General features: G+C 58.2%; 48 protein-coding genes and 1 pseudogene (1 of these 49 running past the window's edge). 32 read left to right on the top strand and 17 right to left on the bottom strand.

Annotated features, from left to right (window positions below):
- The 7 genes from L904_RS16105 to L904_RS16075 form a co-directional block, all read right to left on the bottom strand.
- On the bottom strand, nucleotides 1-54 hold the start of the coding sequence (locus L904_RS16105) for a beta-galactosidase (protein ID WP_020812752.1). It extends 2,085 nt beyond the left edge of the window; 54 of the gene's 2,139 nt are visible here — the first part of the coding sequence; its start codon is at nucleotides 52-54; its stop codon lies beyond the left edge, outside the window.
- Between the two features lie 22 nt (nucleotides 55-76).
- Complete coding sequence (locus L904_RS16100) at nucleotides 77-1,219, bottom strand: ABC transporter ATP-binding protein (protein WP_031234426.1); 1,143 nt, start codon at nucleotides 1,217-1,219, stop codon at nucleotides 77-79.
- Between the two features lie 59 nt (nucleotides 1,220-1,278).
- On the bottom strand, nucleotides 1,279-2,130 hold the full coding sequence (locus L904_RS16095) for a carbohydrate ABC transporter permease (RefSeq protein ID WP_020812750.1): 852 nt from the start codon (nucleotides 2,128-2,130) through the stop codon (nucleotides 1,279-1,281).
- Between the two features lie 3 nt (nucleotides 2,131-2,133).
- Complete coding sequence (locus L904_RS16090) at nucleotides 2,134-3,015, bottom strand: carbohydrate ABC transporter permease (RefSeq protein WP_031234425.1); 882 nt, start codon at nucleotides 3,013-3,015, stop codon at nucleotides 2,134-2,136.
- Between the two features lie 65 nt (nucleotides 3,016-3,080).
- The gene (locus tag L904_RS16085) at nucleotides 3,081-4,343 is read right to left on the bottom strand and encodes an ABC transporter substrate-binding protein (protein WP_020812748.1); all 1,263 of its coding nucleotides are present in this window, start codon (nucleotides 4,341-4,343) and stop codon (nucleotides 3,081-3,083) included.
- A gap of 350 nt (nucleotides 4,344-4,693) precedes the next feature.
- Nucleotides 4,694-5,533 carry a phosphoenolpyruvate hydrolase family protein gene (locus L904_RS16080; RefSeq protein ID WP_020812746.1) on the bottom strand — a complete coding sequence of 280 codons (840 nt, stop codon included), beginning with the start codon at nucleotides 5,531-5,533 and terminating at the stop codon, nucleotides 4,694-4,696.
- Between the two features lie 9 nt (nucleotides 5,534-5,542).
- Nucleotides 5,543-6,739, bottom strand: a complete 1,197-nt coding sequence (locus tag L904_RS16075; protein ID WP_020812745.1) for a Tm-1-like ATP-binding domain-containing protein — start codon at nucleotides 6,737-6,739, stop codon at nucleotides 5,543-5,545.
- 130 nt (nucleotides 6,740-6,869) lie between these two features.
- Here L904_RS16075 and L904_RS16070 point away from each other — a divergent pair, with 130 nt between their 5' ends.
- The 7 genes from L904_RS16070 (at nucleotide 6,870) to L904_RS16040 (ending at nucleotide 13,296) form a co-directional block, all read left to right on the top strand.
- The gene (locus L904_RS16070) at nucleotides 6,870-7,535 is read left to right on the top strand and encodes a GntR family transcriptional regulator (protein WP_020812744.1); all 666 of its coding nucleotides are present in this window, start codon (nucleotides 6,870-6,872) and stop codon (nucleotides 7,533-7,535) included.
- An 89-nt stretch (nucleotides 7,536-7,624) separates the two neighbouring features.
- A complete protein-coding gene (locus L904_RS16065; RefSeq protein WP_020812743.1) occupies nucleotides 7,625-8,878 on the top strand; it encodes an ABC transporter substrate-binding protein in 1,254 nt (417 codons plus the stop codon).
- Between the two features lies 1 nt (nucleotide 8,879).
- Entirely contained in the window at nucleotides 8,880-9,887 is a 1,008-nt protein-coding gene (locus tag L904_RS16060; RefSeq protein ID WP_020812742.1) for a carbohydrate ABC transporter permease, read from the top strand.
- Nucleotides 9,884-10,711 carry a carbohydrate ABC transporter permease gene (locus L904_RS16055; protein ID WP_020812741.1) on the top strand — a complete coding sequence of 276 codons (828 nt, stop codon included), beginning with the start codon at nucleotides 9,884-9,886 and terminating at the stop codon, nucleotides 10,709-10,711. Before L904_RS16060 ends, L904_RS16055 begins: the two co-directional genes overlap by 4 nt.
- Before the next feature lie 2 nt (nucleotides 10,712-10,713).
- The gene (locus L904_RS16050) at nucleotides 10,714-11,805 is read left to right on the top strand and encodes a Gfo/Idh/MocA family protein (protein WP_020812740.1); all 1,092 of its coding nucleotides are present in this window, start codon (nucleotides 10,714-10,716) and stop codon (nucleotides 11,803-11,805) included.
- A 13-nt stretch (nucleotides 11,806-11,818) separates the two neighbouring features.
- Nucleotides 11,819-12,199, top strand: coding sequence for a cupin domain-containing protein (locus L904_RS16045; protein ID WP_020812739.1), 381 nt, complete (start codon nucleotides 11,819-11,821; stop codon nucleotides 12,197-12,199).
- Between the two features lie 29 nt (nucleotides 12,200-12,228).
- The gene (locus L904_RS16040) at nucleotides 12,229-13,296 is read left to right on the top strand and encodes an ABC transporter ATP-binding protein (RefSeq protein WP_020812738.1); all 1,068 of its coding nucleotides are present in this window, start codon (nucleotides 12,229-12,231) and stop codon (nucleotides 13,294-13,296) included.
- Nucleotides 13,297-13,379: 83 nt separating this feature from the next.
- Here L904_RS16040 and L904_RS16035 read toward each other — a convergent pair whose 3' ends face one another.
- Complete coding sequence (locus L904_RS16035; protein WP_031234424.1) at nucleotides 13,380-14,153, bottom strand: type 1 glutamine amidotransferase domain-containing protein; 774 nt, start codon at nucleotides 14,151-14,153, stop codon at nucleotides 13,380-13,382.
- A gap of 179 nt (nucleotides 14,154-14,332) precedes the next feature.
- Here L904_RS16035 and L904_RS16030 point away from each other — a divergent pair, with 179 nt between their 5' ends.
- Entirely contained in the window at nucleotides 14,333-15,244 is a 912-nt protein-coding gene (locus tag L904_RS16030; protein WP_020812736.1) for a LysR family transcriptional regulator, read from the top strand.
- A 137-nt stretch (nucleotides 15,245-15,381) separates the two neighbouring features.
- On the opposite strand, the gene L904_RS16025 is transcribed toward L904_RS16030, so the two are convergent.
- Nucleotides 15,382-16,377: an AraC family transcriptional regulator gene (locus tag L904_RS16025; protein ID WP_031234423.1), complete on the bottom strand. Its 996-nt coding sequence runs from the start codon at nucleotides 16,375-16,377 to the stop codon at nucleotides 15,382-15,384.
- A 429-nt stretch (nucleotides 16,378-16,806) separates the two neighbouring features.
- On the opposite strand from L904_RS16025, the gene L904_RS16020 reads away from it, so the two are divergent.
- On the top strand, nucleotides 16,807-17,817 hold the full coding sequence (locus L904_RS16020; RefSeq protein WP_020812734.1) for an AraC family transcriptional regulator: 1,011 nt from the start codon (nucleotides 16,807-16,809) through the stop codon (nucleotides 17,815-17,817).
- Between the two features lie 25 nt (nucleotides 17,818-17,842).
- Here L904_RS16020 and L904_RS16015 read toward each other — a convergent pair whose 3' ends face one another.
- The 4 genes from L904_RS16015 to L904_RS16000 form a co-directional block, all read right to left on the bottom strand.
- On the bottom strand, nucleotides 17,843-19,063 hold the full coding sequence (locus tag L904_RS16015; protein WP_020812733.1) for an ABC transporter substrate-binding protein: 1,221 nt from the start codon (nucleotides 19,061-19,063) through the stop codon (nucleotides 17,843-17,845).
- Between the two features lie 83 nt (nucleotides 19,064-19,146).
- Nucleotides 19,147-21,222: a bifunctional diguanylate cyclase/phosphodiesterase gene (locus L904_RS16010; protein WP_020812732.1), complete on the bottom strand. Its 2,076-nt coding sequence runs from the start codon at nucleotides 21,220-21,222 to the stop codon at nucleotides 19,147-19,149.
- 380 nt (nucleotides 21,223-21,602) lie between these two features.
- A complete protein-coding gene (locus L904_RS16005) occupies nucleotides 21,603-21,911 on the bottom strand; it encodes a hypothetical protein (RefSeq protein ID WP_031234420.1) in 309 nt (102 codons plus the stop codon).
- Nucleotides 21,912-21,986: 75 nt separating this feature from the next.
- The gene (locus L904_RS16000; RefSeq protein WP_020812729.1) at nucleotides 21,987-23,990 is read right to left on the bottom strand and encodes a methyl-accepting chemotaxis protein; all 2,004 of its coding nucleotides are present in this window, start codon (nucleotides 23,988-23,990) and stop codon (nucleotides 21,987-21,989) included.
- 532 nt (nucleotides 23,991-24,522) lie between these two features.
- Between L904_RS16000 and L904_RS28165 the strand changes: the two are divergent.
- A pseudogene (locus L904_RS28165) lies at nucleotides 24,523-24,915 on the top strand (ISNCY family transposase); the annotation flags it as partial.
- An 11-nt stretch (nucleotides 24,916-24,926) separates the two neighbouring features.
- Nucleotides 24,927-25,109: a hypothetical protein gene (locus L904_RS27815; protein ID WP_059775506.1), complete on the top strand. Its 183-nt coding sequence runs from the start codon at nucleotides 24,927-24,929 to the stop codon at nucleotides 25,107-25,109.
- Nucleotides 25,110-25,680: 571 nt separating this feature from the next.
- On the opposite strand, the gene L904_RS15980 is transcribed toward L904_RS27815, so the two are convergent.
- Nucleotides 25,681-26,901 (bottom strand): LysR family transcriptional regulator, encoded by a 1,221-nt coding sequence (locus tag L904_RS15980; RefSeq protein ID WP_080707371.1) that lies wholly within the window; start codon nucleotides 26,899-26,901, stop codon nucleotides 25,681-25,683.
- Nucleotides 26,902-26,973: 72 nt separating this feature from the next.
- On the opposite strand from L904_RS15980, the gene L904_RS15975 reads away from it, so the two are divergent.
- The 6 genes from L904_RS15975 to hutH all read left to right on the top strand — a co-directional run bounded on the left by L904_RS15975 (nucleotide 26,974) and on the right by hutH (nucleotide 35,567).
- On the top strand, nucleotides 26,974-28,356 hold the full coding sequence (locus L904_RS15975) for a dihydroorotase family protein (protein ID WP_020812724.1): 1,383 nt from the start codon (nucleotides 26,974-26,976) through the stop codon (nucleotides 28,354-28,356).
- A complete protein-coding gene (locus tag L904_RS15970; protein WP_020812723.1) occupies nucleotides 28,356-29,594 on the top strand; it encodes a Zn-dependent hydrolase in 1,239 nt (412 codons plus the stop codon). Before L904_RS15975 ends, L904_RS15970 begins: the two co-directional genes overlap by 1 nt.
- A gap of 2 nt (nucleotides 29,595-29,596) precedes the next feature.
- Nucleotides 29,597-30,688 (top strand): DUF917 family protein, encoded by a 1,092-nt coding sequence (locus tag L904_RS15965; RefSeq protein WP_020812722.1) that lies wholly within the window; start codon nucleotides 29,597-29,599, stop codon nucleotides 30,686-30,688.
- A 2-nt stretch (nucleotides 30,689-30,690) separates the two neighbouring features.
- Nucleotides 30,691-32,349: a urocanate hydratase gene (locus tag L904_RS15960; RefSeq protein ID WP_020812721.1), complete on the top strand. Its 1,659-nt coding sequence runs from the start codon at nucleotides 30,691-30,693 to the stop codon at nucleotides 32,347-32,349.
- A gap of 103 nt (nucleotides 32,350-32,452) precedes the next feature.
- Entirely contained in the window at nucleotides 32,453-33,760 is a 1,308-nt protein-coding gene (locus L904_RS15955; RefSeq protein WP_020812720.1) for an MFS transporter, read from the top strand.
- 142 nt (nucleotides 33,761-33,902) lie between these two features.
- The gene (hutH, locus tag L904_RS15950) at nucleotides 33,903-35,567 is read left to right on the top strand and encodes a histidine ammonia-lyase (RefSeq protein ID WP_020812719.1); all 1,665 of its coding nucleotides are present in this window, start codon (nucleotides 33,903-33,905) and stop codon (nucleotides 35,565-35,567) included.
- 326 nt (nucleotides 35,568-35,893) lie between these two features.
- Here the strand turns inward: hutH and L904_RS15945 are convergent, their stop codons facing one another.
- From L904_RS15945 to L904_RS15935, 3 genes are all read right to left on the bottom strand, one after another.
- Nucleotides 35,894-36,199: a hypothetical protein gene (locus L904_RS15945; protein WP_031234418.1), complete on the bottom strand. Its 306-nt coding sequence runs from the start codon at nucleotides 36,197-36,199 to the stop codon at nucleotides 35,894-35,896.
- A gap of 318 nt (nucleotides 36,200-36,517) precedes the next feature.
- Nucleotides 36,518-37,249 (bottom strand): FadR/GntR family transcriptional regulator, encoded by a 732-nt coding sequence (locus L904_RS15940; RefSeq protein WP_020812717.1) that lies wholly within the window; start codon nucleotides 37,247-37,249, stop codon nucleotides 36,518-36,520.
- A gap of 46 nt (nucleotides 37,250-37,295) precedes the next feature.
- On the bottom strand, nucleotides 37,296-40,349 hold the full coding sequence (locus L904_RS15935; RefSeq protein WP_020812716.1) for an FAD-binding and (Fe-S)-binding domain-containing protein: 3,054 nt from the start codon (nucleotides 40,347-40,349) through the stop codon (nucleotides 37,296-37,298).
- Nucleotides 40,350-40,446: 97 nt separating this feature from the next.
- Here L904_RS15935 and L904_RS15930 point away from each other — a divergent pair, with 97 nt between their 5' ends.
- From L904_RS15930 to L904_RS15860, 15 genes are all read left to right on the top strand, one after another.
- The gene (locus tag L904_RS15930) at nucleotides 40,447-41,196 is read left to right on the top strand and encodes an SDR family NAD(P)-dependent oxidoreductase (protein WP_031234417.1); all 750 of its coding nucleotides are present in this window, start codon (nucleotides 40,447-40,449) and stop codon (nucleotides 41,194-41,196) included.
- Nucleotides 41,189-41,929: an SDR family oxidoreductase gene (locus L904_RS15925; protein ID WP_020812714.1), complete on the top strand. Its 741-nt coding sequence runs from the start codon at nucleotides 41,189-41,191 to the stop codon at nucleotides 41,927-41,929. The genes L904_RS15930 and L904_RS15925 overlap by 8 nt, the downstream gene beginning before the upstream one ends.
- Nucleotides 41,930-42,031: 102 nt before the next feature.
- Nucleotides 42,032-42,658 (top strand): SDR family oxidoreductase, encoded by a 627-nt coding sequence (locus L904_RS15920; protein WP_080657650.1) that lies wholly within the window; start codon nucleotides 42,032-42,034, stop codon nucleotides 42,656-42,658.
- Complete coding sequence (locus tag L904_RS15915) at nucleotides 42,648-44,324, top strand: thiamine pyrophosphate-binding protein (protein ID WP_020812712.1); 1,677 nt, start codon at nucleotides 42,648-42,650, stop codon at nucleotides 44,322-44,324. The genes L904_RS15920 and L904_RS15915 overlap by 11 nt, the downstream gene beginning before the upstream one ends.
- A complete protein-coding gene (locus L904_RS15910; RefSeq protein ID WP_020812711.1) occupies nucleotides 44,321-46,399 on the top strand; it encodes a hydantoinase/oxoprolinase family protein in 2,079 nt (692 codons plus the stop codon). Before L904_RS15915 ends, L904_RS15910 begins: the two co-directional genes overlap by 4 nt.
- Nucleotides 46,400-46,402: 3 nt before the next feature.
- Nucleotides 46,403-48,019: a hydantoinase B/oxoprolinase family protein gene (locus L904_RS15905; RefSeq protein ID WP_020812710.1), complete on the top strand. Its 1,617-nt coding sequence runs from the start codon at nucleotides 46,403-46,405 to the stop codon at nucleotides 48,017-48,019.
- Entirely contained in the window at nucleotides 48,019-49,224 is a 1,206-nt protein-coding gene (locus tag L904_RS15900) for a pyridoxal phosphate-dependent aminotransferase (protein WP_031234415.1), read from the top strand. Before L904_RS15905 ends, L904_RS15900 begins: the two co-directional genes overlap by 1 nt.
- 20 nt (nucleotides 49,225-49,244) lie before the next feature.
- Nucleotides 49,245-50,063: an NAD(P)-dependent oxidoreductase gene (locus tag L904_RS15895; RefSeq protein WP_020812708.1), complete on the top strand. Its 819-nt coding sequence runs from the start codon at nucleotides 49,245-49,247 to the stop codon at nucleotides 50,061-50,063.
- Nucleotides 50,060-51,265, top strand: a complete 1,206-nt coding sequence (locus L904_RS15890; protein ID WP_020812707.1) for an FAD-binding oxidoreductase — start codon at nucleotides 50,060-50,062, stop codon at nucleotides 51,263-51,265. Before L904_RS15895 ends, L904_RS15890 begins: the two co-directional genes overlap by 4 nt.
- Before the next feature lie 52 nt (nucleotides 51,266-51,317).
- Entirely contained in the window at nucleotides 51,318-52,259 is a 942-nt protein-coding gene (locus L904_RS15885; RefSeq protein WP_020812706.1) for a LysR substrate-binding domain-containing protein, read from the top strand.
- A 336-nt stretch (nucleotides 52,260-52,595) separates the two neighbouring features.
- Nucleotides 52,596-53,714 carry an ABC transporter substrate-binding protein gene (locus L904_RS15880; protein WP_020812705.1) on the top strand — a complete coding sequence of 373 codons (1,119 nt, stop codon included), beginning with the start codon at nucleotides 52,596-52,598 and terminating at the stop codon, nucleotides 53,712-53,714.
- A gap of 82 nt (nucleotides 53,715-53,796) precedes the next feature.
- Nucleotides 53,797-54,714 (top strand): branched-chain amino acid ABC transporter permease, encoded by a 918-nt coding sequence (locus L904_RS15875; RefSeq protein WP_020812704.1) that lies wholly within the window; start codon nucleotides 53,797-53,799, stop codon nucleotides 54,712-54,714.
- Between the two features lie 7 nt (nucleotides 54,715-54,721).
- Nucleotides 54,722-56,038: a high-affinity branched-chain amino acid ABC transporter permease LivM gene (livM, locus tag L904_RS15870; RefSeq protein WP_020812703.1), complete on the top strand. Its 1,317-nt coding sequence runs from the start codon at nucleotides 54,722-54,724 to the stop codon at nucleotides 56,036-56,038.
- Nucleotides 56,035-56,850 (top strand): ABC transporter ATP-binding protein, encoded by an 816-nt coding sequence (locus L904_RS15865; RefSeq protein WP_020812702.1) that lies wholly within the window; start codon nucleotides 56,035-56,037, stop codon nucleotides 56,848-56,850. The genes livM and L904_RS15865 overlap by 4 nt, the downstream gene beginning before the upstream one ends.
- Nucleotides 56,850-57,569 (top strand): ABC transporter ATP-binding protein, encoded by a 720-nt coding sequence (locus L904_RS15860; protein ID WP_020812701.1) that lies wholly within the window; start codon nucleotides 56,850-56,852, stop codon nucleotides 57,567-57,569. The genes L904_RS15865 and L904_RS15860 overlap by 1 nt, the downstream gene beginning before the upstream one ends.
- Nucleotides 57,570-57,671 lie beyond the last annotated feature (102 nt).

Raw genomic sequence — 57,671 nt, 5'->3', positions numbered from 1 at the left:
GTCAAGGTTAAGGGTGCGCCAGACCGACAGGGGCGCGGGTTTCGACCGTTTCATGCTATAAAAACTCCGATTTTGATCAGGTTCGGGTGGCGGATTTGGGAGGCGTCAGGGTCTTTCCGTCAGGGCCGAACAAATAGGTGTCACTAAGGTCGAAACCGATGCGGACGGTTTCGCCGTTGGCGAAGGTAACGACATCGCCAAGCTGCACCGTGACATTGCGGGTGCCGGTATCCGACCCGGTGGTGACCACGGGGTCGGCATCGACGTGAAGGATGGTTTCGCGTCCAAGATGCTCGATAAGGCGGATGCGGGCATCGAAGGCAACCTCGGCGGAACCGTTCGCATCGATATTCAGGCGCTCGGGGCGCACGCCGATGGCAATATCCTCGCCGGCCCTGAGACCCAAGGCTTCATGGGCCTTCACCTGAAGATCTGGCAGTCCGGGAACCGTAACCGTCACACCGATCTCGCTCACTGAGGCAACCTTGCCTTCGAAGAAATTCATGCGTGGCGCACCGAGAAAGCCGGCGACGAAACGATTGACCGGATTGGCGTAAAGTTCCAGCGGTGAGCCGACCTGTTCGATCGCGCCCCTGTTGAGCACGACGATACGGCTTGCCATGGTCATGGCTTCGACCTGATCGTGGGTCACGTAGATCATCGTCGAGCCAAGCTCGGCGTGAAGTGTGGACAGCTCCACGCGCATCTGGGTGCGGAGCGCCGCATCGAGATTGGAGAGCGGCTCGTCAAACAGGAAGACCTCGGGCGAACGGGTGATGGCGCGTCCGATCGCCACGCGCTGGCGCTGGCCGCCGGAAAGCTGTTTCGGTCTTTTGTCGAGCTGTTCAGTGATCCTGAGGATTTCGGCGGCGCGTTTCACGGCGGCATCGATTTCCGCCTTGGGGCGTTTCGCCATTTTCAGGCCGAAGCCCATGTTTTCGGCGACAGTCATATGCGGGTAGAGCGCATAGGATTGGAAGACCATGGCAATACCGCGCTCGCCGGGCTCTTCCCTGGTGACGTCTCGATCATTGATGATGAGCTTGCCCGAGCTTATGGTCTCAAGGCCCGCGATGGTCTTGAGCAGGGTGGACTTGCCGCAGCCGGACGGACCGACCATGACGATGAACTCGCCCTTTTCGATGGTGAGGTTGATGTTCTTCAGCGCGTGGAAGCCGCTATAGTGCTTCTCGACATTGAGAAGTTCGACGCTTTTCATGCCGATCTTGTCCTTGTTGGTCGTCGTTTCGGAGGAGGACAGGGGTTGGGCAGCGGAGGTCATCCCTTTACCGCCCCCATGGTCAGGCCTGAGACGAAGTGTTTCTGCATGAGGAAGAACATGACGACCGGCGGAACGGCGACGAAGATCGTGGCGGCCGATACGATGTTCCAGGCCGAGACCCATTCGCCCTTGAGGTTGGAGAGACCTGCGGTGACGGGTTTGACGGCATCGCTCTGGGTCAGCACCAACGCCCAGAAATAGTCGTTCCAGATGAAGGTGAACGCCAGAATGGCAAGGGCGGCAAGTGCGGGACGCACCAGCGGGATGACGATGTGGATCAGCGTCTGCCAGGGCGATGCGCCTTCGGCTCTCGCCGCCTGGAACAGTTCGTCCGGCAGGGCGGCGATGAAGTTGCGCATGAAGAGCGTAGCAAAGCCCGTCTGGAACGCCACATGGAAAAGGATAAGCGCGAAGAAGGTGTCGTAAAGGCCCGCCGAGACCATCAGGTCGCGGATCGGGATCATCATGATCTGCTGCGGCAGGAAGTTGCCGCCGACGAAGATGGCGAAGATCACCATCGAGCCTCGGAAACGGTAGCGCGACAGCACGAAGCCGGTGAGGGTCGACAGGATCAGCACCGCGATGACGGAGGGAATGGTGATGATCAGGCTGTTGGTGAAGTAGCGCAGCATTTTCGTCTGTTCGAAGACCGCGACATAATTTTCCGTCAGGCTGAACTTTGTCGGCCAGCCCCAGTAGTTGCCGGACATCACATCATCGAAGGACCGGAAGGAGGTCATGATGACGGCAAAGAGCGGCAGCAGCCAGAGGATGAGGATCGCCAGAACGCCGGCCATGTAACCGAGACGGGCGAGTTTCTTGTTTTCGGGAATGGGGCGCGGATACATGGCTCAGCTCCTCTTCTCGGATTTGATCAGCCCGTGCAGATACCAGGCGATGAAGACGGACATGATGAGGAACAGGATGGTGGCGATCGCTGCGCCATAACCGAAGCGATAGGAGAAGAGCGACTGGTCGTACATTTGATAGGCGAGCACCGTAGAGGAGCCGAAAGGGCCGCCTGCCGTCATCACTGAGATCGCATCGAAGGAGCGCAACGCGCCGACGATGGTGATGGCGACGGCGATAAAGGCCACCTGGCTCAGCTGTGGCAGCACGATATGGCGAAGCATCGGCCATCCCTTGGCGCCATCGACTCGACCGGCGCCGATCAGTTCCTCATCGAGATTGTTGAGACCTGCGAGGAACAGGACCATGCAGAAAGCGATCTGAGGCCATAATGCTGCGCCGACCACGGCGAATGTCACCAGGTTCTCGTCCGAAAGAAGTGCGGGGGCTTCTGCGCCGAAGGCGTGATATATGATGGCAAGCAGGCCGAAGGTGGGATCGTAGAACCAGCCGAATATCACGCCCACGGTCACGGTGGCGAGGACAAGCGGCATGAAGAACAGCGACTTCATGAAGCGCATGCCGGCGATCTTCTGGTTGACGAGAAGCGCGATTGCAAGGCCCGCCGGCGGCGCCAGCAGGAACATCACCAGCCAGATGGTATTGTTTTTAAGCGATACGTAAAACTGGGGATCGTCGAACAGCTCCCGGTAGTTGCCGAAACCGATCCATGTTCTCGGTCCCATGCCGTCCCAGTCGAAGAACGAGATCCAGAAGGTCTCGAGCGACGAGGCGATGATGATGACGAGGAAGAGTAAGAGACCCGGTGCAAGCAGCAACGCGGGTGTCAGCCAGTTTCGTCGGCTGCGCCACCAGAGAGACATGGGCATATCCTGTTGGAAGTGAATGGCAGGCGAACTTATCCGCCTGCCTTTGACCTTACTGGCGATCAGCCGTGAATACGCTGACGGGCGCGTTCGATCTGCTGAAGAATATTGTCGCGCCGTTCGGGTTTGACCATGAATTCCTGGAAACCCTTCAGCCCGGCCTGGGCGAGATCAGGATCACTGTCGCGATCGTAATATTGCGCCGTGGCCTTGACCTTCTTCAATTCCGCGACCGCCATCTGCAGGATAGGATCATTGCCGATCGTGCAATCGCTGCGTGCCGGAACGTTGCCTTCCGGGGAAAGATAGGCGCTGAGATTTTCCGGCTTGTAGAAATAGGCCAGGAATTCGCGTGCCGCATCCTTGTTCTTCGATCCCGAAGGCAGGTGGATGGAGTCGACTGAGAAATCCTCATATTGCTCCATGCCCGCCTTGATGGTGGGGAAGGGCGCAAAGCGCACATGCTGCAGGTCTTCCGCCGGGAAGGCGTATTTGATGAAGTTACCGAGATCCATCATCGCGGCCTTTTTCTGTACCAGCGCGGCCGCTGCGGGATCCCAGGCATAGGAGGTGCCGTTCGGCGTGAAGAAGTCAGCCTTGATGAGCGCTTCCCAATTATCGAAGACCTCCTTGAGAGAGGCATCGGTGTATTTCACCTTCCCCGCCATCAGGTCCATGTGATGATCGAGACCGTTGATGCGCAGGTTCATGTGGTCGAACCAGCCGCCGCAGGGCCACTGATCCTTGGTGCCCATGCTCATCGGCACGATGCCCGCCTTCTTGGACTGTTCGGCAAGGGTGAAGAAGTCGTCGAAGGTCTTTGGAACCGTCAGGCCGTGCTGGTCGAACGTGTCCTGACGATAGAACAGTCCCCAGAGAATGCCGCCCGTGGGCAGGCCATATTGCTTGCCGCCGACGGTGACCGAACCCAGCGTGCCGCCGAGAACATCGGCATAGTTTTCTTTCTGGACGAGATCGGAAATATCGTCGAACAGTCCCTTCTCCACGAAGGAGCGCATGCGGCTGCCGGAAAACCAGAAGCAGATATCGGGCGGGCTGGCGACGAGATAATTGCGGATCGCGGTCTTATGGGCCTCGTGGTCCATATTGTTGACGGTGACGGTCAAACCGGCCGCCTTGCCGAAGTCTGCGGCGATCTTTTCAAGCGCGGCGCGCTGGTCGGCGTTGCCACGATTGGAAATAATCGTCAACTGCCTGTTCTGCGCGATCACGGGCGAGGACAAAGTGGTCGAGGCGAGTGCGATGCCCGTGCCCTGCAGGAAGCGGCGCCGGGTGGGCCGCAGGATATGCGCGTCATTGATCATGTGTAAAGCTCCTCCGCCAGCTCCCTAATACTGACGGCAAACGAAAAACACGAAGGCGTGATCGAGTCAAGTGAATATTAATTTAATAAATAAATTAATATGAAGCGTAGATGGATTGTCTAGTTTCGGCTTCTTTATCGGCAGCGATTGTGGGGATGCGAGCGGGGGACATGGCTAGTGGGTGGGCGATGCGGTCGAAATCGAAGCAATCATGCCGTGGAGGTGCTCGACGAACGGCTTCTGCTTGTCATGATCGACCGCCCCACCACTCCCAAATAACAGTTTCATCTGAAGCAGCTTGTCAAATCGGGCCGAAAATTCTCAAGGATTTTTCGGGCGCCAACGTAGTTTTACGACGCTTCATTGCGGAGAGTATTGAAGGCCTCGATCTGTGCCTTGATCGCCGTTTCCGTCGGCAGCCGCTCCATGGAACTTGCCCCATAAAACCCGTCGCATCTCTTGCATCGGGACAGCACATAGGCTGCGTCGTCCGGCATGGCGATAGGGCCTCCGTGGCACAATACGATCACATCCTGCCGCACGGAGCGTGCCGCATCCGACCATGTGTCGATGCGCTCCACGCACTGATCCAGTGTAAGCGCGGTTTCCGCCCCGATAGCTCCGCCGGTCGTCAGGCCGAGGTGGCAAACGACAATATCGGCGCCTGCTTCGGTCATGGCAATAGCGTCCTCCGCACTGAAGACATAGGGTGTCGTCAGCATGTCCTTGGCGTGCGCGCGCGCGATAATGTCGACCTCGAGATGGAACCCCATGCCGGTTTCTTCGAGATTGGCGCGAAACGTACCATCTATCAGGCCGACCGTCGGGAAGTTCTGGATGCCGGCAAACCCCATGGCCTTCAATTCGTCCAGAAACATGTCCGGCAGCATGAAAGGATCGGTTCCATTGACACCTGCCAGCACCGGCGTATGGCGCACGACGGGAAGGACTTCCCGGCCCATTTCCCGAACGATCTCATTGGCATTCCCATAAGCCAGCAGGCCGGCCAGCGATCCGCGACCGGCCATGCGGTAGCGGCCTGAATTGTAGATCACGATCAGGTCGATGCCTCCGGCCTCTTCGCTCTTGGCTGAAAGACCCGTACCGGCTCCTCCACCGATGATATGCCTTCCCTCGGCGATCTTTCGGCGCAAGCGTTGCAGGATTTCGTTACGTGAATGATGTGTCATGGTGTCTCCTCAGGCGGTAATGTCGCGAAAATTGGCAGCGAGAGCGGTTGCGAATTCCGGGCTGTTGATATGGGCGTCGATCTCCAACAGTTTTCGGTTCGGTGCATCCTGCCATTGCATCCGGATGGCCGAAAACAGGGCATCATCTGCTGCGGGGTCGTGGAACGTCTGTCCCGGCGCGTCGAGTGCCGATACGCCCCGTAACGGCAGAAGAAAACGCACCGGGCCCTCCATGCGGTTCAGCCTTTCGACGATAAAGCTGCCGATGCGCCTGTTTTCATCCGGCGTGGTGCGCATCAGAGTCACCTGGGCGTTGTGTATATGCAGCAGACGGTCACGGAAGGCGGGGGGCAGGGTCTCCATAGCGCCGAAATTGACCATGTCGACGGCGCCGACCGAGCCGACATAGGGAATTTTGGTGCGGATGACGGCGCCAAGGCGGTCGTTCGTTGCCGGAAACACGCCGCCGATCAGAAGGTCCGGAATCTCTGTTGTCGTAACGTCGATGACGGCCTGTAACAGGCCCGAATCCGCAAGCTTTTCCATCGACTGGCCGCCGACACCCGTAGCGTGGAAGACGAACAGCTCGTAGGCTTCGCCCAATAGCTCTCGAAGCTGCGTGACGCAGCCGGTGGTGACGCCGAACATCGTCATGCCGATACCCGGGCGATCATCTGCCGAAGGTGTCTGGGCATGTGCAGCCATTCCTGCTGCTGCTCGGGCGGCATTCCCTATGACCCTGCGAGATATGGCGTTAAGCCCGGCGATATCCACGATCGAATACATCATCGCGATGTCGTTTGGACCGATATACGGAGCGACATTGCCCGATGCCACTGTCGATACCATTAGTTTTGGCAATCCCACTGGCAGGCCGCGCATGGCCTGGGTGACGAGAGCGGTGTTACCCGTGCCCCCGAGACCGAGTACGGCACCGATATCGTCTCGCTTATCAAGGAAAACAGACAATGCCTCAGCCATAGCGGATATGGCCTTGCCGCGGTCTGTTCGATCAAGCACGGCGCCGGCGCCGAGGGGATGGCAAGCCGCCACGTCCTTTGCGGCCACATCCGCGCCAGAATGGACGCCTTGTGTCCCCACGTCGACCATGACGACGTCAGCACCGGCTAGCCGCGCCATGGTTCTGGCAAAATCCAGCTCAGCAAATTTTGTATCGCAGGTGCCGATAATATACACCTTTCCCATTGTTATTCCTCCCGTTTTTGACCGTTCCCCTCCAGGATGGCCGGTTTTTTCGTAAATTTTCATTTTGCATATTGTATATTATTTTGGATATTGCATACTTAATTATCGAAATCCAGATGGAAATTTAATCATGAATGCTCCCCAACATCAGACGCTTCGCGAGCGGATTTATGAGGAAATCGTTCGCTTGATCGTATCGGGAGAACTGCCGAGCGGTGTGTCTATCGATGAAAAGCTTTTGACGGAGCGGCTTCAGGTAAGCCGCACGCCGTTTCGCGAGGCGATCGGCACGCTTGCCAAGGAAGGGCTGATCGAGATCAAGCCCTATCGCGGCTTCTTCGTCAGAAGCTTCAGCCGCAAGGAGATTGAGGATCTCTATGAGTTGCGCAAAACGCTGGAGTGCTTTGCCGTGGAGCTTGCTGTTCCGCAGATGAGCGACACCCACATCGCCGGCTTCGAGCGGATACTGGATGAGGCAGTGGCGGCATTGCGGCGTGGCGACCTTCAGACTTACGGCACGCGCGACCGGGAGTTTCACGAGACAATCGCCGAATTGTCCGGCAGCGCGCCGCTTATCGAAACATTGGCAAGGCTTGCCCTGCAGATACAGATCTGCCGCGCTATCGCTAATGAAAGCAAGGAATTTGCCGAACGGGCGGCACAGGAGCGCGACGATATCCTGCAAGCGTTCAGGGCGAGAGATATTCCTCGTGCCAAGGCGCTGATGCATGCGCATATCAGCGATGTTCAGCAGGCGGTGCTCACCCGCTTCAGGAAGGAGATCCCGGCATCATAGCCAGGTTATGGGAAGGGGTGGGAGGTCCCCCTTTTCCAATAAAAAGGGAGGCAGTGTCCACATCGTGGCCTGCTCAGGAGGAGGAAGAAATGCTGAAATTTCTTGCAGGCGGTGTCGCCGCGCTGGCCATCTTCGCCGGTTGTAGCGCGGTCAATGCCGAAACGCTGAAGATGTGGGGTCCGGAGCAGATCACCGAGCCGCTGGTGGCCGAGCTGTGGAACGGCATAAAGGCAGATTTCGAAAAGGCCAATCCGGGTGTAAATGTCGAATTCATGCCGCCGACCGGCACGATCAGCAACGGCGCCGTGCAGTCCGCGATCCAGTCCGACGCGGGGCCGGACGTTATCCTGACCAATTCCGGCATCGGCCGCGTCAGCATCGTGAAGAATGCCAGGCAGGTGATGCCACTTACCGGCCAATATGAAAAGCGTGGCTGGAAGGATGCGATCTATCCGTGGCTCTATACGGAGCTTAAAAGCCAATTCGGTGGCGAGATTTATGAGGTGCCCGACGGTCTGGACGCATTGGGTATCTGGTATCACAAGGACATCTTCGCAAAGGCTGGCTGGAAAATCCCCGCCACATGGACGGAGTTCGAAACCCTGCTGGCGGACATCGAGGCCAAAGGCCTGCAGCCGATTGCCATCGGTCCGCGCACCGCCGGCAGTGCCGGACACCTGTTCGGCAATCTGCTGCAATCGGCAAGCGGCAGGGAGGCGATCGGCAAGGCCTTGCGAGGTGAAATCGCCTGGGACGATCCGAAGATATCGGCGGGCGCCTTGCGTCTGCAAAAGCTGGTGGAAGCGGGATACATCAAGAAAGAAATGGCGGGTCTTGATCTCGATGGCGCCGCGCGGCTGTGGTTCAACAAGCGCGCCGCAATGTTCGTCGCCGGTCCATGGTTCACGGCCAATGCCCGCAAGGCCGGATATGATCTTGCCAATGCCGGGTATTCGCCCATGCCCTCCGATCTGCCCGGTGAGGCAATACCCACCGGAGGTGTCGGCTGGAGCTGGCTCGTGCCGGTCAATTCCAAACAGCCCGAACTCGCAATGAAATGGATCGATTTCATGCTGTCCGACGCCGTTATGAAGAAGCGTGCTCAGGCGTCGGCCAGCACCATGATCTATCCGCGCGCACTCACCGGTATCGAGCCGCCAACCCCCGTGCTCAAGGAGATATTCGCAGCCGCTGAGGGTGGAGTTGGCTACAATCCCAGCGTTTACCTGCCCGCCTCAGTACTCGACACCTATTTCCAGGTGATTCAAGGGCTGATCGCCGGACAGGTCACCGGTGAGGTCGGGATGAAGCAGGTCCAGGCAAAAATGGCAGAGGCGAAGTAAGGTGAGCATTCGCGAAACGTCCGGGAGCAGCAACGCTGCTCCCCTCGGCGACCGCGCCGATGGAGCCGAGGCAATGGTGGCCGCTGCAACCGGCCGAATTTTCAAAAAACGGCGGCAGACCAGTACCGGCGGCCGCTTCGACAGACACGACACCCGAAGCGCGATCTGGCTGATGGCGCCTGCGCTTGCGCTTTACGCGGTTTTCAGCCTTGCGCCCATAGCCGCGACATTCTGGCTAAGTTTCAACAGTTCGGCCGGTTTCAACACGGCATCCAGCTTCGTGGGCCTCGACAATTACGCTGCAACCGCCGCCGACCCCATCGTCTGGCTGAGTTTGTGGCACACGTTGCTGTGGTTGATTTATCACGTCGTTCTGGCTGGAGGATTGGGTCTCGTGCTGGCGCTTGCCATCAGCCGGTTGAAGGTAACCCAGGTTTTCTTTCGGACGGCGTTTTTCCTGCCGCATCTGGTATCGCTGGCGGTGGTGGGGGTCATCTGGGCCAACATCTACGATCCGTTCTACGGTTTGCTGAACACCGCGCTTGTGGAAATGGGCCTCGGCGCTTTCACGAAAGGGTGGCTTTCCGATCCTGCTCTGGTGCTTTTTTCCGTCAATGTCGCAAGTTCTTGGCAGGGCTTCGGCCTTTACATGCTGCTTTTCATCGCGGGATTGCAGAATATTGACCGGTCGCTTTACGACGCCGCTGAAGTGGACGGCGCCTCTGCTTTCCAGAAGCTCGTGCATGTCACACTGCCGGGACTGCGCGAGGTAACGACCTTTGTCGTTTCGCTGGCCATGATCAACGGCTTGAAAGGATTCGCGACGGTCTTCGTCATGACAAATGGCGGACCATTTTACCAGAGCGAGTTGATCACCACTTACATCTACCGGCTCGCCTTCCAGTCGCAGGATCATGGGCGAGCAGCCGTCTTGTGCATTCTGCTCAGCCTGTTGGCGATTGTCATCACCCTCGTCTTCAACCGCTGGCGCGCGAGGTTGTCCCAATGAGTACCCGTCATCGTGAATGGCCTGTCGTGCTCGGCCTCTTGCCCGCCGCGCTGCTTGTTCTCGCGCCCTTTGTCTGGCTCATCCTGTCAAGCCTCAAGACCGAAGCCGAGATCGGGCAGGCTAATCCATATGCGTGGCCCGCAGATATGATGTGGCGCAATTATCAGGATGCCTGGCAGATCGGAGGGTTTGGAGAGCTGGTGGGCAATAGTCTGCTCAACCTGACAGGCGTTGTGCTTCTGTCGCTGCTGACCTGCATCCCGGCCGGCTACGCTTTGGCCAAGGTCCGTTTTCCCGGCCGGGAATGGTTGTTCTATGTCTTCATTCTTGGGCTGACGGTTCCGATCCAGGCTATCGTCATTCCGCTCTATCAGGTGCTGTTCGGCTTGAATCTGGTGAACACGCTTTCGGGTATCGTGCTGGCCCAGGTCAGCAGCGGCATTCCCTTCGGCATCTTCCTGATGCGCAGCTTCTTCATCAGTGTGCCGGACGAATTGATGGAGGCGGCAAAGATCGATGGCGCTTCCCACCTGCAGATTCTGACACGGGTGCTGCTGCCGATTTCGACACCGGCGATCCAGGCGCTGGTGATTATCAGTGCGCTTTCCACCTGGAATGATTTCTTCCTGCCGCTGATCGTGTTGATCAGCCCCGAGGTGCAGACCCTGCCTCTCGGTCTGGTGCGGTTCGCAAGTACTTATGCCTCTGAATACCGGTTGGTTTTTTCGGGCACTGTCATCTCTTTTCTGCCGATCATCATTCTCTACATCCTGATGCAGCGACGTTTTACCGAAGGGCTGACACAGGGTGCAATCAAGGGCTGACCATGTCACACCATGTCCAGCGGGAAATCCGCTATAATTTCGAATTCGAAAACCGCATTAAAGCCTGCTTTATCGGAGCTGGCGGTCATGCATATCGCAACGTCTACCCGGCATTGCGGTATGCGCCGGTGGAACTGCTCGGCATCTGCGATCTCGATATCGATCGTGCTGCCAAGTTCGCCAGGCTGTTCGGCGCCGAGAGGGCCTATAGTGATCATCACGAGATGCTTGCCAGGGAAAAACCCGATCTGGTGTTTCTCGTGACAGCCTATCGCCCCGACGGACGCGTTCAGGCCACCGATCTTGCGTTGGACGCGCTGAATGCCGGGTGCCACGTCTGGATGGAGAAGCCGACGGCGGCCAGCATCGAGGAGATCGAGCGCCTGATGTCGGCCAGTGCTTCGGCAGGGCGCATGGTAATGACGGGGCTGAAGAAAACTTTCTTCCCGACCATCGAGAAGCTCAAGGACCTGATCGGCTCTTCGGAATTCGGCAGGCTGACATCTATCAACCTGCGCTATCCGCAAAGCCTGCCGGTGCCGGATGAACGAACAAATCTCGTCAAGATGCAGAGCTTCCTCGATCACATCTATCATCCTGGCTCGATTCTCAACTTCCTCGGCGGTGAAATCGAGCGGGCCAGCTATGAGTGGGAACCGGTCACGGGGGCTACTCTCACCAATATACGGTTTCGCTCCGGCGCCATCGGCACCTTGCATTTCGCTGCTGGCCAGTCCGGCAGCAGCCTGTTCGAGCGGGTCGAGATCATCGGTGAAGGCGCCAATGCCATTGTCGAGAATGGCAGCAAGCTGACCTATTTTCGCAAGGCCGACCTACCGGCCTATGGTCGCGCCGCAAGCTTCATCCAGCCGGACGCGAATGCGGCGCTTGTCTATGAGCCGGAACATTCGCTCGGTCAGCTCTACAACAACAATCTCTTTTATCTCGGCTATGTACCGGAAATCCTGCACCTGACCGACGCGATCCAGTCCGGGCGGACGATTACCAAGGGCACGCTCGCCATCGCACGGGAGATCATGAAGCTCTTCGAACTCTACCGCACCGCCGATGCCGGCGTCACTATCAACCTTTGATCCGGGGACCGACATGACAGAAAACGACATTATTTTCAGGAAGGCGGCTGGCGAGTTCGTACCGACATCCTGGGGCGAACTGAACTGGAAGATCACCGGCGAAGGCGCATCCGGGGCCGAAATGACCTTCGGCACCTGCCGGATCAATCCTGGCGAACGCAACCAGCTGCATTCACATCCCGATTGTGAGGAAATCCTCTATGTTGTCTCCGGCAGTTGTGAACACAAGCTGGGCGACGCGCTCTATCTACTGCAACAGGGCGATGCGATCCGTATCCCCCGCAATATCCGCCATTGGGCAAGGGCTCTCGGCCCGGAGCCGCTATTTGCCCTGATCGTATTCTCATCCGGCCAGCGAACAGCCGTGAACCACGAAGGCGAAGGGACGGCCTGAGGGCCATTCGGGAGGAAGAGGCGCAGAATATGGCTTCGATTGAATTGCAGAATATCCGCAAAAGCTACGGCAGCTTGCCTGTCATCCACGGCATCGATGTCGTCATCGAAGATGGCGAGTTCATCGTCCTGGTCGGTCCCTCGGGATGTGGAAAATCCACATTGCTGAGAATGATCGCCGGGCTTGAATCGATCACCAATGGCCGACTCTCCATTGACGGCACAATGGTCAATGATCTGCGATCCAAAGATCGGGACATTGCCATGGTATTCCAGAATTATGCCCTCTATCCCCATTTGACCGTTGCCGGAAACATGGGTTTTTCACTTCAGCTTCGCGGCGTGGCAAAGCAGGAAATCGCGAAGCGCGTGGAGAATGCGGCAAGGATTCTGGCGCTCGAACCTTACCTCGACCGGTACCCGCGCCATCTCTCAGGGGGGCAACGCCAGCGCGTGGCCATGGGCCGTGCGATGGTACGCGACCCAAAGGTTTTCCTGTTCGACGAGCCGCTGTCCAATCTTGATGCCAAGCTTCGCGTGGCCATGCGCTCCGAGATCAAGGAACTGCATCAGCGGCTGAAGATCACCACCGTCTATGTTACCCACGACCAGACCGAGGCGATGACGATGGCGGATCGCATCGTGGTGATGAGGGATGGCTTTGTCGAACAGGTAGGCACGCCGCTCGATATCTATGACAATCCCGCGACTACCTTTGTTGCCGGTTTTATTGGTATGCCGCCGATGAATCTGATTAAAGGCCGCATACAGGCGGACGATCCCAAGATTTTTCGCACCATCGGCGGTATTCCCTTGCCGCTGCCGGCGAGCAGAAAATCCCTAAGCCGCGAGCGTGTTCTGTTTTACGGAGTCCGACCGGAAAAGTTTTCCATCGTGAAGGAAGGCAATATTCCCGCGCGCGTCGTTTTGGTCGAACCGACCGGCTCCGAAACCCAGATAACGGTCCTTATGGAAGAGCAGTACCTGACAGTGTTGATGCGCGAGCGCGTCTCATTGCGTCCCGGCGAAACGGTATTCCTTAGCCTGGATGCAGGCAACGTCCATCTTTTCGACGAAGAGACTGGCCAACGTGTTTAGGCGATAAAACCCAATTCGATCGGGGATGGAATTTTGTTCTGGCGCCCCGTCCGACAGGACGGGACGCCAGCCGAGGAGCGAGCTTATTGCGTTTTCTTTTCAAGGGCCTTGACGATTGCTTCGGCGAACTCCTTCGCCGAGGCCGGGTTCTGACCGGTGATCAGGCGTCCGTCGACGACGACACGGCTCTGGAAAATCGGCGCTTCCTCGAATGTTGCGCCGGCGTCTTTCAGCGCGGCTTCAAGCTCGAATGGCACGATCTTGTCGTAAGCGCGGGCGGCTTCCTCTTCGGCTGTGAAGCCGGTGAGTTTGCGACCCTTGATCAGGCTTTCACCGTTGCTCAGCTTGACATCGATCAGCCCCGCGGGGCCGTGGCAGACGGCGCTGACGATGCCGTTACTTTCGTAAATCTTACGGACAATATCCTCAAGTTCCCTGTTGTTGCGGAAGTCCCACATGGGACCGTGACCGCCGACCAATTGAACGGCGGCGTATTGGTCCGCATCCACGTCGGAGAGCTTGATCGAGTTGGCAATCTTGTTCCGATGTTCCGGATTGGTCCAGAAATTCAGCGTTGCGCGGTCCTTGAGATCGAAACCGTCAAAGGGTGAGAGGCCGCCTTTGGGGCTTGCAATGTCGAAGTCGATGCCGGCCTCGTCAAAAACCTCAACCGGGTGCGTCAGCTCTGGGAACCAGTAACCGCCGACGAGTTCGGGTGTTTTTTTGTCGAGGCTGGAAACGACGATCAGGATTTTTTTCTTGGCATTGTCTGCCTGCTGGGCGAACGACTGCGCGGGTATGGCGGCCAGGGCTGCAATGGCAACGCACAGACCGGCGACGTGATTGACGATGGACATGCTCATTCCTTTAGCTTGTTGCGACACCCACCATATGTCCGGCCTGACCGTGCAAAATAAGCCGTCTGCCGCTAAATGGATTGTTTAGAAAATCAACTTAATTGAACTGTATTCGGTCGAATAATCTCCATATTTCGCTATCATGGCCTTTAGAACCGCTCTGAGAACGAAAGACATCGATGACTCGCCACAATGCATTTGACGGTCTTTCCGAATTCCTGGCGATTGCGAAACACCACAGCATCCGCAAAGCTGCTCTGGAACTGGGCGTGACGCCGGGGGCGATCAGCCAGGCCTTACAGAAGCTGGAGCGACGGCTGGCGACACCTTTGTTTCATCGGACGACACGCAGGATATCCTTGACCGAAGCGGGAGACATGCTGCTGGCAAAGATCGCCCCTGCGGCAAAGCTGATCGAGACGAGTTTCGAAGAAACGCAGCAATCCACGACGGAGCCCTCCGGCACCTTGCGGCTTATCGTCGAGCGGCTGGCATTGCCACACGTCATCGAGCCGATATTGCCGGCATTTCGGGAGGCCTGGCCGCTTATCAAAGTGGATATTACGGTCAGCAACAGACATGACGATTTCATATCGCAAGGCTATGATGCAGGCATTCTCATCGGTTCATACATTGCACAGGACATGATTGCGGTGAGGCTCTCGCCACCTTTCAAATGGGCGGTATTTGGCTCGCCAGACTATTTCAGGAAATACGGCTGCCCCAAAGTGCCGAATGATCTGACGGAACATCAATGTATCCGCTTCCGCCGACCGGAAAAGGGTGACATTTACCGATGGGGGTTTGTTGAAGACGGCCAGAATGTGCGCATAGAACCCAATGGACCAATCACGGTCAATGATGGTGAACTCATGCGGAAAATTGCGGTGCAAGGGCTCGGGCTTATTTATTCCTCGACGTTTCACACATCGCAGGAACTTTCAGCGGGGCTTCTGGAGCCTGCCTTGCTGGAATACTCGCAAGGTGAGGACGGGCTCTTCCTGTACTTTACGAAAACTGCCCAGAACCAGCCCAAGCTACGTGCCTTTATCGATATTTGTTCGAAGCTAAGGCGTTCATCTTCGGCCTAGACGCTGTCGTCGCTCGCTATGGGAGCGCATTGGCCATCCTGTGAACACGATAAATGGGGCGGCTGCATGTTTGCTTTTGGCAGAGAAAAATTTGGCCGGAAAAACGTCGACGGTCACGCGGATTGCCCGGCAGGCGATTATTTGATCGTCCGCGATCGTCTTTTTGTGTCTGACGGGTTTTCTCCATAGGCTGCCCGATAGATCGCGGAAAAACGGCCGAAATGAAAAAAGCCCCATTTCAAACTGATCTCTCTCAGCGATTGCTGATTAAAGGGATCGAGCAAATCCTCTCGCGCAGCCTGCAAGCGAATTTTCCGCAGATAAGCGGAGGGTGTGATGCGCTTGAAGTCGCGAAAGCTAACCTCAAGTGCGCGAAGGGAAGTGCCCGCAGCCTCGGCCACGTTTTGCATGGTAAGCGGCTGCCCTATGTTTGAATGCATGAATTCGATGGCACGGTTTACGTGTCGCGGCGATAGGAGATAGACTCTTTTGTCGAGAAGGTAGGAGAGACGATGGGGCACATGCCGGATAACAAGATCGGCCAGCGCCTGCGTTAAATTCGACATTGCGATAGGAGATCGCAGCAGTGGGCCATCGTTGCGCATGCCAAGAATAATCGTCTCAACCAGGCTGCCGATCAATTGACCCGTACCTGTCGAAAGCTCGATGATAGGCTCGAGGTCCATTGGCCCGACCAGAGGGGCATCCAATGCGGCGGCAAAGGTTCGAGAGAGAGTATTCCAATTCAGACTGAGCGTATCCGAGCGGTGAAAACCGCCTCGGACATCAACCTGTTCCGGCTCGTGGTTATTCGTAAGTAACAGCCGCCCCTGCGTGCCTTCAATTATATTGTTACCGAGTTTCACATCGACAGAACCGGAACGGGGCAAAAGAATTGCCAGGCATTCCGGTGTCTGCTCAATCGTTCTCGCTCCCCAGCCGCCGCAATCCTGATTGCTGACCAGTGACAATTGCTCATTGCCCCAAAAGCCGACTTTCCAGTCGAGTAACTGTCCTCTGTCTGTTCGCCATGCCTCGAAATGACCGAAACCGGCGGTCAGGGCACTGACCATGTCATCAAAGGTTTCACCCTTGAGCTGAGGATTAAAATCCGGAATTCGGTTTTCTATCATGGAAAGCCAGAGATGATACGAAGCCTGGAAACCGAACTTGAAACATGTCCGGGACAACAAGGGGCTGCATCTTGATATTGTAAGCAATCAAAAGATGAAATGCTTAAGCATTTTAGCTTCCGTTGCTTGGTTTGATCATAACCGCAGCGCAATAGTGCAGGAAATAAGCCGCAGGAGCGGTTTCTTTTTAATTATCCATTTATCGCATGATCATCCGATTTGCGCAATTATGTCTGGTCTTTGGAATTAACCTATGGAAATTAAAGGGTTTTAGGCTAATCGTCTTAAACATGTCACACGGGTTTTCATCGCCGGAGCGTGCTTCAATCCAGGTCATGTCAGCGAGACGATTTCAGTGGCGACTGGATTTTCATATCAGCCGGTCCTGATCCTCCCAAACGAGCCGGTTCTTTTGCCGTGAGATTGCTTATGGGTGTCAAACTCTCGGGGCGGAGCGGACAACGTTTCAGTCCTCCACCCAAAGAAGCCCCGCGCTGCCTGGAATACAGGGGAGGCGACCCCGAGGAACTGAGTGCGCTGTTATCGACAACGTCGTCACCGCTTACCGTAACGCCGCAGACGGACGGCACTCTTTTTTTTAACTGCCGATTTTTCTCCGTCGGTGGAACAACGCTTGCGAAGTGCACCTATGGAGGTGATCTTCTCATCCAAAGAGAGGTGCCGAGCGACAAACTGCTGGTGTTCCTGCCGATCAGCGGAGAAGCTTGCTTCGGGAGACATGAATTTGTTTCCTTACCCGGAACAGGCACCATCCTGGAAGGTGAGGCGATGACCGGAGCAACCAGAATAGTGGGGCCGAGAAGCCATTTCGCTCTTTTTCTCGAGCGCCGGAAGATTACCCATATCCTTTCCCACTTACTCGACCGTTCGGTTACCGGAAATCTGGACATTCAGCCGACGATCGATCTTACGGCTGGCGCAGGCAGGATGCTAATGCGTATCGTAGACGATATGCACAGCCTGACTGCATCGCAAAGCGGGCTGGAAGCTTCGCCTTTGAGCTTGAACGCTCTTTACGATGCGGCAATCTATCTTTTGCTGGAGAACTGTCATAGTCGCTATTCGGCCGAGCTTGCATCCCACGTAGCGTCTCCGTCTCCGCGCCATGTCAAATGGGCGATTGACTTCATGCATGAAAACATTTCCGCCGCCCTTTCACTGACGGATATCGCTGTTGCGGCGAAAGTGAGTGTCCGCACGCTGCAACAGGGTTTCCGGGAGTTTCAGAACACCACGCCGATGGCGTATCTTCAAGATATCCGTCTGGCTGCTGCACATGACGATCTCCTGCATTGCGATCCCGGCTTGAGCGTCGCCGATATTGCCTGCAAATGGGGGTTTAGCCATATGGGGCGATTTGCGGCGGATTATTCCCGCCGTTTCGGCCAGCTACCGTCGCAGACGCGACGCCGATACTGACAGCGCAGGGCTGACAGATCGCCATCTAGTGCTGGATCAGGAGATCGACGAGCCTTTGCTGCGCCTGTTGAGGGGAAATGCTTTCGTCATTGAAGAAGTCACCGACAATGCCAATCCAGCCTTCCGACATCTGGCTCGGCATGGCCTGCGACTGTGCGCTGACCTCGCCGTTTTTTGCCCGGATCATTTCCAGCCCAAGTTTACCGCAACGGTCGAGGATGGTCGGATCGACATCGATCCGGACGGGGAGGGAACCTTTGATGCGGCTGAAGGCGACTTGATTGCCGCTGTCGAGGACCATGCGGGCGAATGCCCGCTGTGCATCCGCCACGCCGTCCCGGTTGGCTATGGGAAATGCGAATGCGTCGATTACCATGAAATATGCGATTGATGTGCCGGGGACGAGGCTGCAACCAAAATCGTCATCGACGCGGTAGCCTCGCGTTATCAATTCGCCCTTTGCCCAGTCTCCCATGAACTGCATGCCTGCTTCACCGGCGCCAACTGCGGCTGCGGCATCTGCCCAGGTCTTGTTTTTTCGTGTTTCATAGGGCGCGGCATATCGAGACAGACGCCGAAGCATACTCAATGCCTCGGTCATGCGTGGATCCTGAACCAGTGCCGCGTCACCGCCCATCAGTCCGGCATATCCCTGCGGTCCGAAGACGTGGTAAATAATGTCATTGAAGATAAGCGAGGTTTCCCATCGAGCCCCGCCAATTGCAATCGCGATCTTCCCGGAGATTTTGATCCTCTCGGCTGTTTCGAAAATTTCGTTCCAGGATCGCGGTTCGGCGGCGGCGACTTGCCCCAGAACCCTGGTGCTCGTCCACAGCCAGTTTTCTGCATGGATGTTGGTCGGGGCGAAATATACCTTTCCTTTGTAGGATATCCGGTCGAATACGGTTGCGGGAATGATCTCGCGCCAGTGATCGGCCCGGGCGACATCGTCTATATCCTGAACGACCCCCATTTCCGGCAATTCCCGCGAACCTTCGTTAGCGTTCCATTGCATGACGGCCGGAGCATAGCCGTTTGCGATGCGGTCGCTCACCAGCCGCTGATCGGCAACCTTGTTTTCGACCGGGATGTCAGCCCATTGATTGCCTGCGGCAGACCAGTTTCTGCGGAATACGTCCAGCGCAGCGGATTCACTTTTAGACACCCAGAAATGGACCACATCGACCGACATGCCGCTGCCGGCATTGGCAATGCCTGGTGCGGCGGCTGATACGAGGAAAGCCATCAGCCATAGTCGTTTATGCACATTCATTTGCATGCCTCCGTTGATGTGTGGAGTCTTGGGGGACTTTTTGCCGTTTCAAAACATCAGCCCGCGGCCTGCTGCAGTGATGGCTGTATCGCGGGCTGGGTGGAGGCGATTGATATCAGGCGTTTGGCCGCAATTGCTGCTGGCTCAGGCTTCGCAAAGAGATAACCCTGGCCAATATCGCAGTTCGCTGCGAGAAGAAAATCGCGCTGAATGTCGTTCTCGATACCTTCGGCAACGCATCGCTTGCCCAGGCTGTGTGCGAGATCGATCATGGCCCTGACGATCTGCTCGGACCGTATATCGTTGCCGAGGTCTGTTACGAAGCTCCTGTCGATCTTCAATTCGTCGAACGGGAAATCACGCAAATGCACCAGTGAGGCAAACCCTGTACCGAAATCGTCCAGGGAAACTGACATTCCGTGGTCTCTGAAGCGGGCGATGGTTTCACGTATCTGATCGGCACCGCGATTGAGGAAAACATCTTCCGTCACTTCAACGGCAAGATCTGCCCATTCCAGACGATTTGTATCTATCGCATTCGCAACCAGATTGTAGCCGTCCTCGCCGATCAGCAAGGCTTCGGGAAGGTTGATGGCAATCGATCCGGGTCGCAGTCCCCTTGCTTTCCAGCCCTTTAGATCCGAGGCTACCGCATTTATGACGCAGCGTGTCATGCCGCACATCAGATTGTTTCGCTTGATGAGGGGCAGGAAACGCGCGGGCGGCAAAATGCCGAGTTCCGGATGTTGCCAGCGTACCAGTGCTTCGAAACCGAGATGCAAGCCTGTCTGCAACTCGATCTTGCGTTGATAGTGGACGACGAATTCGTTTCGATCGATGGCGGCGGCGAGGGCGAGGGCAAGCTGGTTTTCTTGCAGACGCTGGGCGTGCGAACGCTCGTCGAAGATCGTGGCGGTGTTGCGCTTGCCTTTGGCGGCGTAGAGTGCAAGATCGGCGAGTTGAGCAAGCATGCCCTCGTCATTGGCATGTTGGGGGACGACTGCTCCGCCGATACTGGCTGATACGGGCAGAAGCCGTCCCTCGAAACGATATTCATCCGCAATTGCAGCGACCGCGCAGTGGGCGATTGCTTCCAGCGTTGTCGCATCGTCGATTTCCGGCAGGAGCACCGCGAATTCGTCGCCGCCGAGCCGTGCAACGATATCGTCGGGGCGGAAGGTCTTGCGCAGGACATTGGCGACCTGCTTGAGAACCGCATCGCCGGCAGGATGTCCGAGGCTGTCGTTGATGTCCTTGAAATGATCGAGATCGACAAGCAACATGGCAAAACCTCTTCCGGTCCGCTCGAGATCGTCAAACAATCCGGTCAATGCATCGTTGAAGGAGGATCGATTATTGAGACCTGTCAGAGCGTCTGAATGCGCCAGATGCGTTAGCTTGACCTCGAAATCGAGGGTGCGGCGATGTTCGTTGTGCAGTTTCCTGAGGAGAGGAAGGAAAAGAAGCACGGTTGCCAGAATGAGCGCCGCCGCGTTCAGGCTGAGAAGCAATGTGCTTATTAATCGCGCATGGCTGATGCTGCCTTCACTCCTGTCGTGCGCGCCTTCGATTAACGCACTGAACTGGCGCATGAGCAGGCTGTCGGACGCCACGGCAAAATCGATCGGTCCCCAGAAGGAATAGCGCTGACGCCGATCTTCCCGCGTAGCCTCGATAACGCGTTCGGCGCGGCTTAGGAAATCTTCAAGCCGTGCGTCGAATTCGGAACGAAGATTTTCCATGACTTCGTCCCTCGGGTTGAGCTTTTCGAGAAGATTACCAGCGATCTTTTCGTGGAGTTCGTCCAGCTTCGCGTTCATGGCGCGCATGTCGCTGATCGATTCGCGAATATTGTCGACCATGGGGTTTACGACATAATCTGGTGTCGATGGGTCCGCGGAGGCTCGCATGATCGCGCGCGTCTGGCTCGACAGCTGCTGGAAGCGGATGAATTGCCGGCCCAGCAGATAACTGATGTCCTGTTGCAGCGAATGTCGATCGAGCGCGATTGAAACGGTTTTATAAGTCGCCACGATCAGAAGTGTCATGGTCACAACGGCAATGACGAAATAACGGCCAATCGATCGAATATAGCGCTCAATGGAAGGATGGTGTTTGCGAAGTGAAGTCACATCATTTCCTCTTTGGGCGCCAATCCCGACGGGCGGTTAGAATATTGGCGCAGCCTCGCATGCGCGTGGTGACGAGCGGACGAACGGCGCTTGCCCATGACCCGGCAACCGCGGGCTATCTGCGGGTTTGAATTCTGGGCCGAAGCATCGGTTTCCGGCAGACACACAAAGAGTTCCTTCTTTTCTCTGAAGTTTATTTTTCAAGCCCTCAGCGGCCACGGCCGGTCTCACCCCCGGCCTGGTTCTGGAGATTCATCGCAAACATTGATATTGAGAAACCCAAGTCATCTGGGCTGCGAAGCCTCGGCCCCGTGAGGCAGTGGCCGGTAAGCTGGAGATCCTGCTGCGCGAAATGGATGTTGCTTCCGCGCTCTTCCAAATCACATGGGAATTTTGACCGGGGTGATGCCTGCCGCCTCAATGGTCAATCGCGGGTCATCGGGGTCTTGCGCATTCTCTTCGACGACTGACAGCGATGGCAGACCAGCGGCAGTTAACGAAAGCTTGGCGCACATTGCTTCAAGAAAATTTGTCGTCTTTATAAGATTGTCCCGTTCCTTTTCGAGCATTGTCTGGATCTCGGTATCGTTGAAAACGGCCGGATGATTGAGATTTGCTGTAGACTGTGACATTTGCTGATTTCTCTTCGATATAGCGTTGTTTGCACCGAACGGTATTTGCGTCGTCATCGGGGTTTGCTGTTCGTTGTGATGAGTTTGCTGACTCTCAGCGCCTGTTGAGCTGGGTTTGGAGAGCCGGTTTCATCAGAACTCGCTCCATTCAGCTGAGGCTGCGGCGCTACGGCCGCCAAAGGCGCTGGCGAGCTTGCTGCCGAGCGCGCGCGCAGGCGAGGCGGCGGGTTTGCTGGTCTGGTCTGCTATCTGTGGAGCGGTGCGCGCATCCAGCTTGAAGCGCGTGATCAGTCGGGTGAGATTTACGGCCTCATCGGCAAGTCTGCTGGTGGCGGCTGTCGATTCCTCGACCATCGCGGCATTCTGCTGGGTAACCTGGTCCATCTGGTTGACGGCGGTGCTGACCTCGTGCAGCCCGGTCGACTGCTCCTTGGCCGCTGTTGCGATCGAGTGCACATGTTCGTTTATCTTGACGACGTGCCCCTGAATGAGGCCGAGCGCCTTGCCTGTCTCCGTTACCAGTTTGACGCCGGCGTGCACTTCTTCACCCGACCGTGAAATCAGGCCCTTGATATCCTTGGCGGCTGCCGCCGAACGCTGGGCGAGTTCGCGCACCTCCTGTGCGACGACGGCAAAGCCCTTGCCGGCCTCGCCAGCGCGGGCCGCTTCGACGCCTGCATTCAACGCCAGAAGATTGGTCTGGAAAGCGATCTCATCGATGACATTGATGATCTGGTTGATCTCGCCGGAGGCCTGCTCGATGCGGCCCATGGCGGAGACGGCATCCTTGACCACGATGCTTGACTGCTCGGTGCTGCGGCGTGCTTCGTCGACCATGTGACTGGCCTCCAGCGCGCGCTCGGTCGAGTTCTTCACGGCGGCGGTGATTTCCTCAAGCGCTGAGGAGGTCTCCTCCAGTGAGGCGGCCTGCTGTTCTGTCCGCCTCGACAGGTCGCCGGATGCAATCCGCATTTCGCCGGAGCCCGCGTTGATCGTATCGATGGCCGAGCGCACTTCGCTGAGCACCGATCCCAGATTGCTCATCGTTGCATTGACGTTCTGCTGCAACTCGCCAAAAGCGCCCTGGAAGTCGCCGCGCATCTTCTCTGTCATGTCGCCTTCAGCCAGGGCCGAAACAACGCGCCGGGTTTCCGCAATCCCGCGATCGACAGAGGCCACCAGTTCGTTGACACTTGCTGCGAAGCGGTTGAGCTCGGGGCTGTCGTAATCCTTCGTAATACGCTGGGTGAAATCACCGGCAACCGCAGCGGAAACGATTGTCGCGATGCTCGTTTGAAGATCCGCACTTTTGGCCTGCAATGCCGCTTCCTGCGTATTCAATTCACGCACCTTGACAGCGTTCTGCTTGAACACCTCCACCGCGCGCGCCATCGAGCCGATCTCATTTGGCAGGTCCGTAAAAGGAATATTCGTTTCGAGCTTATCTTTGGCCAGTTCAGCCATCGTATCCGTCAAGCGCCTGACCGGTCGAACGACCTGCGTGACACTCATGAGAATGCCAAGAACGATCGCCAAAATGGCGCCGACCACCAGCACCACGTAGCTGGTCAAGATCGTTGTATCGGTTACTTCACTTGCAATATCGTTCTTGCGCCGCAGTTCCGCTTTCGCCCAATCATAGAGCTTTGTCGCATTGGCGTCGAATTTAAGGCGCATCGGCGCGAAACTGTCACTGACAAGCTTCAGCCCCACATCATTCTCGGCACTAAGCGCGGCGTTTATAATTTTAGGAGTTGTCGCGCGAAGGTTATCCAGATCAGATTTCAGTGCATCGAAATCCGCTTTTCGATCGGGATAATACGCGGCGGCCTGTTCCACGAATTTTTCAGTTTCGTTAAAAACATCACCGAGTTCTTTCTCCGATACTCGTATACTGGCCTGGTCACTTTCGGCAATCATGCGATAGAGAACACGTCCGATCGAATCGGAATTGCCTGTAATCTCCGCCAGTTTCACGGTTCCATTGGCATCGCTGTCCAGAACTGCGCTGTAGGTGTTGTCAATTGAGCGCAGTTTCGTCGCTTCATAAATGCCGACGCCTGCGCCGATGGCGACCGTTATACCCGTGAGAATTAAGAGCTTCGTGCCAATTTTTAGCGTATCAACGGAAAACATAGAAATACCTCGCCTTTAGAAACGGAAATGCTGCGCGCCGCTGTCCCAGCCATAGGGAGGCGTTCGTTTTCCATTCAATGTTGTTTTTTCGAGAGATTTCCTGGATCATCCAGGCTTATGAGCAGCTTCATCCACTCGCTCAGCAAGCCACGTTGCGTGTTCAATTTGACAACACTTTCAACGAGCGCTTTGTCGGCATGGATAATGAGCGATTAAAGACATTAACAAATTTCTTCCCCCTCTCGCTCTTTTGATTATTCTCGCGGCATCTGGATAAAGGTGCGTTTTTTGGATGTGAAATTGCCGGTTTTTGGCCAACTTGGTCAGCTTGACATATCGCTCCGGGAGACCGAATGCGATTTTTGATGTGTTGTCGTTTCGCACTTTGCCGCAGGTCAGGGATCGATTTTCGAGGCTGACGTCGTTTACGCGCGTATCGGCCTTCCGAGATGGTAGGGTAAGTGACAGCTCTGCAATCTTACCCCCCACTATTGCTTCCGACTACAGCTAGTCGGTGCCTGGGAGATTGCAGATGGGATTGATTGCGCAGCGGATCGAGATTCTATCGAAGGTGGTCGCCCGCGGGATGACCATAGTGTCAGCGGCATATGTACTTGACCTGAGCACGCGTTAGGTGCGTCAGATTTTGGAGCGGATACGAACTGGCGGCGCGGTGTCGATTCGGTACAACGTGATCGGCCAGCCGTCGAACAACTGGATCATTGAAGGGGTCCGCGACTATGCGATGGCGCTGGTTCGGGAACGGTATGCGGATTTCGGTCTGACGTTGGCAACCGAGAAACTGACAGAGCGCGATGGTTTATGGGTGTTGCGCGAGACGGTGCGCGGTTGGATATCTAGTGCTGGACTGTGGTTGTCGCGCAAGCAGCGCCGGACGTTTCGTCAGCCGCGTCTGCGACGCAAGCCTATGGCGATATGCTGGCCGATATTAAGGAGCGTCAGGACCAGCAGGCCAAGCCGACGATAAAGGGCAACAGCGACAAGAATGGCTACGTCAAGCATGCCCGTAGGCCGGGCCGGCGGACGGACATCATGAGCGATCCAACGGTGATTGCAGAACGAAAGAAGGCGCTGTTACCACTCGATACTGCCGAATAGCGCATCGATAAATTATCTCAAGGCTGAAGCCGAAGGGGTGTACCTACCACCCGCCCCGATCTGACAAGTCTCCGTGGATTGAGGCCCCCGCAACCGAACATCCAAAACTCCCGGAGCAAATGCGCCGGGAGTTTTTTTGTTTCTTGCGATCCTACAGAGGCGCAAAAATTACGATCACCGGAAAATCAAGCTTCTGTCTACCCTGCGATGCAAAAGCACAACAAAGACCAAATCACGTGTTGCCAAACATTGCGACTATGAGGCTGGCAAGCCAGTACTGGATCGGTGAGGTGGACAGGTTCTCGACCAGAACATCGAAGTTGCGATCGTTCGCGTGCTTTCAGGAACTGGCGCGAGCGACACTTGGACAGCCCGAAGCTCAACTGACTGACATCAGCGCCGTGATGGCAAGAATAGAAGAGATAGTGCCGAGCTTGACCAAGCCTGAAGACAGGCTTCCCACGACCGTCCTCTATTTCTCTTGCAAGTTCATTGCGCCCGAAGCCGACCGCTCTGTAAAGTAATAGATACTTGAACCCGAGTTGCAGGAGCCGAGCCCGCTCGGCCACCATTAGCTCGTCATATCAAGCAGCTGAAGAACGCGCTGCGCCATATCTGTACCTCTGTCATCGGCACGCCAGGCCAATAGCAATGGAACGGAAAATGTCATCGGCAATGGGATTCTCGTGACCTTCGGGGAGGTTATTCCCACGCTGGACGGCAATATCGAACAATATCCGTGGCCGACAATCAGTTGCACTGCCACCGGTATGCTGTCGATCTCAATCAACTGCACCTTTGACAGCCACGTTGGTCCAAGCAGATGCTCGAGAAAGCTTTCGGCCGTCTGGCGCAGTCCGGAGGCGCGGGAAGGCAGTACCAGAGGGTGCTTGAGGATCGCCTCGCGCATCTGTGACGGCGAATCTGCATCCGTCATTTCAGGTGCTTCATGCTGCAGGAAACATGAAAGGTGGCTGCGCAGAACCTCACGGCTGCGCAGGCGAGAATTGTTGACTGGCATGTCGACAAGGACTGCATCGTATCGCTGCTGTTCAAGTCCTTCCAGCAGGCTGTCTGCAAGTCCGGGCTGCATCAGCAGCGGTGTGTCGAAACGCCGTGCCCAGTTGGCGGCAATGCGCGCCAGAATAATTGCCGACGGGCTGTCCGTCGTTGCGGGAGGAATGCCGCCGAATGACCAATGGCGCAGATGCCGCTTGAAACGCAGGGCGGATGTGGAGTCCAGCGCAGCCCAGATATCGCGTAATTTGTTGACGTGGGGCGATATGCGAAGCCCCTCGGGCGATGCGCGCGAGCCGCTGCGGGTCCGTTCAAAAAGCTGGACGCCCAGATTGTCTTCCAGCATCGCCATCATCCGCGTCAGCTGTGGTTGCCCGATTTGAAGCCTCAATGCGGATTTACGGATCGAGCCCGATTCGAGAATGTCCACGAAGCGGAAGAGTGCAATCAGCGACACGCTTCTCTGATAAATATCTTTCGTACGGTCATCGCCGCACGCGCCATGGATCGCGAAGATTTCATGGGCGGCCTGCGCGAGATACGGGCCAAGTCTTCCGCCTTCCGCCGTCAGGATCAGGCCTTTTGCGCCCTGCACGAAAAGCTTGACGGAGAGGGCGGTTTCCAGGCGGTTGACGGCATCAGATACGGTTGCAACCGGAATTCCCGTTGTATTGGACGCAAGGTGGATGCCGCCGAGGCGAACCACCTGGTCACATAAAAGAATCGTCGAAACCTTCACCGCCCACGCCCCGTCTCGATCTTCCCATTTCGGCATCGTCTGTCCGGATTTTGGGATATACCACTAATTTAATTGTGCCTCATAGTCGAAATATGACAGGAGGACGACATGGCGGATTTCGATACGGTTTTGGCGGGGCGAGTCATTCTGACCGACCGCGAGATTTCTCGAGGTTTCGTGGCCATTCGCGACGGGAAAACGGCACTCATCGGAGAAGGCCCCGCGCCGGCTGGAAGAGAAAATCATGATTTCGGCACCGGCATCCTATTGCCTGGCGCCATAGACGCACAGGTGCATTCGCTGTCGCAGAAGGGGGCGGAAGGTTTTGCGGCCTCGACCCGTGCGGCGGCGGCGGGCGGCGTCACGACAATCGTGGACATGCCCTATGATGAGGGCAATCTTGTGTGTTCCGCCGAGGCCGTCAGGCGCAAGGTCGCGATGATCGACGAAGAGGCGCGCATCGATGTCGCGCTTTATGGCACTGTCGATCCGCAAGAGGGGGCCGCCCGCATTGCCGAACAGGCGGCGGCGGGAGTTTGCGCCTACAAGTTCTCGACTTTCGGCACGGATCCTCAACGCTTTCCGCGTATCCCACCCGCGCTGCTTCGCGCCTGTTTCGCCGAGATTGCAAAGACCGGGCTCGCCGCAGGCGTGCACAATGAGGACGACGCCTATGTCCGCGCCGCGATTTCCGAGGTGGAGGCATCCGGCATCACCGATTGGCGCGCGCACGGCCTTTCGCGTCCAGAACTGGCCGAAACGCTGGCGATGCTGCAGATTTATGAAACTGGCGCCGAGACAGATTGCCCGGCGCATGTCGTCCATTGCTCCGTCAGTCGCGGCTACGAGATCGCCGAGATGTATCGCAGGAACGGCCGGTATTCCTCCGTCGAATGCTGCATTCACTACCTTGTTCTGGATGAGGAGAACGACGTCGCGCGGCTTGGCGGCAAGGCCAAGATCAACCCGCCGATACGCGCCCGCAAAGAAGTGGAGGCGATCTGGCGCCATCTGGCGGAAGGGCGGGTGTCGATGGTGTCTACCGATCATGTGAGCTGGAGCGAGGACCGCAAGACCAATCCCGATATGCTGAAAAATGCCTCCGGCGTCCCGGGGCTGGAGGTGATGGTGCCACTTTTCGTCAAGGGCGCGATCGCACGCGGTGTACCGCTGGTGTGGGCGGCCCGGCTTATGGCCGAAAATCCGGCCAGACATTTTCGTCTGGACCACCAGAAAGGCGGGCTGCAGGTCGGGCGTGACGCCGACGTCATGGTGCTTGTCGATCGGCCCGTGGTGTATGACGCGGCCAGCAGTCCTCATTCCATTGCGGGGTGGTCGCCTTATCACGGCATGGAACTGCCCTGGACGGTTGCAGCCACCTGGCGGCGAGGCGAGATGGTCTTCGACGGTGAGAACGTGCTGGCTGCGCCGGGAACCGGCATTTTCGTGCGGCCGCCCGAAACACTTGGTCTGCGCAAGGTGCTGTTGTGATGCGCCGCAATCTCGACGCGTCGATAAAGGACATAGAAACGGATCTCGACGCACTGGCGCAGATCACCGATCCGGAACGTCCCTGGACCCGTCGCGCCTTCTCGCCCCGTTTCGATGAAGGGCGCGACTATCTTCGTCGGCGTTTCCTGGGTGAAGGATTGAATGTCTCGACGGATGCGGGCGGGAACCTGATCGGCCGCCGCGAAGGCACCGAGCCGCAGGCCGGAACGATCATGCTGGGTTCGCATTCCGACACTGTGCCGGACGGCGGACGTTTTGATGGTGTTGCCGGTGTCGTCGTTGCATTGGAGGTCGCACGCATTCTCTCACGGCGCGGTGTTGCCTTGCGGCACAACTTGGCCGTCGTCGATTTTCTTGCTGAAGAAGTCTCCATTTTTGGCGTTTCCTGCATCGGTTCGCGAGCGATGGCGGGCGTTCTGCCGCAGGACTGGCTGAGGCGTATCAGTGACGGGCGCGATCTGGCGACCGCCATACGTGACGTGGGCGGCAAGCCGGAAAGTCTTGAAGCTCCCTTGGCTGATGACCTGAAGGCCTTTCTGGAACTACACATCGAGCAGGGGCCGGTTCTCGAACGGGAAAAGATTGCGCTTGGGGTGGTGACGACCATTGTCGGCATCAATCGCGTCGAGATCGAGGTTAAGGGTCGTCCCGATCATGCCGGCACGACCCCGATGGGGTTGCGCGCGGATGCCCTTGTCGCTGCGGCGCGGATCGTGAGTGAGATCGAGCGGTACGCGACGGAGCTTTCCGGTGGTCCCGGGCATTTTACCGCAACCGTGGGCGAGTTCGAAATTTCCCCCAACGCCGCCAATGTGGTGCCGGGGCGGGTCCGCATGCTGGTCGATATCCGCGCCGAGCGGGCGGAGGACAAGGAGGCGTTCGTGTCCTGGCTGACCGGACTTGATGCGGACGGTGAAAATACGATCGAAGCGCGGCTGATTTCCGGCAATCCCGGCGTGCAGATGGATGATGGATTGCAGGAGATGCTGGCAAAGGCCGCAGACCGGCTGGACACGCCCTATCGCAAGATGGTGTCGGGTGCGGGCCATGATGCGGCGTTCATGGCACGGCTGTGCCCTTCGGCGATGCTTTTCGTTCCATGCCGCGACGGCCGTTCCCATTGCCCGGAAGAGTGGGCCGATGCGGCCGACCTCGCTCTGGCGGCTGAAGTTCTGGCAAACACGATTATGGAATTGGACAGAAAAAGGGAGGGCTGAAGGTGGCCAGAATTCTGACGGAAAAAGATGTGGAACCCGCAGTGCGGGGAGGCGCGGTCTATGCGGCCGGCGGCGGCGGCTGGGTCCACCATGGACGGATGCTGGGCTACGCCGCGGTGAACGCCGGTGCGCCGGAACTCGTCTCGATTAACGAATTGAACGAAGACGAATGGGTGGCGACGGCTGCCGCCATCGGCGCGCCTGCCTCCACCACGCCCTGGGAAATGCGGGGCGTTGATTATGTCAAGGCCGTGCAGCTTTTGCAGGATGAGCTTGGTGCGAAGGTCGCGGCCCTGATGATCGGGCAGAACGGCAAGTCCTCGACCCTCAATGCATGGCTGCCTTCGGCTATCCTCGGCTGCAAGGTACTGGACGCGGTGGGTGACATGCGCGCCCATCCGACCGGCGATATGGGCGCGATCGGCATGGCTGGAAAACCGGACCAGTCGATCCAGACGGCCGTCGGCGGAAATCGCGATCAGAACCGCTATATCGAGCTTGTAACGCGCGGCGCAACCGGCCGGATCTCTCCTATCCTGCGCACTGCCTCCGACATGTCCGGCGGTTTCATTGCCTCGGCCCGCAACCCGGTTCGCGCCGGTTACGTCGCGAAGAATGCGGCACTCGGCGGAATTTCCAAGGCGCTGGAACTTGGCCATGCAATCCTCGCCGCCGAGCCTCGAGGGCATGCGGCAGTCCTCGATGCGATCCTTGCGACCACGGGCGGCAGGATCATGATCGAGGGAGAGATCACCGCGAAGGATGTCCATTATACGAATGAGGCTTTCGACGTCGGTACCGTTACCATCGGCAGGGGCGAAGGGGCGCTGACCCTGCATGTGATGAACGAATACATGGCCGTCGATGCGGTCGATGGTCGTCGCCTTGCGACCTTTCCGGATGTCATCACCACATTGTCGCAGGAGATTGAGCCGCTGTCTGTCGGCGAGCTGAAGGTCGGCATGAAGATCCACCTGCTGCATGTCCCAAAGACCCTCATTCCGATCGGCGCGGGCCTGATGGACCCGGCGATTTATGTCCACCCCGAAAAGGTCATGGGCATCAACCTGACCGACTACGCATTGGAGGCCTGAAGATGCCGAGAGAGAATCCCCGCAATCCCGGCTTCCCGATCCCTTCAGGCCCGGACCTTCGCGCGAAGGGCTGGCGGCAGGAAGCCCTGCTGCGCCTTATGGAAAACGTGCTGGCTGTCGGTGAAGACCCGGAAAATCTCGTCGTATACGCAGCACTCGGGAAGGCGGCGCGCAACAAGGCCGCATATGATGCCATCGTACGCGCATTGACGACCATGGATGAGGATCAGACGCTTGTCATCCAGTCGGGAAAGCCGGTCGGCTTGATGAAGACTTCGACTGAGGCCCCGATGGTCATTATGGCCAATTGCAACATGGTCGGCCAATGGGCCAAGGCCGAGAATTTTTATGCTCTCGAACGCAAGGGCCTCATATGCTGGGGCGGCCTGACTGCGGGGGCATGGCAATATATCGGCTCGCAGGGCGTCATTCAGGGCACCTATGAAATCTTCATGCGTATTGCCGAACGCCGCTTCGGCGGTACGCTCAACGGGCGTTTCGTATTGACCGCGGGCCTTGGCGGCATGGGAGGCGCGCAGCCGCTTGCCGGCCGCATGGCGGGCGCGGCCATCCTGTGCGTGGAGATCAATCCGGAACGGGCCCGCACCCGCAAGGATATCGGCTATCTCGACGAGATTGCCGATGATCTCGATAGCGCACTGGCACGGATTGAAGAGGCCCGCGCGAAGGGTGAGGCGCTGTCCGTCGGCCTTGTCGGCAATGCAGCGGAAATCTATCCCGAAATAGCCGCGCGGGGGATCATTCCGGATATCGTGACCGACCAGACCTCCGCCCACGATCTCGTTTATGGCTATATTCCAATCGGTTACGATCTGGATCGGGTGCGCCGCCTGCGCAGCCAGAACCCGGATGAGCTGATCGAGGCCGGCAGGGCGTCGATTGCCAAACAGGTAACAGCCATGCTGGAATTCCAGCGGGCCGGCTCGGAGGTTTTCGACAATGGCAACCTGATCCGCACGCAGGCGCAGGCCGGCGGCGTTGCTGACGCCTTCGACATTCCGGTCTTCACCGAAGCCTATCTGCGCCCGCTGTTTTGCCGGGCGATTGGTCCCTTCCGCTGGATGGCCCTGTCGGGCGAGACCTCGGACATTGGGCGGATAGACGAGCTGGTGCTGGAGATGTTTCCGGACAACAAGATCGTTACCAACTGGATTTCGCTGGCGCGCAAGCATGTTCCGTTCGAGGGGCTGCCGGCGCGCATCGCCTGGCTCGGCCATGGCGAACGAAGCGCACTCGCACGGCGGGTCAACGGTCTGGTCGCTTCGGGCGAATTGAAGGGGCCGGTTGCCTTCTCTCGCGATCACCTCGATTCAGCCGGCATGGCGCATCCGAACATCATGACGGAGAACATGCTCGACGGTTCGGACGCCATCGCCGACTGGCCGCTTCTCGACGCGATGTTGCTCTGCGCTTCGCGCGCCGACCTCGTCGCGCTTCACTCCGGCGGCGGGGGTTATGCGGGTTTCATGACCTCGGCAGGGGTCACGATCGTCGCTGATGGCACCAATGCGGCTGACGACCGGCTCTCGCAATCGCTCGATAACGATACGGGGCTCGGCGTCATCCGTTACGCGGATGCGGGCTATGCCGAGGCACAGGATGAAATTGCCAGCAAGGGCATAAATCACGTGCAGATCTGACAGGTCAAAGCGAGGAGACGCCATCAATCGCCACGAAGGGCGGAAAATTACGATCACCAATCAACATCGCCTGCCGGCACCGGCAGGCCAAGAGGGGACAATAATGGAAAAAACATATCAAAATTTGTCAGTGACACCGGCCAGACGGTCATCACCGGAGCGCGCCGTTGCAGCAGCATCGATAGGCAACGCCCTGGAATGGTATGACTTCACCGTCTATGCGCTGTTTGCAATCTACATCGCCCATAATTTCTTTCCCGGCGGCGATCATACAGTCGAACTCGTGAAAGCCTTTCTCGCTTTTGGGCTAGGCTTCGTGATCCGTCCCCTGGGAGCCATCGTGATCGGGGTCTATGGCGACAAGGCTGGCCGAAAGGCCGCACTGTTCCTGACCATCATGATCATGGCGGCGGGCACCCTGTTGATCGCGGTGGCGCCGACTTATGCCGCGATTGGTGTGGGAGCGCCGCTCATGATCCTTGCCGGACGAGTGCTTCAGGGCTTCTCCGCCGGTGGAGAAATCGGCGGAGCAGCCGCCTTTCTTGTCGAACATGCGCCCGCTGACAAAAAAGGCAAATATGCTTCCTGGCTGCAGGCAAGCATGGCGATTTCCAACATCATGGGGGCACTCGTCGCCTTTGCGGTTACCTCGCTTCTGACGGAGCAGGAGATCGGAGACTGGGGCTGGCGGATCCCGTTCTTCATTGGCGTATTGATCGCGCCGGTGGGCCTGTGGCTGCGCAAGACGCTGGACGAAACGCCGGCTTTTCAGGCCGAACAGGCAAGTCTCGAGAACCAGTCCGCCAAAACACCCCTGAAGCTCGTCTTCTCGGACTATTTCGGCCATCTGATCAAAGGCTTCGCTTTCTCGATCCTGTGGGCGGTCTGCGTTTATGTGCTGATCATCTACATGCCGATCTTCGTTCAGCGTGCTTTCGGTTTCAGCCCTTCGGAGGCGTTTACGGCATCGCTGATTGGCAACGTCTTCCTCGCGGTCGGTTGCGTCAGCGCCGGCAGCATTTCGGACAGGATCGGTCGGCGCTTGATGCTTACCATTGCCGCCGGCGCGATGCTGGTCGCGGTCTATCCCCTGATCTGGTGGCTGCAATCTTCGCCAACGCTGACGACGCTCATCATCGTGCAAAGCCTCTTCTGCATCATGGTCTCGGGATATGTCGGGGTCGCACCTGCAACCCTGTCCGAGGTTTTCCCGACGAATATCCGCACCACCGGCATGTCATTGGCCTACAATGCCGCCGTGACGATCTTCGGAGGATTTGCCCCGGCGACGCTGACCTGGCTTGGCAGCACGGGCATCGGTTATCACGCGCCCGGATTTTACGTCATGGCCGCCGCATTCATATCGCTGATAGCGGTCCTGATCCTGCCGAAGCCGTATTCCACGAACTAAAGGAGATGGGCCGCTCAAGGCCCAGCTCGCCCAATTGCTCCACCCGTCATGTCTGGAAGTTTCCAGTCGAAGCGAAGCCGTTTCGACACCGGACAGTGCTGCAAACATGACGGCATAATAATAACCAACTCAAGGGAACATCATGTCTGTTAAAAACGGGACTATTCATCGCTTCTCCATTGTCACAGCTTTTGCGATCGCCGGGCTTGCTGCTTCAAACGCACGGGCGGAACATTGGTCCATCGACGGTCAAAACCTGACCGTGGAACAGGTCGTCGGCCTGGCGCGGGACGACAGCGCCAAAATTACTCTCACCGAGAGCGCGGGCAAACGGATCGCCGAAGGCTTCGATCTGGTGATGGAGGCCGCCCTGCAAGGTAAGGCGGTCTACGGCCTGACGGTCGGCGTTGGCTGGAACAAGGATCGCCCAGTTTTTGCGATGAAGGACGGCAAGCGCGTGCTGGACGACGATCTGCTGAAACTGTCACGCGCCTTCAATTCGACATCTCTGCGCGCGCATGGCGCAGGCGTGGGTGAGCCGATGGCGGTCGAGGCCGTGAGGGCGGGCATGGCGATCCGTCTAAACCAAATTGCAACCGGCCGAACCGGCGTTCAGAGCGCTGTCGCGGAAATGTATCGACAGTTTCTGGAGCAGGGGATCACCCCGGTCGTTCCTTCACGCGGTTCTGTTGGAGAGGCGGATATCACCCTTGCCTCCCATATCGGTCTGGCGATGGTCGGCGAGGGGGAGGTCTTCATGAAAGGCAAGCGCATTCCCGCAGCGCGCGCCCTGACTGACGCCGGCATCGCTCCGCTCGAGCCGGTTGGCAAGGATTTCCTTTCGATCCTCAGCACGAATGCGCTGACCGCCGGGCAGGCTGCCCTGCTGGCGCACGACACGGCGGGTTATCTCGAAAAGGAAGCCGTTGTCTTTGGTTTGGCACTGGAAGGTTTTAACGGCAATGTCGCCCCTTTCCTCGCGGCGACGAACGAGCTGCGCCCCTTTGCCGAAAATACATCCGGGGCACTGATGGTTCGCTCTGCCCTTGAAGGCAGCTATCTCTGGTCACCCGCGAAGGATCGGGCACTGCAGGACCCGCTGTCTTATCGCACCATGGCCTATGTGCTTGGCGGAGCCGAAATTGCGATGCGGGATCTGACCAGGGCGCTGGAAATCCAGATCAATCACAGTGATGACAATCCGGGCGTAGTTGCGGGAGCCTCGGACGACAAGGCTTCCGGACAGGTCTCGCAGTATTTTATCGAGGGCGAAGTATCGGGAGCGATCTATCCGAGTGCGGGTTTTGAGATGCTACCGGTGGCCTCAAGGGTTGAAACACTGAACACGGCGCTGGTGCGTCTGTCACAGGCCATTACGATGCAGACGATCCGCTTCGAAAACCCGGATATGACGCATCTTTCCCGGTTCCTTGCTGGTGAAACCAATCAAGGACATGCGTTTGGCGCGATCCAGAAACCACTCGTCGCGCTTCTGGCCGAAAACCAGCAGATCGGCGCGCAGGCTCCCGTCGGCTCAATTGCGATGGCAGGAAATATCGAGGATCTGGACAGCCACGCACCGCTTTCGGTCGCCAATCTCGGCCGAATTCTGGATAATCTCTACTGGATGTCCTCGATTCAGTTGCTACATGCCGCGCAAGCCGTTGATCTACGTAAACCCGGGCAGTTGGGAGCGGGAACAAAAGCGCTGTTTGAAGACTATCGCCGGACTGTGCCCTTTGTGGCGGTGGACCGAATATACACCAATGATTTCAGTACGGGTTATCGCTTTCTAAAGGCCCGTTGAGCGGTTGTTGTATTGGTTGTCGAACCAGATGATAGGACCGACGTCTTCGGCTCCGTTTCGCAGAGCAAATACTCGATGCTGCGGCACGGCCCGAAGACCTCGGCCATCCCTATTCGTGAGGAACTCTATATGGGATGCGTGCTTCGGGTTCCTCTCGGATAAAAACCGTCGTGACCGCTGATCCCTTGCATCTCCTCAAAACCGTCTATGGCGACGATACGTTTCGCGGAAGGCAGGCCAACATCATTCGGCACGTATGGCGGGAAGCAATGCTTTCGTTCTAACGCCGAGGATGTCCATGGCCCAGGCCCTGTCCGAAGGGAACCTCAGATCCCAGACCCATCAAGCTCCCGGGCGTCCTCGCCTTCCCAGGGAGCGGGCATCGTAAGGCCATCGATATTGGCTGAGGGCATAGGCATCCAGCACTTCAATTCCGGCTCCGAGTATTCGATGATCCGCCCCGGCGAAGAGTCCGAGGCGCGCCAGCCTTCTGAACCGTACTGGTCGCCCTTCGACCAATACGCAAGGTCTACCTGGGACGGCCCTTGTTCGGACGACCGTATCGTGATGAGAATCCGATCTCCGTTTTTCGGCGCGCTTGCCATATGGCGCCATCGTTGTGGCTTATCCATCGTTTCCCCCCTGTTTCGGCTTTCAAGTGTCGCCTCACCGTCCAGGAGGGTCAACTCAAACTTTGTATGACGCTGTATCTATCCGGCGAGCGTTCGATCTCCCTGCAATGAACTCGGCCCTCAACGGCTCGCGGGGCTGCGTCGCACAAAAGATTTGCTGCCGTTTCTAGGGCTGCTTTTCGCCTTCGATGCTTTTGGCCAGCAAGTTTTCCGTCAGTCTCTCGAGCCGGGCAAGAGCTTCGCGGCCTCGAGTTGGCCGAGTCGTTCTTTGACCCAGTCCTCTTTGGTTTGGCTATCCAGAAACACGCCTCGCCCCAATTACTCCGCAGCTTCGCTGCTTGCCGGCTCGTCCAGCAATGCACGATATCGATTGAGGCTTTCCTCAAGATGGGCTGCGATTGCATTCTTGGCGCCTTTGGCGTCACCCTGAGTGATTGCCGACAATATGGACGCGTGCTCTTTGTTGATTTTTTTGAGATAGGTCTGGTAGGCGCGCGATGACTGGCGATGTTTGAACACCAGTTCGAAGTTGATATTCTCCATCACCGCTTCCAGAAAGCTTGGAAAGTGCGGATTGCGTGTGGCCCGCGCAATCGCAAGGTGGAATTCGAAATCGGCGCGAGCCTCGATTTCAGCGCTTTCCGTTTCAAGCGCTTCGAGGTGATCGTAGGCTCGTGCGATCTCTGCCAGCGCCTCCGGAGTTCGGCGCGTTGCAGCGAGAGCTGCCGCCTGCATTTCGACGCCAAGCCGCAATTCTAGAATCTGCATTGCTGAACGAATGTCTTCTATCCGGCTGATCTCAAAGTTCAGTGTCTTTGCGTCTTTGTCTGTGACAAACACGCCTGCGCCCTGGCGTGCTATGACCCTGCCGGAAACTTTGAGCGACATAAGCGCTTCGCGAATGACCGTGCGCGATACGCCGAACTCCTCGCAAAGCTGGGCGCTGGATGGTATCTTTTCTCCTGCGGAATAAAGGCCTGAGTCGATGCGCTCGTTGAGCTTTGCAACAACGATTTCCGCCAGATTGCCGCGCTGCGTAATGATCGACAATGGATGCCCTGCTCCCTATCCGATTAAATTTAACACATATCACATATCATTCCACTTTGCGACGCATCGTTTTTAAGGCGTCCGACAGCGTCTCCAGGGGATGCGGGAGCCGCCTCCGATCGATTTCCTTCACCTGAGAGCGGCACGAATAGCCCGTTGCCATCGTAATGATATCGTCGGAGCGCGCGACTTCGGCAGACCAGCTCATCCCGTACAGTTTCTTGGATATGTCGCGGTTGCGCACTTCATGTCCGAAGGTTCCTGCCATCCCGCAGCAGCCTGTGTTCGCGATTTGCAGATCCATGCCGAAGGCGTTGAAAATCGTTTTCCACTGCATCGAAGAGGAGGGCGCATTGGTACGCTCCGTGCAGTGCGGCAACAGTCTGAATTGCCGGCCACTCCGGGTCACTCCCGCCGTATCTTTCAGCTTGGTGACATCCGCCAACCATTCCTGTGGAAGGAGCACATGCGTTGACGTGTTTCCACCATTCAGCTCCCTGTATTCGCTGCGGAAAGCGAGCGTCATGGACGGATCGAGACCAACCAATGGAACGCCGGTTGCCGCAAGCCGTTGAAGCTCGCCCGAGGTTTTCGAAGCTGCCTTTCTGAAGCGGTCGAGGTAACCGTGGACATGCAGCGCCTTGCCGTTCGTCAGGGGCGGTGCGACGAACGGGATCAAGTCGAGCAATCGCGCAACCTCTATCGCGGCAACGCCCACGGACGGATCAAAATGGGCTGTGAAGGCGTCAGGCACGAAAATGACGACGCGTTCTCGTTGATCCGGAGGCAACGACTCGATCCTGTCCGGCCTTGCGATTTCGACCCCCATACGCGCCGCCAGTCGCGGGAGCGGTGAGGACGCCAGGCCGGGAAGCGCTGTGAGACCTGCCAGCCTCATCACAGACCGGCCGGGTGAACTGCAAACCAGCAGATTATAAAGCGAGCCAAACCTGGCCATGAGCGGCAGGGTGCTCTCGATGCTGGCAACAAGCGGATCCTTCAAAGGCCGCAGGTACCGGCCGTAATAAAGGTTCAGAAACTTCGAGCGGAAAGCGGGCACGCTGACCTTTACCGGGCACTGGCCCGCGCATGCCTTGCAGGCAAGACAGGTATCCATGGCTTCCCGCACTACATGCGAGAAGTCGGAACGATTGGCCGGATTGAGCGTGTTGAACGTGCGCCTGACAAATCCCAGCGCCTTTCCTGATTTGCCCAGTCTTTCAGCTTCCCTCCTCGGGTCGACGCCCCGTTCGGCGAGAAGCCGCAGCCATTCACGCATCAATGCGGCGCGGCCCTTCGGCGAGTAGATACGGTTCCGGGTCGCTTTGTAGGACGGACACATCGGGCTCGTCGCATCGAAATCGAAGCAGGCCCCGTTTCCATTGCAATATGCGGCATTGTCGAAGGCGGCGCGGATGTTATTGCCAATCTCCCTGTCAACGGAGCCCCGCAGGGGCACGTCGTCGATCTTCATAAGCGGTTCATTGTCAGGCGTTGCAATCTTGCCGGGATTGAGGCGGTTGGCCGGATCGAACGCCCGTTTGATTTCCTGCAGACGCGGGTAAAGGTCGCCGAAGACCTCGGGAACATATTCGGATCTGACGCCCTTTCCGTGTTCGCCCCAAAGAACGCCGCCATGCTTGCGCGTGAGGGCAACGACGGCGTCGGTAATCTCGCGAATAAGCGGCACATGGTCTTTGCGCGTCAGGTCAAGGGCTGGGCGAACGTGAAGGACCCCGGCGTCGACGTGGCCGAACATGCCGTAGGAAAGGCCGGCTCCATCGAGCAGCGCACGAAACTCCCTGATGTAGGCGGCGAGGTTGGCTGGAGGAACCGCTGTGTCTTCGACGAACGCAACGGGACGAACCGGCCCATCCACATTGCCCAGAAGGCCAACGGCCCGCTTGCGCATGGTCCAGATCGCCTCGATATCGGCAGCAGCCGAAGCGATGGTGTGGCCCTTGCTGCGAATTTCGGCCTCACCCTGCAATGCAGACGTCACCGCTTCGACTTTCAGGCGCAACTCCGCCGGATTGTCGGCCAGCACCTCAACGATATTGATGCCGTTGGTTGAATGTTCTCCATCATCGGGGAAAAATCTGGCAATGCCGCTCCAGACAATGTCGCCTTTCGCCAAACCCAGCACCTTCTCGTCGATGGTCTCGACCGAGGCTACGTTGAGCTCGGTGAGGCGCCGGGCGTCTTCCAGGGCGGTGTTGAAATCGGCATAACGAATATTCACGAGCGCCGAATGCTCTGGAATTGGCAGCAGGTTGAGTTCGATCTCGGCGATGACGGCCAGCGTGCCCTCGGATCCGCAAAGGACGGCATTGAGATCGAAGCGTCCATCGTCGCGACGGATATGCGCCAGGTCGTATCCCGTCATGTACCGGTTGAGGCGGGGAAAAACCTCTGCGATCCTGGCGCCGTCATCCCGCGCGATGCGATCAATTGTACGATGGATCTGCCCAATGCGATCCGTGCGGGCCATGACTTTGGCGAGCGAAACGTCATCGAGCGGGTGGGACCACCAGTCGGTTGCGTCACTCAGGATCACTCTGAGCCCGAGGACATGATTGCTCGTTTTTCCGTAGAGGCATGAACCCTGACCGCACGCATCGGTCGATACCATGCCGCCGATTGTCGCGCGATTGGACGTGGACAGTTCCGGAGCGAAGAAAAGGCCGTGTTCCCTGAGCGCGACATTGAGCTGGTCCTTGACGACGCCGGCCTCCACGCGGGCGATCCTGCGCGCCGGATCGATTTCGAGTATCCTGTTCATGTGCCGCGAACAGTCAACGACGAGCCCGGTTGTCAGAGACTGGCCATTCGTTCCCGTGCCGCCTCCGCGCGCGACGACCTGCATTGTTTCGAAGCGCGTTTCGGAAAGGACGCGCATGAGGATTTTTATGTCCTCGACATCCTTGGGAAACACCACGGCGGACGGTTCCATCTGGTAGATGGAATTGTCCGTCGAAAAAACGGTGCGCGTTGCAGCACCGGCATCGGCGTCGCCGGAAAACCCCGCCTCTACGAGACGTTCAAAAAAACCGGCGGTATCGGCACGAGGGGCGTCACTCGTCTGCAGCCTTGGGATCATGGGTTTTCGCAGAAAAATTTACTTGAGGTTGGGTTAACTTGGCATATAAGTGATAACATACAAATAAGGTGGCGCAACTGAAATAGAGAGGTGGAACGTGAAAGATCAAACAGCAGTCATCGTTGGCGGAGCTTCGGGTCTCGGCCTGACAACGGCAAAGCTCATGGCGTCTCACGGCGTTGCCAGGATTGGCCTTATCGATAGAAATGCGGAATTGCTCGCGTCTTCGGCGGAGACTTTGCGGGCCCTCGGTGTGGAAGTCGCAACGTCGGTTGCTGATATCGCCAGATCCGAGACCGCTCACCGTGGCTTCAACGAGATTACGGAGAGGCTGGGCAGGGTACATTGCCTGATCAACAGCGCGGCGATCTATCCACGCAAGCCGATCCTTGAAATCACCGACGAGGAATGGGATCTGGAAAACGCCATCAACGTCAAGGGCACGTATCATATGATGGTGGCGGCCATTCTTCATATGCGCCAGCACGTCAATGCGCCGGAAGTGACCGGCCGTATTGTCAACGTAACATCGGTCGATGCTTTTAAAGCGCACCCTCAAAACGCTCACTATGCAGCAACAAAAGCGGCAGTCGTCAGCCTCACCAAATCCTTCGCCGCGGAAGTCGCAAAAGATCAGATTCTCGTCAATTCCGTTGCACCTGCGGGTTTCGCCACGGATCGCGCCAAGGAACTCGGCTTTCTTCCCGAGCTTGCGAAAGCGAGTGCTTTGGGTCGCGCCGCCGAGCCTGTCGAAATGGCCGAATGGATCGTCATGATGGCGTCAAGCCGCAATACCTACGCGACTGGCGAGAACGTCGTCATCAGCGGGGGCTACATCTATGTTTGACGTCTATCGCAACGCCGTCGTCACAGGGGCGACCAGCGGCATCGGCAAGGCCACAGTGCTTGAACTCGCCCGGCGCGGCCTGACGGTCTATGCAATCGGCCGTAACCGGGAACAGCTCGATGAACTGTCCTCTGAAAAAGGTGTCATCGCGGTTCAGGCGGATGTGCGGGAGACTGAGAGGATCGCAGATGCCGTCAAGGGCGTAGAGATCGACGTTCTTGTCAACAATGCGGGCATCCTCTCCACCCGTGCGACGTTCCACGAGATCGATCCCGCCGAGATCGACGCGATGATCGATGTCAATCTCAAGGCGCCGATGCATCTCACACGGGCGCTCCTGCCGGGCATGGTTGAACGCAGGCGCGGTCATCTGGTTTACATCGGCTCAAGCGGCGGTCAGGCGCCATATCCGAACATGGGCGCCTACGGCCCATCGAAGGCGGGTCTCAGCCTCTTCTGCGACAACCTGCGATGCGATCTTCTGGGGACGTCTGTCAGGGTAACCGAAGTGGTGCCGGGACGGGTCCAAACGGACCTCTATCGGACGGCAATGGCAGGAAACTCTGCCCGCACGCTGCTTTATGACGGCTATCGTCCTATTCAGCCGGAGCATGTTTCATCGATCATCGTCAACGCGATTGAGCTTCCGGTATTTGTCGATGTCGCACGCATCGAGGTTTTCCCGACAGACCAGGCGACCGGCGGCGGTACGATGGTCAAGTTTCAGGAGTAGGGATGCTCGCAGCAACAAGCATTACTTGTCGAAGTTTTTCATTTTCTTGATTTCGCCGGTGCGGCGATGTGGTCATCATCTTTGCAAATATGAGGGTGATCGATGTCGAGGGCACTTGTAACAGGAGCAACAAGGGGGGCGGGCCGTGCGGTGGCGGCGGCACTTGCCTGTGCCGGCTATGAAACTTGCGCCCTTGGGCGCGACAGGCTGGTTCTGGAAGAGCTTCGCAGCGATTTCGGCGTGCTTCCCATGGCGATCGATCTGACCGATCGTGAAGCCGTGCGGGTGATCGTCGAGGGTATGAAACCCGATATCGTCGTGCACGCCGCATTGCGGTGGCCCACCGAAAAGGCTTTTGAGAAGCTTCAGGAAGCCGACATAGACATGGCTCTCGAAGTGAACCTCTCGGCAATGTTTCACCTGACGCGGTTGGTTCTGCCGGCCATGAAGGAGCAGGGGCTTGGCGCTCTGTTTGTGGTTTCGCCTCACTCCGGCGAAAGCCCGTCGATCCTGGAGCGAAGCGTAGCCGGCGCGAATGATGCATTTGTGGACGCCCTTCAAGGCGAACTGGCCGACGCCGGCATTACGGCCCAGTCGATCATTTGCGAAAAACCTCCGTTTCATTCGCTGGTCGCCTCTATTCTCGAACATCTGGAAACCGTCGGTCTGGCGCCTTTACGCTCCAAAGCCGACGCTCATAATCATCAGGGAACGCGCAATGTTACGTAATGGTGGGCAGCTTTTGGTCGAATGCCTGTTGGCGCTCGGTGTGCGCAAAGGCTTCGGAGTGCCGGGAGAGAGTTATCTTGCCGTGCTGGACGCACTGCATGATACGGTCGGCAGGCTCGACTATGTCGTGTGTCGCAATGAAGGAGGCGCCTCTTTCATGGCTGCCGCCTATGGCAAGCTGACCGGTCAGCCCGGCATCTGCTTCGTCACCCGTGGCCCGGGCGCCACCAATGCCTCGATCGGCGTTCACACCGCCATGCAGGATTCCTCACCGATGATCCTGTTTGTCGGCCAGGTCGGCACCGACATGAAGGGGAGGGAAGCTTTTCAGGAAGTGGACTACAAGGCCACGTTTGGAACGGTGGCGAAATGGGCCGTCGAGATCGATCAGGTCGAGCGCATTCCCGAAATCGTCGCCCGCGCCTGGACGATGGCGGTTACCGGCCGTCCCGGCCCTGTTGTCATCGCTCTGCCGGAAGACATGCTGACGTCAATGACGGAAAAGGCGCCGCTTTCCGGCGCGGCCGAAATCATCGAGGCCGCGCCTTCGGAATTTGCCATGCAGCGCCTTGCGACGCTGCTGTCGCAGGCCAGGCGTCCCGTCATTCTTTACGGTGGCTGTAACTGGAAGGAAGGTTCGGCCAAGCGCCTTCAGGCGTTTGCGGAAGCATCCGATATCCCGGTCGTTTCTGTGTTTCGCTATCAGGACCAGTATGACAACGCTTCCGTCACTTTCTGCGGCGAAGCCGGAGTGGGTATGGTTGCATCGGTGAAGGAACTGCTGCGCGATGCGGATGTGATCCTCGCGATCAATAACCGCTTCGGTGAAAACTCCACCGATGGGTATACGCTGTTCGACGTCCCGCAGCCGCGTCAGCGCATCATCCACGTGCACGGTTCCGATCTGGAGATCGGCAAGATCTACCAGCCTGAACTCGGTATCCACGCCGGCCCGAATGCCTTTGCCGAAGCGCTCTCCGCACTCGAACCGGTCAAGGGACCATGGGCCGAGTGGCGAAAGAAGGGCCGCGCTGCTTACGAGGCAGGGTTTAACCTCAAGGATCTGCCGTCGCCGGTCGATATGGGCAAAGTCACTGCTTATCTCAACGAGGTCTTGCCGGAAGACGTCATCCTGACGAATGGTGCGGGCAACTTCACCGTCTGGCCGAACAAGTTCTTCAGGTTCGGCCCGAGGGCCCGGCTTCTCGCCCCGCAGTCCGGTGCGATGGGCTATGGCGTACCGGCCGCCATTGCCGCCAAGGTTGCCTTTCCGGAGCGCACAGTCGTCTGCTTTGCCGGTGACGGTGATTTCCAGATGAACTGCCAGGAACTTGCAACGGCCTTGCAACACGGAGCACAGCCGATCATCCTTCTGCTGAACAACGGCATATACGGCACGATCCGCGCCCATCAGGAGCGCCATTATCCGGCCCGCGTCTCGGGAACCGAAATGGTCAATCCGGATTTTGTCGCTCTTGCCAAAGCATATGGTTTCCATGCCGAGCGGGTGACGGCGACGGCTGACTTCGCAGAGGCTTTCGAGCGTGCGCTTTCCTCCAGAACCGGTGCGCTTCTCGATCTTGATATCTCGCCGGAAGCTTTGACACCAAGACAGACCCTTTCCGAAATGCGCCAGGCCGCGCTTGCCAAGAAGGAAAACGCATGACCATCGGAAACGACATCCGCCTCGGCGCAGATATCGGCGGTACGTTCACCGATATCGCCCTCGACGTGCGTGGAACGCTGTATTCGACCAAGGTTCTGACCAATTATTCAGCGCCCGAACAGGCCATTCTGGACGGTATCGACATCGTCATCCGCGATGCTGGTATCACCATTTCGCAGATCGAGCTGATCATTCACGGCACAACGCTTGCCACCAACGCGTTGATCGAGCGTCGTGGCGCGCGCACCGCGCTGGTGACGACCGAGGGCTTTCGCGACGTTATCGAGATGCGTACGGAGAACCGCTTCGAGCAATATGATCTCGATCTCGTTCTGCCCAAACCGCTCATTCCGCGGGAAGACCGGTTTCCGGTCAAGGGACGCATCTCGGCGCAGGGTACGGAACTTCAGCCGCTGGACGAGCAGGCGCTGGAGGAAATCGCCAGACGGATCGCCGCGGAAGATTTCGGCGCCGTCGCCATCGGCTTCATTCATTCCTACATGAACCCGGACCATGAACGCCGCGCCCGCGAAATTCTCGCCCGAACGCTCGCTCTGCCGATCTCGATCTCCAGCGAGGTTTCGCCGCAGATGCGCGAGTTCGAACGGTTCAATACTGTTTGTGCAAACGCCTATGTGCGCCCGCAAATGGCCGACTATCTCAATCGTCTCCAGGTCCGTCTCAAGGAAATGGGCGCCTCCTGCCCGGTCTTCATGATCCATTCCGGCGGCGGCCTCGTCTCGGTAGAGACGGCGGCCGAGTTTCCCGTGCGCCTGGTCGAATCCGGTCCGGCCGGCGGTGCGATTTTCGCAGCGGATGTGGCGCGCCGCTTCGATCTTCAGCGGGTGGTCTCCTACGATATGGGCGGGACGACGGCAAAGATCTGCCTCATCGAGGATTTCCAGCCGCAGACCGCCCGGACGTTTGAGGTCGCGCGCACCTACCGATTCTGCAAGGGATCAGGCATGCCGATCTCCATCCCGGTCATTGAAATGATCGAGATTGGCGCTGGAGGCGGCTCGATCGCCTGGGTCGATGCCATGGGACGCATTCAGGCCGGGCCTGAATCGGCCGCGTCCGAGCCCGGTCCCGCCTGTTACCAGCGTGGGGGCGAGCGGCCGGCGATCACGGATGCCGACCTCGTTCTCGGCAAGCTCGATCCCGACAATTTCGCCGGCGGCAAGATCAAGCTGTCAACCGTGAAGGCGTCCGCCGCGATAGCCCGCGACGTCGGCGACAAGCTCAGGCTCGATCCGCTTTCGGCTGCTTTCGGTATCGTTGAGGTGGTGGATGAGAATATGGCCAACGCCGCCCGCGTCCATGCGGTTGAAAACGGCAAGAACATCTCGGAAAACACCATGATCGCCTTTGGCGGTGCCGCACCCCTGCACGCCGCGCGGCTCTGCGAAAAGCTCGGCGTCGACCGCTGCCTCATCCCGCAGGGCGCCGGTGTCGGTTCGGCGATCGGCTTCCTGAAGGCTCCCTTCGGTTATGAGGCGGTCGGCTCGCAGATCATGGGCCTGTCGGCCTTCGATACCGCCCGGCTCAACACGCTGCTGGACGACCTCAAGGAGACCGCCGAGGGTTTCGTGCGCGCCGGCACGGCTGGCAAGATCAGTCGGGAAGTGGTGGCGTTCATGCGCTATCGCGGCCAGGGTTGGGAAATTCCGGTCAGCCTGCCGGATCGTCATTTCCAGGCTTCCGACAGCGCCATGATCGAGGAGAATTTCAGGGCGCGCTATGCCCAGTTCTTCGGCCGGGCAGTGGAGGGGCCTGAAATCGAATTCGTCACATTCTCCGTCAAGGCGCAGGATGTGCGCCCCGGTGGTGAGCGCCATGCGCTGATCTCCGCCGGTAGCTCGATTGACACCCCCGTCACGCGCGATGTGTTCGATCCAGCCGCGGGAGCACCCCTTAAAACGGCCATCGTGGAACGCTCGGCGATCAAGGTCGGCGAGCGTGTTACCGGTCCGGCGGTTATCGTCGAGCGTGAAACCTCGACCATCGTCACCTCGCCGTTTGACGCCATCGTCCAGAGCGACGGCACCATCCTTCTGATCCGAAAGGAACTGTAATCCATGAGCCAGCTTGACGAAATCCGCATGCAGGTGATGTGGAACCGGTTGATCTCCGTCGTCGAAGAACAGGCGATGACGCTGCTGCGCACCGCTTTTTCGACCTCGGTGCGCGAGGCAGGCGACCTTTCCGCCGGTGTCTACAACGCAAAGGGTGAAATGCTGGCGCAGGCCGTGACCGGCACGCCGGGCCATGTCAACACGATGGCTGAGGCCGTGCTGCATTTCATCGCGGAAATTCCGCGCGACGAGATGTATCCAGGCGACACCTACGTCACCAACGACCCGTGGAAGGGCACCGGCCATCTTCACGACATCACCATGGTTTCCCCTTCCTTCAAGGGAGAGGAGCTGATCGGCTTCTTCGCCTGCACGGCGCATGTCGTCGATGTCGGCGGTCGTGGTTTCGGTGCCGATGGCAAGTCGGTTTATGAGGAAGGTATCCAGATCCCAATCATGAAGTTCGCCGAGCGCGGCGAGGTGAACAGGGATCTGTTGAAGATACTGCGCCTCAATGTTCGCGAGCCGAACCAGGTCATTGGCGACTTCTTCTCGCTTGCGGCCTGCAATGACGTCGGCCATCGTCGCCTGATCGAAATGCTGGACGAGATCGGCCTTCCCAATCTCGAGACGCTTGGCGCTTTCATCCTCTCGCGCACCCACACAGCGATCATGGAGCGGATTGCCGCCCTGCCGAAAGGCGCATGGAAAAACGAGCTTCTGACTGACGGTTACGACGAGCCGATCAATCTGGCTGCCGAGGTAACGATCAGTAACACGTCGGTCGATGTCGATTTTTCCGGCACGGACGCGATGAGCCGGTGGGGCATCAATGTGCCGCTGATCTATACGAAGGCCTATGCCTGCTACGCGCTGAAATGCGTTGTCGCCCCCGACATTCCCAACAATGCGGCTTCGCTTGCCGTCTTCAACGTTTCCTCTCCGATCAATATTCTCAACGCCGAGCGCCCGGCTCCGGTTTCTGTTCGGCACGTGATCGGACACATGGTGCCGGACCTTGTGCTTGGCGCGCTTGCAAAGGCGCTGCCGGGAAAAATCCTCGCCGAAGGCGCCGCAGCGCTATGGAACATCCATATTTCCGCTCGGCCGGTCGCCGGTGCGCAGGGACGGCGCGCCGAGGTGCTGATGTTCAATTCGGGTGGCATGGGCGCGCGGCCGGGCCTTGATGGACTGTCTGCAACAGCCTTCCCCTCCGGTGTCCATACGATGCCGATCGAGGCGACGGAACATACCGGGCCGATTGTCGTCTGGCGCAAGGAATTGCGTCCGGATTCCGCCGGCGATGGCGAATATCGCGGCGGTCTCGGTCAGATCATCGAGATCGCCCCGGCCGATGGCCATGAGTTCGACTTCTCCGCCATGTTCGACCGCATCGGGACACCGGCGGCGGGTCGCGATGGCGGCGAACCGGGAAAGCCCGGCAAGGCCATGCTGGATGACGGAACGTTGCTGCGGCCGAAAGGATGGCAGCATGTGCCCTCCGGACGCAGGCTGGTCCTGCATTTACCGGGCGGCGGCGGTTTCGGCGATCCGGAAAAGCGCAGCGACGCGGCGAAGGCCGAAGATGTCCGCAAGGGTTATGTGACGGAGACGAAATGATGACGAGGATTGCAGACCGTCTTGCGGCGGTAAAACCTTCGGCCTCCATGGCCGTGTCGCAGGCAGCCAAGGATCTGGCCGCCACCGGGGTCGATGTGATCGATCTTGGTCTCGGCGAACCCGATTTTTCCGCCCCGGCGCATGTGACCGAGGCGGCATTCAAGGCGGCCCGTGAAAACCGGATGCTCTATACGGCCGCACCTGGCACGCCGGAGCTGCGCCGCGCCATCGTTGCCAAGTTCAAACGCGAGAACGGACTTGATTTTGCCCTCGACGAGATCGCCGTTGCCAACGGCGCCAAGCAGATCATCTTCAATGCTCTGATGGCGACCGTCAACAAGGGCGACGAGGTCATTCTTCCCGCTCCCTATTTCGTCTCCTATCCGGAAATGGCGAAGCTTTTCGGCGGCGTGCCGGTGACACCGGCTTGCGGCGCCGAAGACGGCTTTCGCCTGACGCCCGAAGTGCTGGAAGCAGCAATCACACCGAAGACGAAATGGCTGTTTCTCAACCTGCCGGGCAATCCGTCCGGCGCAGTGTACAGCGAGGAGCAGCTTCAGGCGCTCGGCGTCGTTCTCGCCCGCCATCCGGAAGTTCTCGTCCTGTCCGACGAGATTTACGAGCACATCATTTTCGATGGCCGCAGTTTCGTCAGCTTCGGCAAGGCCTGCCCGGACCTGCGCGACCGCAGCCTGATCGTCAACGGCGTCTCCAAGGCCTATGCGATGACCGGCTGGCGCGTCGGTTATGCCGCCGGTCCGAAGGATCTCATCAAGGCGATGTCGACCGTGCAGAGCCAGTCTTGCACATCGGTTGCGGCGGTGGCGCAGATTGCGGCGCAAGCTGCGCTCGAAGGGCCCCAGGAAGAGGTCAGCCGCTTCCGTGAGGCGTTCGAGCGCCGCCGGGACCTCGTCGTGCGCGGGATTTCCGCCATCGAAGGCCTGACGCTCGATCCGCCGGAAGGCGCGTTCTACGCCTATATCGGTTGCGCGGCGCTTATCGGTGCGAAGACACCGGAAGGCGCCACGATCGCCAATGACAGCGACTTTGCAACCTATCTTCTTCGCGAGGCTCATGTCGCGGCCGTACCGGGCGCGGCCTACGGCCTGTCGCCCTTCTTCCGTATTTCCACCGCGACATCCGAGGCCATCCTCCAGGATGCCATCGCCCGCATTGCGGCCGCCCTTTCCAGACTGCAAAGCTAAGACAGGACCTCAAGGATCCCATGACAAAACCCTTCAAGACCATCCTGATCACCGGCGCGGCCGGACGGCTCGGCACCGAGTTGCGCAAGGGGCTTGCGCATCTTGCAGACACGCTGCGCCTTGCCGACCGCATTACGATAGAAAACGTCGACGCCAACGAGGAAGCGCTGACATTCGAACTTTCGGACGCAGCGGCCGTGATGAAAGCTGCCGAGGGCGTCGACGCCATCGTTCATTTTGGCGGCGCGCCGCTTGAAACGGGCTGGGCGACCATTCTCGATTCCAACATTCAGGGCAGCTACAATATCTACGAAGCCGCCCGGCAGAATGGCGTGAAGCGCGTCGTCTATGCCTCATCGGTTCACGCCATCGGCTATCACGAGCTGGAAGCGCATATCGATGTCGATGCACCGGTGCGTCCCGACAGCCTTTACGGCGTATCGAAATGCTTCGTGGAGGCACTGAGCCGGTTCTACTGGGACAAGTTCGGCATCGAATCCGCCTGCCTGCGCATATTCTCGTCGTTCCCAGAGCCTGCGGACCGTCGCATGCTTTGGTCGTGGCTCTCATTCGGTGATTGCGTGCGCCTTGTCGAAGCCAGCCTGACGGCTCCGCGCGTTGGACATACAATCAGCTTCGGTATCTCCGATAATAAAGTTAAGCCCGTGGACAATTCCCTGAGCGGCCACATCGGTTTTCGGTCGGAGGATAATTCCGAGCGATTTCGTGCCGATGTCGAGGGGCGGACGGCGCCGAATGACCCCAAGGCGCCCGCCACACGTTATCTCGGGGGCTGGTTCATCGATCTCGGACATCCTGACGATGAGGTTTCGAAATGAAAGACGCCTATGACGTGGTGATCGTCGGTGGAGCGGTCATCGGCTCCGCCGTAGCCTATTATCTCGCCGCCAATCCGGACTTCAAAGGCTCCATTCTGGTCGTGGAGCGGGATCCGACCTATCTAACCGCATCGACATCGCTGTCGTCGTCATCGATCCGCACGCAGTTCTCCAATCCGATCAACGTCAGGATCAGTCAGTACGGGTCCGAGGTGATCCGCAATTTCGGCGAGATGATGCAGGTCGGAGATGACAAGCCGGATCTCGGTTTCCATTCCGGCGGCTATCTCTTCCTTGCCAGTACGCCGGAGCAGGTGGAGATTCTGCGGGAAAATCACGTAGCGCAAAAGGCATGTGGCGCCGATGTCGTTCTCTGGAACAGGGATGAACTCGGTGAAGCCTTCCCGCACCTCAATGTCGCCGACATCGAACTTGCGTCCTACGGCCGGTCCGGCGAAGGCTGGTTCAACAATACCGGTCTGATGTACGGCTTCAAGAACAAGGCCCGCTCGTTGGGTGCCGAATATGTCACCGGCGAGGTGGTTGGGATCGGCCGTGAAGGCGATACCGTAACACAGATAACGCTGAAATCCGGCGCCGTGGTCAAGGCTGGTACAATCGTCAACGCTTCGGGCCCGCGTGCCGCTTTGACCGCCAAAATGGCCGGTCTTCATATTCCGGTTGAACCCCGCAAGCGCACGCTTTTCGTCTTCGATTGTGCGAACACGCCGGAAGGCACTGCTGCGGTCAACCAGGGTCGGTTGCCGCTCATGATCGACCCGAGTGGCGTCTTCTGCCGTCCCGAGGGTCGTTTTTTCCTGTCCGGCTGCCCACCCATTGAAGACCCGGCAGCGGACTGGGACGATTTCGAACCGCGCTACGAAGAGTTTGAAGAAATCATCTGGCCGGCCCTTGCCGAACGATCGGCCGCCTTCGAGGCGATCAAGGTCGTGAACCAGTGGGCCGGTCATTACGACTTCAACACGCTGGACCACAATCTGGTCGTTGGCCGTCATCCACAGGTTCGCAACTTCATCTTCGCCAACGGCTTTTCCGGGCATGGCCTGCAGCAGGGGCCGGCGACAGGGCGCGGCGTTTCCGAACTGATCGTTTATGGCAAATATCGGACGCTGGACCTGACGGAAGTCGGCTTCGAACGCATTGTCGAAAAACGACCTTTCCTTGAAAAGGCGGTGATCTAATATAAAGCGCTTATCCGATGCACACAGCTCGGATAAGCGTCGGAAATCTCGTTTGGCAGCGGAGGTGAAATTGGCCGGGCAGCATATGCGACTTCCCCCTTTGAATGCGCTACGCGCCTTCTGGGCCGTCATGCGGCAGGGAAGCTTTCGTAGTGCTGCCGATGAATTGCTGGTCACCCCGCAGGCCGTGAGCCAGCAGATCAAGTTGCTGGAGGACATTCTTCATGTGCCGCTCTTCGAGCGCAAGGCGCGGGTGATAGAACCCACGGAACAGGCCATCGTGCTCTCCCACTTCATTGAGGCGGGTTTCGACGAATTCACCGAAGGCATTCGCCGCGTTACCAATTCCACTTATCGAAACCGTATCAATATCAATGTCAGCCCCTATTTCGCGACCCGCTATCTCATGGAGAGACTGGAACGATTCCGCGAATTGATGCCCGGCGCGGATATTCGCATGACAACCATGGTCAGCATCCGCGATTTCGCCGCCGACGAGGTGGACGTTTGTATCCAGTGGGGCTTCGGGGCCTGGAAGGATTACGATTGCCAGCTGCTGGTGCGTGATCCGAAGATCATTTGTTGCGCTCCCGAACTCGCTGAGCGGATTCGGGAGCCGAAAGACCTTACGGCGTTCACACTTTTACATCCCGTTATGGCCAGAAACCTGTGGGGCAAGGTGCTGAGACACCTGGGGCTGGAGCCGGCGGAAATCGCCGGCGAAATCGAGTTTCAGGATGCCGCCACCATGCGCCGGGGAACGGTGTCAGGCCTCGGCGTCGGGCTTGTGTCGAGACTTGATGCCCTGTCCGACATCAAGGCGGGCAGGCTGGCCGCTCCCCTGGGGATCGACCGGCTGGACGGTATGGAGGAGCGAGATGTGCCCGGGTTCTATCTCGTTGTGCCGCGAGCCCACAAGCGGGTCAAAATCATCTCGACGTTCTGCGAGTGGATTTGTGCGGAGGATTGGTCCTCCAGACGTGAATTCGACTGATTTTTCCACCCTCCGAAAACCGGAACGCACAAATGCGCCGACGCTTCTCTTGACGCGGCGCTGCAAGATTTCGTCGCCTTGCCGCGACAGCAGGGAGAGAAAGTAAATCTTGTCTATCGCTGTTGTTTCTTGGTTTGGTCAGGACCGCAAGTAATGCAGTCTTTCTTCTGGCCGGATGGACGGAGAACGACAGAAATCCCTCTCAAACGCGCCCTCGATTAAGCTCCTTTTCCCTGGTTGTCGCGAAAGGCCCCGGGGATGGCTATCGCAACAAAAAGAGAGAGCAATTCTCCGGGCAGCTAACGGTCATTGGGCCAAACCAGAGGGATTTAAAAAATGAATTCTATTTCGAAGCTTCTTGCGGGCGCTGCTTTCGCGTCGGTTCTTGTCGTCTCCAGCGCATATGCTGCAGACACGATCAAGATCGGCGTTGCGGGCCCGATGACAGGTGCCAACGCCACTTTTGGTGAGCAGGTGTGGACCGGTGTTTCTGCCTATATCAAAAACGTCAACGAGGCCGGCGGCATCGATGGGAAGAAGGTGGAACTGGTCAAGGGCGATGACGCCTGCGAGCCCAAGCAGGCTGTCGCGGTCGCCAATCGTTTTGTCGATCAGGACAAGGTGCAGGCGCTCGTCGGCCACTTCTGCTCGTCCAGCACCATTCCCGCATCGGAAATTTACAACGACGCCGGTATCCTCATGGTTACCCCGTCCTCGACCAACCCGATCGTCACCGACCGCGACCTCGAAACGGTGTTTCGTACCTGCGGTCGTGACGACCAGCAGGCCGTGGTTGCCGGCTCGTTCATCCTCGACACACTGAAGATCGACAAGATCGCTCTTATCCATGACAAGGATACCTACGGTCAGGGCCTCGTGGATGCGTTGAAGAAGACGCTCGCCGATCGCAAGGTTGAGCCGGTTCTTTATGAAGGGCTGACGCGCGGTGAACGCGACTTCAACGCGCTCGTCACCAAGATCAAGAGCTCGGGCGCAAAAGCCGTCTATTTTGGCGGCCTCATTCCTGAAGCCGGCCCGCTCATCCGCCAGATTCACGAACAGGGACTGGACGTTGCCTTCGTCAGCGGTGATGCGCTTGCCCAGGCCGAAATCGTGACCGCAGCCGGCGGCGCGCAGAACCTCAAGGGTGTCTACTATTCGTCGGCGGCAGATCCAAAGGAAGATCCGGCATCCGCGGATGCACTTGCGGACCTCAAAAAGCAGAACATCGCGCCCGACAACTACACCTTGTTCGGTTATGCCAGCGCCCAGACCATCGTGGCGGCCATCCAGGGCACCAAGGATGGCAAGATCGAGGATCAGGTGAAATGGCTGCACGCCAACACGGTCAAGTCCGCGGTCGGTAATCTCGGCTGGAACGACAAGGGCGACGTCAAGGACTTCAAGTTCGTCTTCTACTCTTTCGACGACAAGGGCGCTCCGGTTCGCAACTAAAAGATCCTGTTACCGGGGCCGGTCGGCATGGCCGAGCCGGCCCCGCCTGCGCAGGCAAAAACAATCAAAAAAGGGGTTCGCCATGGATTTTTACATCTTGGCGCAGCAGCTGATCAACGGGATCACGCTGGGCACCATTTATGGTCTCATCGCCGTGGGCTATACCATGGTCTATGGCGTCATTCGCATGATCAACTTTGCCCATGGCGACGTTTACATGGTCTCTGCCTACGTCGCGGCGATCGTGCTTGCCGTCATCAGCTTTTTCGGCATCCAGTCAGTGCCCTTCGCGCTGATATCCATTCTTGTCATCACCTGTTTCGTCACGGCGGTCTACGGCTGGGCGATCGAGCGCGTTGCATACCGGCCTTTGCGCGGCTCGACCAAACTTGCGCCGCTGATCTCGGCCATCGGCATTTCGCTGATGCTGCAAAGCTATGTTCAGATCGCCCAGGGCGCCCGTGACCAGGGCGTTCCGATCTTGATACAGGGCGCTTTCCGCTTCGGCGGCGAAGAGCACTTTGCGCAGATTACCTATATGCAGACCATCATCCTGGTCGCATCCCTGGTCGCCATGGGTATCCTGACCTATGTGATCAATCATACGCGCATCGGACGGCAATGCCGCGCGACCCAGCAGAACCGCCAGATTTCCGCTGTGCTTGGCGTCGATACCGACCGCATCATCTCCACCGTTTTTGTCATCGGCGCATCGACTGCGGCAGTCGGGGGCACGCTGGTGACGTTCAACTATGGCTCCTTCAATTTCTTCATTGGCTTTGTGATGGGTATCAAGGCCTTTACCGCCGCCGTGCTCGGCGGGATCGGTTCGCTCCCCGGCGCGGTGCTGGGCGGTGTTCTGCTTGGGCTGACCGAAGCGCTTTTCGCCGGTTACGTCAGCACCGACTACAAGGATGTTTTCGCCTTCGGTCTGCTGATCGTCCTTCTCTTCTTCCGCCCCTATGGCCTGCTCGGGCGGCCTGAAATCCAGAAGGTGTGAGGAGGCCATGATGAACACGCATGAAAACCCTCTGCTGAAACTTGGCAAGGAGGCTCTGCTGACCTTCTGCGTTTCGCTCGTGCTGGTCGGGCCTATTTCCGGCCTGGTGCTCGACGGCTTCACCTTCCGCAACGAACTTGTTCACGCGGTTCTGATCGCAGCCATCATTACCATTGGCAGGGTCGTGCTGTCAGTCGCCTCAATGACGCCGGCCGGCCGGCGTATCTCGGCGATACTGAGCCGTAGCGGCGGTGGCGTGACGGTGCGATCGGGGCAGGAGCGTTCGCCTGCTCTGCTCCTTGCGATCCTGTTTCTCGCCGGTCTCGCATTGCCTTTCGTCGCCGACAAATATTTTTTAGGTATTGCCATCCTCGCCCTGATCTACTGCCTGCTGGGTCTCGGCCTCAATATCGTCGTTGGCCTTGCCGGCCTGCTGGATCTCGGTTTCGTTGCCTTTTATGCGGTCGGTGCCTATCTTCTGGCGCTCGGCTCGCAATATCTCGGTCTCGGCTTCTGGAGCGCGCTGATTATCGCTCCGTTCCTGGCCGGCCTCTGCGGCATGATCCTCGCCTTTCCGGTTCTGAAGATGCATGGCGACTACCTTGCCATCGTCACGCTTGGTTTCGGTGAAATCATTCGCCTTGTGCTCAATAACTGGCTGGCCTTCACCGGTGGTCCGAACGGCGCACCGGTGCCGCCACCGACCCTGTTCGGCCTCGAATTCACCCGCACGGCGCGCCAGGGTGGGACCCCCTTCCACGAGGCGTTCGGCATTCCCTACAATGCCGATTACAAGTTCTGGTTCATCTATCTGGTGCTGTTCTTCGTCGTCTGCGCGGTGATCTATGCGGTGCAGCGTTTGCGTGTCATGCCGCTCGGCCGCATGTGGGAAGCCCTGCGCGAAGACGAGATCGCCTGCCGCTCGCTCGGTGTCAATCACGTCTTCATCAAGCTTTCCGCCTTCATGCTGGGCGCTTCGACCGGCGGCCTCGCCGGTGTGTTCTTCGCCGTCCATCAGGGCTTCGTGAACCCGACATCCTTCACCTTTTTCGAATCCGCGCTGATCCTCGCCATTGTCGTGCTCGGCGGTCTGGGGTCGACGGTCGGAGTGGTGCTTGCGGCTCTCGTCCTGACCATTCTTCCCGAGCTCCTGCGCGATTTCGCCGAGTATCGTGTCTTCGTTTTTGGCGTGCTGATGGTGGTGATGATGATCTGGAAACCGCGCGGCCTCGTCCGTGTCACCCGGCCGGCCTTCTTCCCGTCCAAGTCTGCCGAACGGGCACCGTCCTCTGTTCTTGGTGCCAATGCGGAGGCAAGCCGATGACCGCACCGCTCCTTGAAGTTTGCAATGTCACGATGCGTTTCGGCGGCATCGTCGCCAATCGCAACGTCAACTTTTCCGTCGAAAAAGGTGCAATCACCGCGTTGATAGGCCCCAACGGGGCCGGCAAGACCACGATGTTCAACTGTATCACCGGTTTTTATCGTGCGAGCGAAGGCAATATCCTTCTGCATGGCGAGAACGGTGCGCAGGATATCGGCGAACTGATCGCCCGGCCGATTACCGGTGGCTCGCATCTGGCGACCCGTGCCGGCATCGCCCGAACCTTCCAGAACATCCGACTGTTCCGCGAGATGTCGGTGGTGGAAAACCTTCTTGTGGCTCAGCACCGGCAGACCGCCAACAACCTGCTGACCGGTGTCTTTTCGACACCTGCCTATCGTCGCGCCGAACGCGAGGCGGTCGACCGCGCCTATTATTGGCTGGAGCGCATGCATCTTGCCGAGGATGCCAACCGGCTTGCCGGTGAACTGCCCTATGGCCGCCAGCGACGGCTGGAAATTGCCCGTGCCATGTGCACCTCGCCAAAACTGATCTGCCTCGACGAGCCGGCTGCCGGCCTCAATCCGGCGGAAACCAGGGAATTGTCCGAGGTTCTGCAGATATTGCGGGCCGACCATGACCTGACGGTGCTGGTCATCGAGCACGACATGGGGCTGGTGATGCGAATTTCGAACCATATCGTCGTGCTCGACCACGGCGAAGTCATATCCAATGGCACGCCTGACCATGTGGCGAACGATCCGGCCGTGATTGCCGCCTATCTCGGCGTCAGCGAAGAAGAGGTCCAGTGATGCAGCAAACCCCGCTTCTCGAATTCGTTGGCGTGCATACCCACTACGGGCCGGTCGAGGCCCTGAAATCCGTCGATGTGCATATCCATTCCGGCGAGATCGTCAGCCTGATCGGTGCAAATGGGGCCGGCAAGACGACGCTTCTGTCGACCATCTTCGGATCGCCGCGGGCAACTGGCGGCCGTATTCTTCATCGCGGAGAGGACATCTCGCGGTTGTCGACCCATCGGATCGCCAGACGCGGCATCGCATTGGTGCCGGAAGGCCGGCAGATCTATCAGGACATGTCGGTCGAGGAGAACATGATGATGGGGACGACGCCAATCGGGATGGAGCATTTCGACGAAGACAGGGCGACGATGTTCGACCTGTTCCCGCGGTTGAAGGAGCGTCGCAACCAGATGGCTGGCACCATGTCGGGCGGCGAACAGCAGATGCTGGCGATTGCGCGCGCCATGATGGCGCGGCCCGAACTGATCCTGTTCGACGAGCCCTCGCTTGGCCTTGCGCCGCTCGTCGTCAAGCGCGTGTTCGAAGTTCTGTCCGAGATCGCCAGCATGGGCAAAACCATCTTTCTGGTCGAACAGAACGCCAATCATGCGCTGAAACTGTCGCAGCGGGCTTATGTGATGGTCAACGGACGGATCCATCTGTCTGGAGAAAGTGCAGCGCTTCTCGACAATGAAGACGTCCGCAAGGCCTATCTCGGCCTGCACTGAGCAGGCTCCGCGAGCAGGCTCTGCCATGCTGCACGCTTCAGTTGATGCCGACCGAAATTTTCCCACCCACGCCTGAGGAAAGCCGCCGATGAAGATCCTTGT

It is taken from the genome of Agrobacterium sp. LY4, from assembly GCF_001526585.1.
In the GTDB taxonomy this organism is placed as follows: Bacteria; Pseudomonadota; Alphaproteobacteria; order Rhizobiales; family Rhizobiaceae; genus Agrobacterium; species Agrobacterium leguminum.
Note: the sequence above shows the minus strand (reverse complement) of the source record. Positions and strands in the feature narration are given on the sequence as shown.

Bases quoted from the DNA above. Each gene is read 5' to 3' on its own strand.
- L904_RS15980 (WP_080707371.1), bottom strand. From the start codon at position 26,901: ATGCCGAAATGGGAAGATCGAGACGGGGCGTGGGCGGTGAAGGTTTCG.
- L904_RS16070 (WP_020812744.1), top strand. From the start codon at position 6,870: ATGAATGCTCCCCAACATCAGACGCTTCGCGAGCGGATTTATGAGGAA.
- L904_RS15975 (WP_020812724.1), top strand. From the start codon at position 26,974: ATGGCGGATTTCGATACGGTTTTGGCGGGGCGAGTCATTCTGACCGAC.
- L904_RS16005 (WP_031234420.1), bottom strand. From the start codon at position 21,911: ATGACGACGCAAATACCGTTCGGTGCAAACAACGCTATATCGAAGAGA.
- L904_RS15955 (WP_020812720.1), top strand. From the start codon at position 32,453: ATGGAAAAAACATATCAAAATTTGTCAGTGACACCGGCCAGACGGTCA.
- L904_RS15900 (WP_031234415.1), top strand. From the start codon at position 48,019: ATGACGAGGATTGCAGACCGTCTTGCGGCGGTAAAACCTTCGGCCTCC.
- livM (WP_020812703.1), top strand. From the start codon at position 54,722: ATGATGAACACGCATGAAAACCCTCTGCTGAAACTTGGCAAGGAGGCT.
- L904_RS16000 (WP_020812729.1), bottom strand. From the start codon at position 23,990: ATGTTTTCCGTTGATACGCTAAAAATTGGCACGAAGCTCTTAATTCTC.
- L904_RS16100 (WP_031234426.1), bottom strand. From the start codon at position 1,219: ATGAAAAGCGTCGAACTTCTCAATGTCGAGAAGCACTATAGCGGCTTC.
- L904_RS16035 (WP_031234424.1), bottom strand. From the start codon at position 14,153: ATGTCCATCGTCAATCACGTCGCCGGTCTGTGCGTTGCCATTGCAGCC.
- L904_RS15970 (WP_020812723.1), top strand. From the start codon at position 28,356: ATGCGCCGCAATCTCGACGCGTCGATAAAGGACATAGAAACGGATCTC.
- L904_RS15910 (WP_020812711.1), top strand. From the start codon at position 44,321: ATGACCATCGGAAACGACATCCGCCTCGGCGCAGATATCGGCGGTACG.
- L904_RS16080 (WP_020812746.1), bottom strand. From the start codon at position 5,533: ATGACACATCATTCACGTAACGAAATCCTGCAACGCTTGCGCCGAAAG.
- L904_RS15890 (WP_020812707.1), top strand. From the start codon at position 50,060: ATGAAAGACGCCTATGACGTGGTGATCGTCGGTGGAGCGGTCATCGGC.
- L904_RS15925 (WP_020812714.1), top strand. From the start codon at position 41,189: ATGTTTGACGTCTATCGCAACGCCGTCGTCACAGGGGCGACCAGCGGC.
- L904_RS15875 (WP_020812704.1), top strand. From the start codon at position 53,797: ATGGATTTTTACATCTTGGCGCAGCAGCTGATCAACGGGATCACGCTG.
- L904_RS16090 (WP_031234425.1), bottom strand. From the start codon at position 3,015: ATGTCTCTCTGGTGGCGCAGCCGACGAAACTGGCTGACACCCGCGTTG.
- L904_RS15920 (WP_080657650.1), top strand. From the start codon at position 42,032: ATGTCGAGGGCACTTGTAACAGGAGCAACAAGGGGGGCGGGCCGTGCG.
- L904_RS15895 (WP_020812708.1), top strand. From the start codon at position 49,245: ATGACAAAACCCTTCAAGACCATCCTGATCACCGGCGCGGCCGGACGG.
- L904_RS15945 (WP_031234418.1), bottom strand. From the start codon at position 36,199: ATGGATAAGCCACAACGATGGCGCCATATGGCAAGCGCGCCGAAAAAC.
- L904_RS15865 (WP_020812702.1), top strand. From the start codon at position 56,035: ATGACCGCACCGCTCCTTGAAGTTTGCAATGTCACGATGCGTTTCGGC.
- L904_RS16030 (WP_020812736.1), top strand. From the start codon at position 14,333: ATGACTCGCCACAATGCATTTGACGGTCTTTCCGAATTCCTGGCGATT.
- L904_RS16050 (WP_020812740.1), top strand. From the start codon at position 10,714: ATGTCACACCATGTCCAGCGGGAAATCCGCTATAATTTCGAATTCGAA.
- L904_RS15880 (WP_020812705.1), top strand. From the start codon at position 52,596: ATGAATTCTATTTCGAAGCTTCTTGCGGGCGCTGCTTTCGCGTCGGTT.
- L904_RS16015 (WP_020812733.1), bottom strand. From the start codon at position 19,063: ATGGCTTTCCTCGTATCAGCCGCCGCACCAGGCATTGCCAATGCCGGC.
- L904_RS15860 (WP_020812701.1), top strand. From the start codon at position 56,850: ATGCAGCAAACCCCGCTTCTCGAATTCGTTGGCGTGCATACCCACTAC.
- L904_RS15905 (WP_020812710.1), top strand. From the start codon at position 46,403: ATGAGCCAGCTTGACGAAATCCGCATGCAGGTGATGTGGAACCGGTTG.
- L904_RS16040 (WP_020812738.1), top strand. From the start codon at position 12,229: ATGGCTTCGATTGAATTGCAGAATATCCGCAAAAGCTACGGCAGCTTG.
- L904_RS15960 (WP_020812721.1), top strand. From the start codon at position 30,691: ATGCCGAGAGAGAATCCCCGCAATCCCGGCTTCCCGATCCCTTCAGGC.
- L904_RS16085 (WP_020812748.1), bottom strand. From the start codon at position 4,343: ATGATCAATGACGCGCATATCCTGCGGCCCACCCGGCGCCGCTTCCTG.
- L904_RS16045 (WP_020812739.1), top strand. From the start codon at position 11,819: ATGACAGAAAACGACATTATTTTCAGGAAGGCGGCTGGCGAGTTCGTA.
- L904_RS16095 (WP_020812750.1), bottom strand. From the start codon at position 2,130: ATGTATCCGCGCCCCATTCCCGAAAACAAGAAACTCGCCCGTCTCGGT.
- L904_RS16025 (WP_031234423.1), bottom strand. From the start codon at position 16,377: ATGATAGAAAACCGAATTCCGGATTTTAATCCTCAGCTCAAGGGTGAA.
- L904_RS16020 (WP_020812734.1), top strand. From the start codon at position 16,807: ATGGGTGTCAAACTCTCGGGGCGGAGCGGACAACGTTTCAGTCCTCCA.
- L904_RS15935 (WP_020812716.1), bottom strand. From the start codon at position 40,349: ATGATCCCAAGGCTGCAGACGAGTGACGCCCCTCGTGCCGATACCGCC.
- L904_RS27815 (WP_059775506.1), top strand. From the start codon at position 24,927: ATGCTGGCCGATATTAAGGAGCGTCAGGACCAGCAGGCCAAGCCGACG.
- L904_RS16065 (WP_020812743.1), top strand. From the start codon at position 7,625: ATGCTGAAATTTCTTGCAGGCGGTGTCGCCGCGCTGGCCATCTTCGCC.
- L904_RS16055 (WP_020812741.1), top strand. From the start codon at position 9,884: ATGAGTACCCGTCATCGTGAATGGCCTGTCGTGCTCGGCCTCTTGCCC.
- L904_RS16075 (WP_020812745.1), bottom strand. From the start codon at position 6,739: ATGGGAAAGGTGTATATTATCGGCACCTGCGATACAAAATTTGCTGAG.
- L904_RS15915 (WP_020812712.1), top strand. From the start codon at position 42,648: ATGTTACGTAATGGTGGGCAGCTTTTGGTCGAATGCCTGTTGGCGCTC.
- hutH (WP_020812719.1), top strand. From the start codon at position 33,903: ATGTCTGTTAAAAACGGGACTATTCATCGCTTCTCCATTGTCACAGCT.